The 56,720-nt window shown below is 72.7% G+C and carries 50 protein-coding genes (2 of these 50 cut by a window edge); 27 read left to right on the top strand and 23 right to left on the bottom strand.

Annotated features, from left to right (window positions below; translation table 11 throughout):
* Positions 1-847, bottom strand: the 5' portion of a protein-coding gene (locus ACSHWO_RS17115; RefSeq protein WP_438312910.1) for a DUF1266 domain-containing protein. Its footprint begins 389 nt before the window's first position; only the first 847 of its 1,236 coding nucleotides appear in the window; it begins with the start codon at positions 845-847; its stop codon lies beyond the left edge, outside the window.
* A gap of 477 nt (positions 848-1,324) precedes the next feature.
* Between ACSHWO_RS17115 and ACSHWO_RS17110 the strand changes: the two genes are divergently transcribed.
* Positions 1,325-2,482, top strand: a complete 1,158-nt coding sequence (locus tag ACSHWO_RS17110; protein WP_361092864.1) for an IS701 family transposase — start codon at positions 1,325-1,327, stop codon at positions 2,480-2,482.
* Between the two features lie 23 nt (positions 2,483-2,505).
* Here the strand turns inward: ACSHWO_RS17110 and ACSHWO_RS17105 are convergent, their stop codons facing one another.
* On the bottom strand, positions 2,506-4,416 hold the full coding sequence (locus ACSHWO_RS17105; protein ID WP_361092861.1) for a helix-turn-helix domain-containing protein: 1,911 nt from the start codon (positions 4,414-4,416) through the stop codon (positions 2,506-2,508).
* A 317-nt stretch (positions 4,417-4,733) separates the two neighbouring features.
* Between ACSHWO_RS17105 and ACSHWO_RS17100 the strand changes: the two genes are divergently transcribed.
* Entirely contained in the window at positions 4,734-5,474 is a 741-nt protein-coding gene (locus ACSHWO_RS17100; protein ID WP_361092858.1) for a class I SAM-dependent methyltransferase, read from the top strand.
* 23 nt (positions 5,475-5,497) lie between these two features.
* Positions 5,498-7,702, top strand: a complete 2,205-nt coding sequence (pabB, locus tag ACSHWO_RS17095; RefSeq protein ID WP_438312907.1) for an aminodeoxychorismate synthase component I — start codon at positions 5,498-5,500, stop codon at positions 7,700-7,702.
* Here pabB and ACSHWO_RS17090 read toward each other — a convergent pair.
* Positions 7,629-8,654 carry a transaldolase family protein gene (locus ACSHWO_RS17090; protein ID WP_438312905.1) on the bottom strand — a complete coding sequence of 342 codons (1,026 nt, stop codon included), beginning with the start codon at positions 8,652-8,654 and terminating at the stop codon, positions 7,629-7,631. The genes pabB and ACSHWO_RS17090 overlap by 74 nt on opposite strands.
* A gap of 298 nt (positions 8,655-8,952) precedes the next feature.
* Between ACSHWO_RS17090 and ACSHWO_RS17085 the strand changes: the two genes are divergently transcribed.
* From ACSHWO_RS17085 to ACSHWO_RS17065, 5 genes are read left to right on the top strand one after another with little or no spacing between them, the layout of a single operon-like run.
* A complete protein-coding gene (locus ACSHWO_RS17085) occupies positions 8,953-10,122 on the top strand; it encodes a 3-deoxy-7-phosphoheptulonate synthase (RefSeq protein ID WP_361092849.1) in 1,170 nt (389 codons plus the stop codon).
* A gap of 28 nt (positions 10,123-10,150) precedes the next feature.
* On the top strand, positions 10,151-10,924 hold the full coding sequence (locus ACSHWO_RS17080; protein ID WP_361092846.1) for a 2,3-dihydro-2,3-dihydroxybenzoate dehydrogenase: 774 nt from the start codon (positions 10,151-10,153) through the stop codon (positions 10,922-10,924).
* 58 nt (positions 10,925-10,982) lie between these two features.
* The gene (locus ACSHWO_RS17075; RefSeq protein ID WP_385828449.1) at positions 10,983-11,657 is read left to right on the top strand and encodes an isochorismatase family protein; all 675 of its coding nucleotides are present in this window, start codon (positions 10,983-10,985) and stop codon (positions 11,655-11,657) included.
* Positions 11,654-13,537 carry an anthranilate synthase family protein gene (locus ACSHWO_RS17070; protein ID WP_438312902.1) on the top strand — a complete coding sequence of 628 codons (1,884 nt, stop codon included), beginning with the start codon at positions 11,654-11,656 and terminating at the stop codon, positions 13,535-13,537. The genes ACSHWO_RS17075 and ACSHWO_RS17070 overlap by 4 nt, the downstream gene beginning before the upstream one ends.
* Positions 13,534-13,866, top strand: coding sequence for a hypothetical protein (locus tag ACSHWO_RS17065; protein ID WP_438312900.1), 333 nt, complete (start codon positions 13,534-13,536; stop codon positions 13,864-13,866). The genes ACSHWO_RS17070 and ACSHWO_RS17065 overlap by 4 nt, the downstream gene beginning before the upstream one ends.
* Positions 13,867-13,885: 19 nt before the next feature.
* On the opposite strand, the gene ACSHWO_RS17060 is transcribed toward ACSHWO_RS17065, so the two are convergent.
* On the bottom strand, positions 13,886-14,386 hold the full coding sequence (locus ACSHWO_RS17060; protein WP_438312898.1) for an AtaL-like protein: 501 nt from the start codon (positions 14,384-14,386) through the stop codon (positions 13,886-13,888).
* A 222-nt stretch (positions 14,387-14,608) separates the two neighbouring features.
* Between ACSHWO_RS17060 and ACSHWO_RS17055 the strand changes: the two genes are divergently transcribed.
* The 5 genes from ACSHWO_RS17055 (at position 14,609) to ACSHWO_RS17035 (ending at position 19,175) form a co-directional block, all read left to right on the top strand.
* Positions 14,609-15,313 carry an SDR family NAD(P)-dependent oxidoreductase gene (locus ACSHWO_RS17055; RefSeq protein ID WP_361092831.1) on the top strand — a complete coding sequence of 235 codons (705 nt, stop codon included), beginning with the start codon at positions 14,609-14,611 and terminating at the stop codon, positions 15,311-15,313.
* A 63-nt stretch (positions 15,314-15,376) separates the two neighbouring features.
* Positions 15,377-16,012, top strand: a complete 636-nt coding sequence (locus tag ACSHWO_RS17050; RefSeq protein WP_438312895.1) for a transketolase-like TK C-terminal-containing protein — start codon at positions 15,377-15,379, stop codon at positions 16,010-16,012.
* Entirely contained in the window at positions 16,009-17,295 is a 1,287-nt protein-coding gene (gene aroA / locus ACSHWO_RS17045) for a 3-phosphoshikimate 1-carboxyvinyltransferase (protein WP_438312893.1), read from the top strand. Before ACSHWO_RS17050 ends, aroA begins: the two co-directional genes overlap by 4 nt.
* 25 nt (positions 17,296-17,320) lie before the next feature.
* On the top strand, positions 17,321-18,511 hold the full coding sequence (locus tag ACSHWO_RS17040) for a 3-hydroxybenzoate 6-monooxygenase (RefSeq protein WP_438312891.1): 1,191 nt from the start codon (positions 17,321-17,323) through the stop codon (positions 18,509-18,511).
* A 103-nt stretch (positions 18,512-18,614) separates the two neighbouring features.
* Positions 18,615-19,175 (top strand): DUF4291 domain-containing protein, encoded by a 561-nt coding sequence (locus ACSHWO_RS17035; protein WP_438312889.1) that lies wholly within the window; start codon positions 18,615-18,617, stop codon positions 19,173-19,175.
* Here the strand turns inward: ACSHWO_RS17035 and ACSHWO_RS17030 are convergent.
* Positions 19,165-20,106, bottom strand: a complete 942-nt coding sequence (locus ACSHWO_RS17030; protein WP_385828441.1) for an NADP-dependent oxidoreductase — start codon at positions 20,104-20,106, stop codon at positions 19,165-19,167. The genes ACSHWO_RS17035 and ACSHWO_RS17030 overlap by 11 nt on opposite strands.
* A gap of 140 nt (positions 20,107-20,246) precedes the next feature.
* On the opposite strand from ACSHWO_RS17030, the gene ACSHWO_RS17025 reads away from it, so the two are divergent.
* Complete coding sequence (locus ACSHWO_RS17025) at positions 20,247-21,272, top strand: aldo/keto reductase (RefSeq protein WP_404237006.1); 1,026 nt, start codon at positions 20,247-20,249, stop codon at positions 21,270-21,272.
* 2 nt (positions 21,273-21,274) lie between these two features.
* Complete coding sequence (locus ACSHWO_RS17020; RefSeq protein ID WP_438312887.1) at positions 21,275-22,132, top strand: arylamine N-acetyltransferase family protein; 858 nt, start codon at positions 21,275-21,277, stop codon at positions 22,130-22,132.
* Positions 22,133-22,310: 178 nt separating this feature from the next.
* Here the strand turns inward: ACSHWO_RS17020 and ACSHWO_RS17015 are convergent, their stop codons facing one another.
* From ACSHWO_RS17015 to ACSHWO_RS16995, 5 genes are all read right to left on the bottom strand, one after another.
* The gene (locus ACSHWO_RS17015; RefSeq protein WP_361097569.1) at positions 22,311-22,796 is read right to left on the bottom strand and encodes a hypothetical protein; all 486 of its coding nucleotides are present in this window, start codon (positions 22,794-22,796) and stop codon (positions 22,311-22,313) included.
* 229 nt (positions 22,797-23,025) lie between these two features.
* Positions 23,026-23,838 carry an arylamine N-acetyltransferase family protein gene (locus tag ACSHWO_RS17010; protein ID WP_385844166.1) on the bottom strand — a complete coding sequence of 271 codons (813 nt, stop codon included), beginning with the start codon at positions 23,836-23,838 and terminating at the stop codon, positions 23,026-23,028.
* Positions 23,839-23,873: 35 nt separating this feature from the next.
* Complete coding sequence (locus ACSHWO_RS17005; RefSeq protein WP_404236998.1) at positions 23,874-25,265, bottom strand: FAD-binding oxidoreductase; 1,392 nt, start codon at positions 25,263-25,265, stop codon at positions 23,874-23,876.
* A gap of 26 nt (positions 25,266-25,291) precedes the next feature.
* The gene (locus ACSHWO_RS17000; RefSeq protein WP_385844173.1) at positions 25,292-26,524 is read right to left on the bottom strand and encodes an MFS transporter; all 1,233 of its coding nucleotides are present in this window, start codon (positions 26,522-26,524) and stop codon (positions 25,292-25,294) included.
* A gap of 73 nt (positions 26,525-26,597) precedes the next feature.
* Complete coding sequence (locus tag ACSHWO_RS16995) at positions 26,598-28,217, bottom strand: carboxylesterase/lipase family protein (RefSeq protein WP_438312883.1); 1,620 nt, start codon at positions 28,215-28,217, stop codon at positions 26,598-26,600.
* A 233-nt stretch (positions 28,218-28,450) separates the two neighbouring features.
* On the opposite strand from ACSHWO_RS16995, the gene ACSHWO_RS16990 reads away from it, so the two are divergent.
* From ACSHWO_RS16990 to ACSHWO_RS16975, 4 genes are all read left to right on the top strand, one after another.
* Positions 28,451-29,254 (top strand): arylamine N-acetyltransferase family protein, encoded by an 804-nt coding sequence (locus ACSHWO_RS16990; RefSeq protein WP_438312881.1) that lies wholly within the window; start codon positions 28,451-28,453, stop codon positions 29,252-29,254.
* A gap of 102 nt (positions 29,255-29,356) precedes the next feature.
* Positions 29,357-30,460 carry a phenazine antibiotic biosynthesis protein gene (locus tag ACSHWO_RS16985; RefSeq protein ID WP_361097552.1) on the top strand — a complete coding sequence of 368 codons (1,104 nt, stop codon included), beginning with the start codon at positions 29,357-29,359 and terminating at the stop codon, positions 30,458-30,460.
* The gene (locus tag ACSHWO_RS16980; protein WP_438312879.1) at positions 30,460-31,833 is read left to right on the top strand and encodes an aldehyde dehydrogenase family protein; all 1,374 of its coding nucleotides are present in this window, start codon (positions 30,460-30,462) and stop codon (positions 31,831-31,833) included. The genes ACSHWO_RS16985 and ACSHWO_RS16980 overlap by 1 nt, the downstream gene beginning before the upstream one ends.
* 160 nt (positions 31,834-31,993) lie before the next feature.
* Positions 31,994-33,169, top strand: a complete 1,176-nt coding sequence (locus ACSHWO_RS16975) for an acyltransferase family protein (RefSeq protein WP_438312877.1) — start codon at positions 31,994-31,996, stop codon at positions 33,167-33,169.
* A gap of 154 nt (positions 33,170-33,323) precedes the next feature.
* Here the strand turns inward: ACSHWO_RS16975 and ACSHWO_RS16970 are convergent, their stop codons facing one another.
* Genes ACSHWO_RS16970 through ACSHWO_RS16960 form a run of 3 tightly spaced genes read right to left on the bottom strand, consistent with a single transcriptional unit; the run spans position 33,324 to position 35,599 of the window.
* A complete protein-coding gene (locus ACSHWO_RS16970; RefSeq protein WP_438312875.1) occupies positions 33,324-33,791 on the bottom strand; it encodes an NUDIX hydrolase in 468 nt (155 codons plus the stop codon).
* Positions 33,792-33,809: 18 nt separating this feature from the next.
* The gene (locus ACSHWO_RS16965) at positions 33,810-34,481 is read right to left on the bottom strand and encodes a YdcF family protein (protein WP_438312873.1); all 672 of its coding nucleotides are present in this window, start codon (positions 34,479-34,481) and stop codon (positions 33,810-33,812) included.
* Positions 34,424-35,599 carry a hypothetical protein gene (locus tag ACSHWO_RS16960; protein ID WP_438312871.1) on the bottom strand — a complete coding sequence of 392 codons (1,176 nt, stop codon included), beginning with the start codon at positions 35,597-35,599 and terminating at the stop codon, positions 34,424-34,426. The genes ACSHWO_RS16965 and ACSHWO_RS16960 overlap by 58 nt, the downstream gene beginning before the upstream one ends.
* Positions 35,600-35,754: 155 nt before the next feature.
* Between ACSHWO_RS16960 and ACSHWO_RS16955 the strand changes: the two genes are divergently transcribed.
* Positions 35,755-36,069, top strand: a complete 315-nt coding sequence (locus tag ACSHWO_RS16955) for a DUF6415 family natural product biosynthesis protein (RefSeq protein ID WP_438312869.1) — start codon at positions 35,755-35,757, stop codon at positions 36,067-36,069.
* 142 nt (positions 36,070-36,211) lie between these two features.
* On the opposite strand, the gene ACSHWO_RS16950 is transcribed toward ACSHWO_RS16955, so the two are convergent.
* From ACSHWO_RS16950 to ACSHWO_RS16910, 9 genes are all read right to left on the bottom strand, one after another.
* A complete protein-coding gene (locus ACSHWO_RS16950; protein ID WP_438312867.1) occupies positions 36,212-37,441 on the bottom strand; it encodes an FAD-dependent oxidoreductase in 1,230 nt (409 codons plus the stop codon).
* A complete protein-coding gene (locus ACSHWO_RS16945) occupies positions 37,438-38,955 on the bottom strand; it encodes an FAD-dependent oxidoreductase (RefSeq protein ID WP_438312865.1) in 1,518 nt (505 codons plus the stop codon). The genes ACSHWO_RS16950 and ACSHWO_RS16945 overlap by 4 nt, the downstream gene beginning before the upstream one ends.
* A complete protein-coding gene (locus ACSHWO_RS16940) occupies positions 38,952-41,117 on the bottom strand; it encodes a molybdopterin oxidoreductase family protein (protein ID WP_438312863.1) in 2,166 nt (721 codons plus the stop codon). Before ACSHWO_RS16940 ends, ACSHWO_RS16945 begins: the two co-directional genes overlap by 4 nt.
* Positions 41,110-42,519, bottom strand: coding sequence for an MFS transporter (locus ACSHWO_RS16935; RefSeq protein WP_385844216.1), 1,410 nt, complete (start codon positions 42,517-42,519; stop codon positions 41,110-41,112). Before ACSHWO_RS16935 ends, ACSHWO_RS16940 begins: the two co-directional genes overlap by 8 nt.
* A gap of 76 nt (positions 42,520-42,595) precedes the next feature.
* On the bottom strand, positions 42,596-44,032 hold the full coding sequence (gene pcaB, locus ACSHWO_RS16930) for a 3-carboxy-cis,cis-muconate cycloisomerase (protein ID WP_438312861.1): 1,437 nt from the start codon (positions 44,030-44,032) through the stop codon (positions 42,596-42,598).
* Complete coding sequence (locus ACSHWO_RS16925; RefSeq protein WP_438312859.1) at positions 44,029-46,014, bottom strand: FAD/NAD(P)-binding protein; 1,986 nt, start codon at positions 46,012-46,014, stop codon at positions 44,029-44,031. The genes pcaB and ACSHWO_RS16925 overlap by 4 nt, the downstream gene beginning before the upstream one ends.
* Entirely contained in the window at positions 46,011-47,249 is a 1,239-nt protein-coding gene (locus ACSHWO_RS16920; RefSeq protein WP_385844228.1) for an FAD-dependent monooxygenase, read from the bottom strand. The genes ACSHWO_RS16925 and ACSHWO_RS16920 overlap by 4 nt, the downstream gene beginning before the upstream one ends.
* Positions 47,249-48,853 carry a class I adenylate-forming enzyme family protein gene (locus tag ACSHWO_RS16915; protein WP_385844232.1) on the bottom strand — a complete coding sequence of 535 codons (1,605 nt, stop codon included), beginning with the start codon at positions 48,851-48,853 and terminating at the stop codon, positions 47,249-47,251. The genes ACSHWO_RS16920 and ACSHWO_RS16915 overlap by 1 nt, the downstream gene beginning before the upstream one ends.
* A gap of 104 nt (positions 48,854-48,957) precedes the next feature.
* Positions 48,958-49,509, bottom strand: a complete 552-nt coding sequence (locus tag ACSHWO_RS16910) for an SRPBCC family protein (RefSeq protein ID WP_361097506.1) — start codon at positions 49,507-49,509, stop codon at positions 48,958-48,960.
* A gap of 174 nt (positions 49,510-49,683) precedes the next feature.
* Here ACSHWO_RS16910 and ACSHWO_RS16905 point away from each other — a divergent pair, with 174 nt between their 5' ends.
* The 4 genes from ACSHWO_RS16905 (at position 49,684) to ACSHWO_RS16890 (ending at position 52,329) form a co-directional block, all read left to right on the top strand.
* On the top strand, positions 49,684-50,337 hold the full coding sequence (locus tag ACSHWO_RS16905; protein WP_385844236.1) for a TetR/AcrR family transcriptional regulator: 654 nt from the start codon (positions 49,684-49,686) through the stop codon (positions 50,335-50,337).
* Positions 50,338-50,694: 357 nt separating this feature from the next.
* Positions 50,695-51,228 (top strand): DUF6232 family protein, encoded by a 534-nt coding sequence (locus ACSHWO_RS16900; protein WP_438319125.1) that lies wholly within the window; start codon positions 50,695-50,697, stop codon positions 51,226-51,228.
* Entirely contained in the window at positions 51,225-51,584 is a 360-nt protein-coding gene (locus tag ACSHWO_RS16895) for a hypothetical protein (protein ID WP_438312856.1), read from the top strand. Before ACSHWO_RS16900 ends, ACSHWO_RS16895 begins: the two co-directional genes overlap by 4 nt.
* A gap of 166 nt (positions 51,585-51,750) precedes the next feature.
* Positions 51,751-52,329 carry a Uma2 family endonuclease gene (locus tag ACSHWO_RS16890; protein ID WP_438312854.1) on the top strand — a complete coding sequence of 193 codons (579 nt, stop codon included), beginning with the start codon at positions 51,751-51,753 and terminating at the stop codon, positions 52,327-52,329.
* Positions 52,330-52,407: 78 nt separating this feature from the next.
* Here the strand turns inward: ACSHWO_RS16890 and ACSHWO_RS16885 are convergent, their stop codons facing one another.
* Positions 52,408-53,316, bottom strand: a complete 909-nt coding sequence (locus ACSHWO_RS16885; protein ID WP_438312852.1) for a pirin family protein — start codon at positions 53,314-53,316, stop codon at positions 52,408-52,410.
* 266 nt (positions 53,317-53,582) lie between these two features.
* Between ACSHWO_RS16885 and ACSHWO_RS16880 the strand changes: the two genes are divergently transcribed.
* From ACSHWO_RS16880 to ACSHWO_RS16870, 3 genes are all read left to right on the top strand, one after another.
* Positions 53,583-54,161, top strand: a complete 579-nt coding sequence (locus tag ACSHWO_RS16880; RefSeq protein ID WP_438312850.1) for an NADPH-dependent FMN reductase — start codon at positions 53,583-53,585, stop codon at positions 54,159-54,161.
* 332 nt (positions 54,162-54,493) lie between these two features.
* On the top strand, positions 54,494-55,477 hold the full coding sequence (locus tag ACSHWO_RS16875; RefSeq protein ID WP_385844251.1) for an NADPH:quinone reductase: 984 nt from the start codon (positions 54,494-54,496) through the stop codon (positions 55,475-55,477).
* 195 nt (positions 55,478-55,672) lie between these two features.
* On the top strand, positions 55,673-56,720 hold the 5' portion of the coding sequence (locus tag ACSHWO_RS16870; RefSeq protein WP_438312848.1) for an MFS transporter. 458 nt of this gene lie beyond the right edge of the window; 1,048 of the gene's 1,506 nt are visible here — the first part of the coding sequence; the start codon lies at positions 55,673-55,675; its stop codon lies off the right edge, out of view.

The raw sequence follows: 56,720 nt of genomic DNA, 5'->3' as shown, positions 1-56,720 counted from the left end.
CCTCCCCCTCGATCTCCGCCGTCGAGCGCGGCCGGGCGGTGGTGACGCCGTCGGGGGTGATGCGGGGCTCGGCGGCGCGTTCGGCGTTGGCGCGGAGGGTGGCCTCGGTGGCGTGCCGCCAGTGCTCGGTGTCGACGGGCCCGGCGAACTCCTTGGCGAGGGCCACGCGGATGCGCAGCGTGAACTCCCAGACCGAGCTGACCATGTCGGCGGCCAGCAGCCGTTCGGTGGTGGCGAGCCACTGCTCGCGGGTGGTGACGCCCCACCAGTCGCGGAGCTTCTCGCGCTCCTTGGTGTAGCCCTCGCCGTGGTAGCCGAGGGCGTTCCAGAACAGGCCGTTGCGCACGGAGAGGTGGGCGCCGCAGGCCAGCCCGAAGGCGGCGGGCCCGTGCAGCGGGCCGCCGACGTGCAGGGCGTGGACGGTGTTCTCCTTCAGGCCGTACTCGGTGGCCCGGTTCCAGTGGAACTTCCACACCTCGCGGTCGGCGGGCGAGGACGGAAGGAAGGCCTCGCACGGGCTGCCCGGGTTGACGGCGAGGTACGGGGGGTCGCCCGGGTCGATGCGGTGCGCGAACCAGCTGAGGCTGTGGCGCGAGAACACCTGGTCGGGGGTGGGGGCGGGGAGCATGCCGGCCGTGTACGCGACGAAGCAGGGGGCGGAGCCGGCCTGGGGGAAGCGGACGGGCTGCAGGTACACGGCGTTCGGATGCTGGTCCAGGTAGGCACGGGACTGCGGGACGAACAGCTCGGCGCGGGCGAGGGCGTCGAAGTAGGCGGGCCAGTCGTCGGCGGTCTTGGCCTCGTACAGCTGTCGTTCGATGATGCTCGGCGCGATCCAGGTGCCCATGTGGGAGAACCCTAACGGGGGCCTCCGGGGGCCGCGGACCGGCCCGTACCGTCCGGTCGAGGGGCGCGGCCGGGGCCGGGGCGCAGGTGCCGGGGGTGGCCGCGCATACGCAGGAGGGGTTCCTTCCGGTTGAGCTGCGCAGAGGGTGCGCGGCGGTGGTCCCGCCACCGTGCGCGGACCCGGTGATGGTGGTGGGGCCACCATGCCGTGGTGCATCAGGCCTGGTGGGGCGGCCGGGGCCCATGGTCCAGTGCTTCTCCGGCCCCCTTCGAGCGGCCCCGAACCGCCTCCGGCCTGGCCAGGGCATCGGGTGCGGCCCACCGGACGGCCACGCCGCCGTTCCGGTCCGTTCGGGCGTGATGGTCCGCCCTGCATATGCGGGCGAATGTGTGTGACGGCTCCACCTGTTCCGGCAACTCCCCCCAACCCCAGGGTTGAAGCGCTGAGGAGGAAGCCGGGGGAAGGGATGGATGCATCATGAGCGCACCGAGTCTCGAACGACTGGAGACGCTGAGCAGCCGGTTCGTACCGGACCTCGTCGTCGACGAACTCTGCGCCGAGCTGTTCGCCTCGCTGCCGCGCAGCGACCAGCGCCGCAAGGGCGAGGTGTACCTGCGCGGGCTGCTCAAGGCCGAGGGCCGCAAGTCGATACGGAACATCGCGGCCCACGTCGGCGACCGGGCGGCCGAGCAGAGCCTCCACCACTTCGTCGTGTCCTCCACCTGGGACTGGGGCCCCGTACGGGCCGCCCTCGCCCGCTACCTCGAGCGCGCCCTGCGGCCCCGCGCCTGGGTGGTGCAGCCGGTGGTCATCTCCAAGGCGGGGACCGAGTCGGTGGGCGTCGCGCGCCGCTTCGTGCCGGAGCGCGGCCAGATGGTCAACAGCCAGGTGGCGTTCGGGGTGTGGTCCGTCGCGGAGGAGCAGAGCAGCCCCGTCAACTGGCGGCTCGCGCTCACCCAGAAGTGGCGGGACAGCGTCGGCCCGCTCTCGCCGAACGTGCACCGGTCGGAGCTGGCGACGAGCCCGCTGGAGTGCGCCGCCGGGGCCGTGGAGGAGCTGCGGGACTGGGTCGGCCAGCCGCACCGGCCCGTGGTGTTCGACCTGCCCGACGTCGATCCGGCGGCGGTGGCCCGCCGCTTCGCCCCGGTCGGCCTGCACTTCGTGGCGACGGCCCGCGGCTCGATGCGGGTGCGGTGCGCCGACCCGGTGCTGCCGTCCAGCGGGAACCGCGAACTGGCCGCGCACCAGCTGTTGCTGATGGCCCGTACGCTGCGCCGGCCGGTGACCTGGCTGGACCCGGTGACGCTGCAACCGCGCACCTCGCTGGTCGTGGGGGTGCGGGTGGAGCTGCCGCAGGCGCCGGCCCCGGTGCTGCTGTTCGGCGAGTGGGCCGACCCGCGCGGCTGGCCCGAGCGGTGCTGGGTCAGCGACATGACCCAGGCGCCTCCCGGGGCGCTGCTGCGGTTGGCGAAGCGGGCGCAGAACGTGGAGCACGACTTCGCGACCGTCTCCCAGAAGGTGGGCATGACCGACTTCGGCGGGAGGTCCTTCGGCGGGTGGCACCGGCACACCACCCTGGCGTCGGCCGCGCACGCGGTGCGGATGCTCACGGAGCGCAGGGGCGGCGAGCGGTAGCCCTCCGCCCCTGCGGCGCCGGTTCAGCCGATCGCGTGGCGGGGGGCCGGGGTGCGGCGGCCCGGACTGAGGGCCTGGCGGGTCCGCTGGAGCTGGAGGGCGAGCTGCACCTGGAGGGCCTGGGTGGGCTTCTGCCAGTCCTCGCCGAGGATCTCGGTGATGCGCTCCAGCCTGCGGGAGACCGTGTTGGGGTGGACGTGGAGGGACTCCGCCGCCCGGGAGGGGCTGTTGGCGGAGGCGAAGTACGCCTCCATGGTGCGGATCAGCTCGGTGTACTGCTGGTCGTCGTAGTCGAGGACCGGGCCGATGGTGTCGTTGATGAACCGGTCGATGTTCGGCTTCTCGGAGAGGAGGACGCCGAGGAACCCCAGTTCGTCGGGGGAGGCGGTGCTCCCGGCACCGGTGAGCGCGGCCACCGCGTCCAGGCAGCGCCGGGCCTCCTGGTGCATGCGGGCGACGCCCGACGGGTTGTCGACCGGCCCGGCCGAGCCGGCGGTGACGGGCCGGCCGAGGACCTCGGTGAGCTCCTTGGACGCCGCGCGGGCGATGGCGCCGGCCTCGGTGCCGGGGAGCAGCAGCACCACGCCGTCGCCGTCCACGCTCTTGAGGCCGTGGTGGCGGTTGGCGTACGAGGCGGCCCAGGCGGCGACCCGGCCCTGGACCCCGCCCTCGGGCCGGGCGATGACGATGACGTGGGGCTCGTCGAGGTTGAGGGCGAGCCGTCGGCTCTGCTCGGCGATCTGCACCGGGGACAGCGAGGTGCCGCGCAGCAGGTCCTGGAAGAACTCGTCCCGCATGTGCCCCTCGGCGGCGGCCATGCCCTGCTCCATGAGTAAGACCACCGCCGTGACCTGGGCGGTGAGGGCGAGGAGTTGGACCTGGAGGTAGCTGGCCGGCTGCGCGGTGGAGAGGATCAGGGTGCCCAGCATCTCGTCGCCGGCGGCGATCGAGGCGACCCACACCCCGTCGGCGGTGCTGCGGGGCTGGCGGTCGGTGTGCGCGTCGAGCAGGACGGTGCGGATCTCCGCCTCGTCCAGCTGCGGGGGTTCGCCGACGGGGCAGGCCAGGGTGCGGCCTGCGGCGTCGCGCACGACGAGGGTGCCCTCCAGGCCCTTGACCGCCTCGGCGGCCAGGCTGCCCAGGCCCACGCCCTGGAGGACGAGGTCGAGGAGGCGGCCGTGGGTCTCCCGCAGCTGGCTGGCGGTGGTGGAGGAGTCCAGGGCGCGCGAGGTGTCCTGCTCCAGCTCCTCGACCTCGAAGCGGGTCTGCTCCAGCAGGCGAGCCTTCTCAATTGCAACGGTTGCGAGGTCGGCGAGCGAACTCATCAGCGAGACCTCGTCCGGGGTGAAGTGCCGGATGTTCCGGTCTGCCACGTACAGGGCGCCGAGGCTGGCCCCGGCGTGCCGCAGCGGGACGGCCATGACGGCGTGCAGCCCCTCGGCCAGCACCACCTCGTCGATGATCGGGCTGTGGTGGAAGCTGGTGTCGCTCATGTAGTCGGCCGACCAGAACGGGGCCGAGCCCTCGGCGGCGCGCCGACCGACGCCGCCGCCGGTGAGGGGGATGGCGAAGCCGATGGTGAGGGCGGAGGCGTGGCCGTCGGCGGAGCGGACCCTGGAGACGCCCTCCTCCAGGTCGTCGAAGCTCACCCACGCCATGTCGAGGCCGAGCAGGAGCCGGGCCCGGCGGGTGATCACCTTGAGCAGTTCGTCGAGGTCGTAGGGCAGGGTGAGGTCACGGGCGGTGTCGACGAGGGCGGCCAGGCCGGCCTCGCGCTGTTGGCGACGTACGAAGAGGGCCCGGATGCCGAGGCTCTGGTCCCGGGCCCTGGTGAGTTGGACGAGATCTTCTCCGGACAGGCCTGACTCGCGCGCTTTGCGGACCACCTCGTCGAAGGCGGCTGCGGGCGCCTCTCTGTTCAGCAGTTCCAGCATTTCGTAAGCGTGGTCGACCACGATTTTCCCCCCGACCCCCATAAAAGCCGTTCACGTTTGCACGAAGCAGGGTGCAAGCAATCCCATGGCCCGCCAGAAAGTATCTCTTGGGGTAAGAATCGGTCAAGAATCGCTTGGGTCCGGCTCCAGGTCAGACACCGGGAGGGTGGCCCGATCACCACGCTCCCCGAGCGATGCTGTCATCTGGACACCTTCTGGTCGAGGTCCACTCAAGGGCAGGCTGATCACCGAGCGTTCCGGTGGCGTCACCACCATCGGGGCGCCCATCAGCCACGGTGCTTCCTTGAGGAGTTCGCATGACCCAGCTGACCCAGCTGTCTCAGCTGCAGAGTTACGAGCGGTCGCTGCTGCGCAGCAGGCTGTCCCTGACCAGGGCCGACCGTCCGCGGGTGTTCACCCTGGCCGGCCGGGAGTGGGACCTGTTCGACGAGGTCTTCGCACCGGTGTACTCCCCGTCCACGACGGTGGCCCTGGACCTCCTCGGCCTGGGCGGCGTCGACCCCGCGCCGCGTTCGGGCTCGTTCCTGGAGATCGGCTGCGGTACCGGCGTGATCGCCGTGACCGCCGCCCTGGCCGGATGCGACCGGGTCGTGGCGGCCGACATCAGCCCCTCCGCCGTGGAGAACGCGGCCGTCAACGCGGAGCGGCACGGGGTGACGGACCGTCTGCGGGCCTGCCACAGCGACCTGTTCTCCGGGCTGCGCGAGCAGGATCGTTTCGACACCGTCTTCTGGAGCTCCAACTACGTGATGGGGCCCGAGAGCTACGAGTACAAGTCGGTGCACGAGCGGGCGTACGTGGACACCGGCTACCGGGCGCACCGCCGGTTCCTGGAGCAGGCCGTGCACTGGACGACGGCCGGCGGCCGGGTCCTGCTGCACTTCAGCGACCGCGGGGACACGGAGGCGCTGTACCGGATAGCAGACGCCGCCGGGCGTGAGCTGGAGACGGTGGCCAGCGTGCGGGTGCGCGAGGGGGAGTACGGAGAAGACATGGTCGAGCACATGCTGATCGAAATCAGGCCAGTCGCGGCTTGATTCGAGTGGGGGGATATTTCGCCGTGCGTACGCTACTTGTCGACAATTACGACTCGTTTACGTATAACCTCTTCCACTATCTGGCCGAGGTGAATGGCAGGGAGCCGGAGGTCGTCCGTAATGACGACCCGAACTGGAAGATCGCACAACTCTCGGCGTTCGACAACGTCGTCGTCTCGCCCGGCCCCGGAACGCCGCGCCGGGCCGCGGACTTCGGCATCTGCGCCGAGATCATCGAGCACTCCGACCTGCCCCTCTTCGGCATCTGCCTCGGCCACCAGGGGATCGGCCATGTGCACGGCGCCACGGTCGACCGCGCCCCGGAGCCCCGGCACGGCCGCACCTCGCCGGTCCTGCACGACGGAACGGGCCTGTTCGACGGGCTCCCCTCCCCGCTGGAGGCGGTCCGCTACCACTCGCTGGCCGTGACGGACCTGCCCGCCGCGCTGGAGGCCACCGCGTGGACCCCGGACGGCGTGCTGATGGGCCTGCGGCACCGCAGCCGGCCGCAGTGGGGGGTGCAGTTCCACCCCGAGTCGATTTGCAGCCGTTACGGAATCCAGCTGCTTGCGAACTTCGCCGAGCTGACCCGCGCCCACCGGCCCGGACGGCGCTCCACGCCGGTCGCGCGGCCCGTCCCCACCGCGGCCGTCCCCACCGCTGCCGCCGCCCCGGCCGCCTCCACCGCGTCCGCCTCCACCGCGGCCGCCTCCGCCCCGGCCGCCGCCGAGGCCCCGGTGCGCCGACTCCGGCTCGTCGCCCACGCGCTCCCCACCCGCTGGGACGCCGAGACCGTCTACGACCAGCTCTTCCGCGGCAACGACCACGCCTACTGGCTGGACAGCAGCCTGCCCGGCAGCGACCGCGGCCGCTTCTCCGTCATGGGCGACGCCACCGGCCCGCTGGCCCGGATCGCCTCCGCCGACGTGTGGAGCAAGGTCGTCACCGTCGACTCGGCGGACGGCCGCCGCGAGCTCGTCGCCGCCCCCTTCCTGGAGTGGATCGACCGCGACCTGCGCTCCCTGCGCACCGAGCTCCCCGAGCTGCCCGAACACCGCGTCCTCCCCTTCGACTTCACCCTCGGCTGGGTCGGCTACCTCGGCTACGAGCTCAAGGCCGAGTGCGGCGGCGACCTCGTCCACCGCTCCCCCGTGGCCGACGCCACGATGGTCTTCGCGGACCGCGCACTGGTCCTCGACCACGTCGAGCGGACCACCTACCTGCTCGCCCTCGCCGAGGACGCCGACGAGGACGCCGCCGCCTCCGAGGCCTCCGCCGCCGCGGCCGACGCCTGGCTGGCCGGCACCGCCGAACGCCTGGGCCGCCTCGCCGGGCTGACCCTGCCGGCCCCCGGCCCGCAGGAGGGCGGCGGTGAGATCCGGCTGCGCCACGACCGCGGCGCCTACCTGGACCTCATCGACACCTGCCTGGAGGAGATCGCCGCCGGGGAGACCTACGAGGTGTGCCTCACCAACATGGCCGAGGCCGACACCGCCCTCGACCCCTGGGCGGCGTACCGCACCCTGCGCCGCACCAGCCCGGCGCCGTTCGCCGCCCTCCTCCAGTTCGGCGGGCTCGACGTGCTCAGCACCTCGCCCGAGCGGTTCCTGCGCGTCTCGCCGGACGGCCTGGTCGAGTCCTCGCCGATCAAGGGCACCCGGCCGCGCGGCGCCACCCCCGAGGAGGACGCGGCCCTCGTCGAGGACCTGCTCGGTGACGAGAAGGACCGCTCCGAGAACCTCATGATCGTCGACCTGGTCCGCAACGACCTCGGCCGCTGCGCGGTCCCCGGCACCGTCGAGGCCGAGGAACTGTTCCGGATCGAGAGCTACGCCACCGTCCACCAGCTCGTGAGCACCGTACGGGCCCGCCTGCGCCCCGAGCTGACGGCCGTGGACTGCGTCCGCGCCGCCTTCCCCGGCGGCTCGATGACCGGCGCCCCGAAGATCCGCACCATGCAGATCATCGACCGGCTCGAAGCGGGCCCGCGCGGGGTCTACTCCGGGGCGATCGGCTACTTCTCGCTCTCCGGCGCCGCGGACCTGAGCATCGTGATCCGCACCGCCACCGTCACCGCCGACCGCGTCTCCTACGGGGTGGGCGGGGCCGTGGTCGCCCTGTCCGACCCGGACGCCGAGTACGAGGAGACCGCCGTCAAGGCAGCTCCGCTGCTGGCGCTGACGCGAACCCGGTTCCCGGATCGGAGGCCGGCACGGATCCCGTCCTGACCGCCCTGCCGTGCTGGAGGCGCGCGCACTGCGCGGCCTCCAGCACGGCCGCCACCTCACCGGCGCGCACCCCCAGCCGCTCCAGCGCGCGCAGCGCGCACGCCGCCTCCTCGTCGGCGTTCAGCAGGGTGTCGCCGGTCAGGGCCGGATCCCGGGCGGCGGCCTCCAGCGTCTCCACGGACAGCGCGAGCGCCGTGTTCCAGCCGACGAGGGCCCCCACACCCCCGTCCGCCCCGGTGCCCCACAGCAGCCGCGGCTGCAGCGCCCCGTTGGCACGCAGCACCCGCCACCAGTCCCCGGACAGCCGTTCCTCGCGCAGCCGGTACATCCGCCGGGCCACCGCCAGCCCCGCGGCGCCGCGCACCTGGTCGTCCCGGGGCACCCCCAGCCGGTCCAGGCGGGCCCCGACCTCCCGGTCGAACAGGCCCACCGGGAACGAGGCCACCATCGTGGCGTCGCCCAGCGGCCGGCCCGACGCGAGGGACCGCTCCAGCCCGGCCACGTACGCGTCGAGCACCTCGGCGTACCGCTCACCCGAGAAGACCAGCGCGGCGTGCACCCCGACCCCGTCGGCGAGGCAGTCGGCCAGCGCCTCGACCCCCGCCGGGGTCATCGGCATGCGCATCAGGGCGTTGGGCCGCCCCACCGCACCGTGCACGTCCCGGGCGGCAGCGGCCAGCGCCCGTGCGTCGTGGGCCCAGCGGGGCGGCACCGGCACGGAGACGTGCCCCACCGTGCCCCGGCTCACCCCGAAGACGGGCATGAGCAGGTCGCAGGCGCGCCGCGCCTGGTCCGGCGTACTGCCCGCCGGCACGAGGGCGTTGTGGAAGTGGCCTCCCAGCACCGGATACCGGGCCCCGGTGTCGAACTCGGCGGGGTCCCGCGCGCTCAGCCACGGGGACACGCCCTCCGACACCAGCTGCTTCAGCAGCGCTCCAGCTCCTTGACTCACCACGCTTCGCACCTTAGAACGTCCCGACATATCCCGGAAACAATGCGGTGATGGTGTGTCAAGTGCCCGCCGCCGACCGACCCGCCGGGGGCGCGGAGCTTAAATGGCTTCCGACCGGCCACCGCAATACCGGCGGCTGATGCGTCAGGTTTATTTCGGAATCATCTATTCGACCTGACCGAATCCGTGCCACCTGACGAAGTGAGAAATGTCTGGTGGTTCACGTGATTCCCCGTTTCACAGACTTCTCGCTGCATCCGATGTCACGGCAGGTACGTACAGCACTGGGAGGTGCCGCATGCACGGTGTTGCACGCTGGAAAAGATTGCCCGCGGGCCAACAGCCCGTCTGGCCGGACGAAGAAGCCCTGGCGAGCGCCAGGGCCGAACTCGCGGGATCCCCCGCGCTGGTACGCCGTGAGGACGTCGACCACCTGCGGACCCTGCTCGCCGAGGCGGCGCGGGGCGAGCTCCAGATCATCCAGGGCGGCGACTGCGCCGAGGACCCGGCCGAGTGCACCCCCGGCTACGTGGCCCGCAAGGCGGCGCTCCTGGACGTCCTGGCCGGTGTGATGAAGGCCCGCTCGCTCAAGCCCGTCATCCGCGTCGGACGGCTCGCCGGGCAGTTCGGAAAGCCCCGTTCCAGCCCGACCGAGATCGTGGCCGGAATGGAGCTCCCCGTCTACCGCGGCCACATGGTCAACAGCCCCGAGCCCGACCCCGAGCTGCGCCGTCCCGACCCGCAGCGCCTGGTCACCGGCTACAAGGCGGCCGCCGGTGCGATGACCGCCCTCGGCTGGCACGGCGCGGGCCGCCCCTCCCCGGCCGAGGCCCCGGTGTGGACCAGCCACGAGGCGCTGCTCCTGGACTACGAGGGCCCGATGCTGCGCACCGAGCCCGACGGCTCGGTGCTGCTCACCTCCACCCACTGGCCGTGGATGGGCGAGCGCACCCGCGCCCTCGACGGCGCGCACGTCGAACTGTTCGCGACCATCGCCAACCCCGTGGCCACCAAGGTCGGCCCGACCATGACCCCGCAGGGGCTCCTCGAGCTGTGCGGCCGGCTCGACCCGCAGCGGGAGCCGGGCCGGCTCACCCTCATATCCCGGATGGGCCAGGGCAAGGCCGCCGAGAGGCTGCCCGCGCTGGTCCGCGCGGTCCGCGAGGCCGGCCACCCGGTGCTGTGGATGTGCGACCCGATGCACGGAAACACCGTCACCGTGCCCGGCGGTGTCAAGACCCGTTATGTCGAAACCGTCGTGCGCGAGGTCGAGGAATTCCAGCGAGCCGTCGTGGAAAACGGCGGAATCGCGGCCGGACTCCACCTGGAGACGACCCCCGACCAGGTTCACGAATGCGTCACCGATGAATACCACGTCGACGAGCTCGGCGAAAAGTACACCTCGTTCTGCGACCCGCGCCTCAATTCCGACCAGGCAATCGAGGTCGCCTCGGCATGGCGCGGCTGAGGCCGACAACCAAGGGGGTTACTCCATCATGGAAGGAAAGATCGCTCTGGTCACCGGAGCCGCCGGCGGCATAGGCGAGGCCATCGTGCGCGCGCTCGCCTCCCGGGGGGTCCGCGTTGCCGCGGTCGACCGGGACGGCGACCGCCTGCGCAAGGTGGCCAAGGCCGTCGAGGAGGACGGCGGCGCCCGCGTGGAGCCGTTTCCCGCGGACGTCACCGCCAGCGCGGACGTCGAGGCCCTCGTCGACGACGTCGAGGCCCTGGTCGGCCCGCTCGACTTCCTCGTCAACGCCGCCGGCGTCCTGCGGCTCGGTGAGGCGCGCATGCTGACCGACCAGGAGTGGAGCACGACGTTCGCGGTCAACACCACGGGCGTCTTCTTCGTCTCCCGGGCCGTCGTCAACCGCATGGTGCCGCGCCGCCGGGGCGCGATCGTCACGATCGCCTCCAACGCCGCGGGGACCGCCCGTACCGAGATGTCCGCGTACGCCGCGTCCAAGGCGGCCGCGACCATGTTCACCAAGTGCCTGGGCCTGGAGGTCGCCAAGTACGGCATCCGCGCGAACCTCGTCGCGCCCGGCTCCACGGACACCCCGATGCTCAGCTCCATGTGGCAGGACGAGGGCAGCGCGAGGGCCTCCATCGAAGGCGTCCCGGACGCCTACCGCGTCGGCATCCCGCTGGGCAGGCTGGCCCGCCCGGAGGACGTCGCCGAGGCGGTCGTCTTCCTCCTCTCCGACAAGGCGTCCCACATCACCATGCACGACCTCACCGTGGACGGCGGTGCGGCGCTCGGTGTCTGAGACCGCTGCAACCAGCCAGCGAACCGTGAACGAGACCGTGAACGAGAGGAAGAAAGGAATGGCAGGCATACCTGCGATCACCCCCTACCCGATGCCGGCGTCGGCCGACCTGCCCGCCTCCGCCGTCGACTGGGACGTCGATCCCGAGCGCGTCGTCCTGCTGGTGCACGACCTGCAGAAGTACTTCCTGGCCGCCTTCCCGCAGGACGAGCAGCCCGTCGTGGACCTGGCCCGCAACGCCGGCGAGCTGCGCACCCGCGCGGCCCAGCTCGGGATTCCGGTCGCCTACACCGCCCAGCCCGGCGGCATGACCCCCGAGGAGCGGGGCCTGCTGAAGGACTTCTGGGGCCCGGGCATGCAGCCCAGCGCCGAGCACCGCCAGGTCATCGACCCCGTGGCGCCCGCCGACGGGGACTGGATGCTCACCAAGTGGCGCTACAGCGCCTTCTTCAAGACCGACCTGCTGGAGCGGATGCGCGCCGCCGGCCGCGACCAGCTGATCATCTGCGGTGTCTACGCCCACGTCGGCGTCCTGATGACCGCCGTCGACGCGTTCACCAACGACATCCAGCCCTTCCTGGTCGCCGACGCCGTCGCCGACTTCAGCTGGGAGGAGCACCGGATGGCGCTGGAGTACGCCGCCGGCCGCTGCGCGCGGCTGACCACCACCAAGGAACTGCTCACGGCCCTCCCGGACCGGGTGGCCGCGTACGCGGGAAGGGAATCCGCATGACCGAGGACCTGCTGGGGCGGATCCTCGCCGACCGGCCTCCGGCCTTCGCCCTGATCCACCGCCCGGAGACCACCGTCCGCCGCAGCCTCGACCTGTTCACGGGCGAGTTCGTCGAGGCGGCCACGCTCGCCGACATCCCCCTCGCCGACGTCGAGTCCGGCGCGGGCGCCCGCCAGGACGTGCTCGCCCTCGTCCCGTACCGGCAGCTCGCCGAGCGCGGCTTCGCGGCGCCCGACGACGGCACCCCACTGCTGGCGATGACCATCGCCGAGCAGGCGCAGGTGCCGCTCGGGACGGTCCTGGACCGGATCCCCGACGGGCCCGTGCAGCTCGCGCCGGGCGGCGACTTCGACATCGACGACGACACCTACGCCGAAACGGTTCGCCGCGTCATCGCGGACGAGATCGGCACCGGCGAGGGCGCGAACTTCGTGATGAAGCGCTCCTTCGTCGCCGACATCAGCGACTACTCCGTCGGCGCGGCGCTGCGCTTCTTCCGTCGCCTCCTGGAGCGCGAGACCGGCGCGTACTGGACGTTCGTCGTCCACACCGGCGACCGCACCCTCATCGGTGCCTCCCCCGAGCGGCACGTGAGCGTGTCCGGCGGCCGCGCCGTGATGAACCCCATCAGCGGCACCTACCGCTTCCCGGCCACCGGCCCGGAGCTGCCCGGCGTCATGGACTTCCTCGCCGACCGCAAGGAGGCCGACGAGCTGTACATGGTCGTCGACGAGGAACTGAAGATGATGGCCCGGATCTGCGAGTCCGGAGGCCGCGTCGTGGGCCCGTACCTCAAGGAGATGGCCCGCCTCGCCCACACCGAGTACTTCATCGAGGGCCGCACCTCCCGCGACCCCCGCGAGATCCTCCACGAGACCCTGTTCGCCCCGACCGTGACCGGCTCCCCGCTGGAGAGCGCCGGCAAGGTCATCAAGAAGTACGAGCCCGAGGGCCGCGGCTACTACAGCGGCGTCCTGGCCCTGATCGGCCAGGACGAGCGCAGCGAACGCACCCTGGACTCGGCGATCCTGATCCGCACCGCCGACATCGACGACGCCGGCCGCATGCGCATCGGCGTCGGCGCCACCCTCGTGCGCCATTCCGACCCGCTGTCCGAGGTGGCCGAGACCCGGGCCAAGGCGTCCGGGCTGCTCGCCATGTTCGAGCAGCCGGGGCCGCAGCGCTTCGGCGACCACCCGGAGGTGCGGGCGGCCCTGAGCCGCCGCAACGCCACCATCGCGGGATTCTGGCTGGACGACGACTCCGCCCGGGCCCGGCCCGTGCCGCTGCTGGTGGGCCGCAAGGTGCTCGTCGTCGACGCCGAGGACACCTTCACCGCGATGATCGAGCACCAGCTGCGGGCCATGGATGCCGACGTCACCGTCTGCCGCTTCGACGAGCCGTACAGCTTCGCCCCGTACGACCTCGTCGTGATGGGGCCGGGGCCGGGTGACCCGCGCGAACTGGGCCACCCGAAGATCGCGCACCTGCACGCGGCGATCGACACCCTGCTCGCGGAGCGGCGGCCCTTCCTCGCGGTGTGCCTGAGCCACCAGGTGCTCAGCACCAAGCTCGGCTTCCCCCTCAGGCGCCGCGACCAGCCCAACCAGGGCGTGCAGCGCGAGATCGAGCTGTTCGGGCGGCTCGAACGGGTCGGCTTCTACAACACCTTCGCCGCGCAGAGCACCGCGGACGCCGTCGACGTGCCCGGCATCGGCACCGTCGAGGTGTGCCGCGAGGCGGAGACCGGCGAGGTGCACGCCCTGCGCGGGCCCGGATTCCGCTCGATGCAGTTCCACGCCGAGTCGGTGCTCACCGAGGACGGCATCCGCATCGTCAGCGAGGCACTGTCCGGCCTGCTCAGCGAGTCACTCGTATGAGGGCGACCGTGGCCTGGTGGGACCTGAAGGGGTCCGGGCACAGCATCGAGTCGCTGCGGGCGTACCTGCGCGAGGAGGCGGTGGACCGGTTCGCCGCGGTCGAAGGGCTGCGGCTGAAGTTCTGGATCGCGGACCCGGCGACGGAGCGGTGGGGCGCGGTGATGCTGTGGGAGTCCGCGGAGGCGGCGGCGCAGCCGCTGGCCCCGCGGGCCGCGGAGCTCATCGGGCGCACCCCCGTGCAGCACACGGTGTTCGACGTCGAGGCGACGGTCGAGGGCGTGCACGGCATGCCCGTCCTGCCGGGACTCGGCCTGATCCCGGCGGTCTGAGCGGTACGGGTACGGCCCCTCACGCCCCTGCGGGGGAGTGGGGGGCCGTCGTCGCGGCCGAGCGGGTGCTCACCCGGTGCAGGACCTCCGTCATGGCGTCCAGCGTGCCGTGGAAGTCGGTGTCCAGGTCCCGCAGCCAGGGGTTCTGGGCGAGGACCACCGCTGCCGGGCGGTCGGTGAGGGTGATGCTCAGCGTGAGCGTGAGCCGACCCTCCCCGTCCTCGCCGATCTCATTGCGTATCTCGGCGATGTCGGTGTCGTCCAGGTGCCGGTAGGTAATGCGTCCGGCGCTCTCCTGCGGGGTCACCCGCTGTAGGAACGTCAGGTCGCCGCGCCGGATTTCCCGGAGAAATCCATCGGTGTAGCGTTCGCTGATCCGGCATTCGCTAATGGCCGGAACATAACCCGTGGGGAACTCCGCCTTGTGGAGCAGGGCCTGCCACAGGCTTTCCCTCGTGGGAGTCGGACACCCGCTCTGACCTGCGTGGACAACCGGGCGCGTCCATGAAAGCGTCAGCATTGATCTCCCTTTTCCGCCGGTGGGCCGGCGTGCAGCATCGGCCGGGCGCCCGGTCCTGTCAAAGCAGGTCGCGGCATTACGTCACCTGCCCCGATGACCTGACGGAGTGAACCGGACGAACTGCCGGAAGGGAGCATTCTCTTGCAGGGTGAGGGTTGGTCGATCGCGTTCGGCGCGAGCGCCTTCCCGATAAATCCGCTGCGGAGAACCAGGAGAACGCTGATGTCTGAACGGTTCGACGGCCAGGTCGTCCTCGTCACCGGAGGAGGCGAAGGCATCGGCCGGGCAGCGGCGGTTGCCTTCGCCCGGCTCGGCGCCGTCGTGGTGGTCGCGGGCCGCCACCAGGAGACGCTGGAGGGAACGGTCAAGCTGATCCGTGACGAGGGCGGGCGGGCCGACAGCATCGTCGCCGACGTCTCCGACACCACGGGCGACGACGCCGTCGGCACCGGCGCCGTGTACGTCGTCGCCGAGACGGTCCGCCGCCACGGCGCCCTGAACGTGGCCTTCAACAACACCACCGAACTGGGCCCCCACCAGCCCGTGGCCGACATCGACGAGACGGTCTGGGCCCGCACGCTGACCGCGAACCTGACGGGCGTCTGGCTCTCCATGAAGCACGAGATCGCCCACATGGAGAAGGCGGGCGGCGGCGTCATCGTCAACACCGCCAGCAACATCGGCGCGCAGGGCATGCTGCCCGGCCTCGGTGCCTACGCCGCGTCCACGGCCGCGGTCTCCGCCCTGACCCGGACCGCGGCCCGCGAGTACGTCTCCCGCTCCATCCGCATCAACGCCATCAGCCCCTGCCCGCTCGCCCGGGGCGCCAGCGTCGAGGAGATCGCCGACACCGTCGTCTGGCTGTGCTCCGACGCCGCCGCGTACATCGTCGGGCACGACCTCGTGCTCGACCGCAAGACCAACTAGTGCTGTGACCCGACCGGGGCCGGGCCCGTACACCGGCCGAGGAGAGGAGCCCTGAGGAGAACGGTGAACAGCCCCCGTCCCACGCCCGCCCCCGCCCCGGGCCCCGGCACGGTCCCGGTCCCGGTCCTCATCCCGATCCCGGGCAGTGGTCCCGGCACCGTCTCCGTGCCCGGCCGGCCCGCCGTCCTGCACGACCCGGTGGACCGGGTGGACCCGGTCGATCCGCTCGATCCGGCCGATCCGGCCGATCCGTCGGACCCGGTCGACCCGGACCGCTCCCGGTGCGGCGGCTACGTCCTGGCCGAGGCCGAGGGCGGGGAGCCCGACGTGCTGCTGATCGCCTGCGGCGGGGAGGCGGCCACCGCCCTCGACGCCCGCGCCATCCTCCAGCGCGACGGCATCGCCGCCCGGGTGGTGGCGATGCCCCGCCTCGACCGCTTCCGGCAGCAGCCCGCCGCCTACCGCGAGCAGGTGCTGCCGGCCCGGGTCCGCGCCCGGGTCTCCGTGACGGCCGGCGCGGCCCTCGGTTGGTACGAGCTCCTCGGCGACGCCGGGATCCCCGTGGGCCTCGACCGGTCCGGGACCGGCACCCCGTACACCGCCCTGCTCCGGCAGCACGGTTTCACCGCCGAGCGGGTGGCCGCCACCGCCCGGGCCAGCCTGGCCCGCGCCGGACACCGACACCGGGAGCACGTGTGACCGCCCTGAACGCCGTACTGACCGCCCGGATCCCGGGTTCCAAGAGCATCACCAACCGGGCGCTGCTGCTGGCCGCCGCCGCCGACGGGGTCTCGCTGCTGCGGGCCCCGCTGGTCAGCGACGACACCCTCGCCTTCCGGGAGGCCCTGACCGGCCTCGGCGTGCGCGTCGAGGCCGAGCCGGACGACGCCGCCTGGAAGGTCACCGGCACCGGCCGGCCGCCCGTCCCGCCCGCGGCCGGCCCCGTGTGGTGCGAGGACGCCGGTACCGCGGCCCGCTTCCTGCCCCCGTTCGCGGCGACCGGTCGCGGCAGCTTCACCTTCGACGGCACCGACCAGCTGCGCGCCCGCCCCCTGCGGCCGCTCGCCGACGCGCTGCGCCGGCTCGGCGTCCGCGCCCGGGTCACCGAGCCGGTCGGCGGACTGCCCATGACCGTCGACGCCGACGGCCTGGACGGCGGCGAGCTGACCGTCGACGCCAGCCTGAGCAGCCAGTACCTCACGGGGCTGCTGATGGCCGGGCCGCTGATGCGCCGGCCGCTGACCGTACGGGGCCAGGGGCTGGTGAGCCGCCCGTACATCACGATGACCCAGGACCTGATGCGCCACTTCGGGGCGTACGTCGACGAGTTCGAGGGCGGCGCCCTCCAGGTGCTGCCCGGCGGCTACCGGGCCGCCGAGCTCGACGTCGAACCCGACGCCTCCACCGCCTCGTACGTCTTCGCGGCGGCCGCCGTCACCGGCACCACGGTCACCGTGCCGGGCCTGGGCCGCTCCAGCGTCCAGGGCGACCTCGGCTTCGTCGAGGTGCTGCGCCGGGCCGGGGCGGGCGTCGAGGTCGGTGAGCGGGGGACCACCGTCACCGGCGCCGCCGACGGAGTGCTGCGCGGCGGCTTCGACGTGGACATGGGCGACATCTCCGACACCTTCATGACCCTCGCGGCCGTGGCCCCCCTCGCCGACGCCCCCGTCACCGTGCACGGCATCGGCCACGCGCGGCTGAAGGAGTCCGACCGGATCGCCGCAGTCGAGGAGAACCTGCACGCCCTCGGGATCCGCACCGAGTCCGGCCCGGACCGGATCACCATCCACCCCGGCCGGCCCGCGGCCGCCCGGATCGCCTGCCGCCGGGACCACCGGATCGCGATGGCGTTCTCCGTGCTGGGCCTGCGCGTCCCCGGCATCACGCTCGACGACCCGTCCTGCGTCGGCAAGACCTTCCCCGGCTTCCACGCCGAACTGGGCCGGCTCTTCCCGGCCCACCCGGGCACCAACAGTCACTGACAACGAAAGGGATGTGAGACACCCCATGGCCGACATACTCATCGCCGGCGGTGGCATCGGTGGCCTCGCCGCGGCGCTCGGGCTCGCGAAGCGCGGACACCGGATCACCGTGCTGGAACGCCGGGACGTCTTCGCCGAGGTCGGCGCCGGCATCCAGCTCGGCCCGAACGCCTTCCACGCCCTCGACCTGCTCGGGGTCGGGCAGGAGGTCCGCGACCGCGCCGTCTTCATCGACGAGCTGCGGTTCATGGACGGCACCACGGGCGAGAAGGTCGCCGCGATGCCGGTCAAGGAGAACTACCGGGTGCGGTTCGGCAACCCGTACGCCGTCGTCCACCGCGTCGACCTGTACCTGCCCCTGCTGGAGGCCGCCCGCCGGCACCCCGGCGTCGAACTCCGGGGCCGCCAGCACGTCGTCGGCTACGAGCAGAAGGCGGGCGAGGTCACGGCGGTCCTCGCCGACGGCGGCCGCATCACCGGCGACGCGCTGATCGGCGCCGACGGCCTCCACTCCGCGGTCCGGCAGCAGCTGGTCGGTGACGGTTCCCCGCGGGTGTCCGGCCACACCATCTACCGCTCGGTCATCCCCATGGCGGAGGTGCCCGAGGAGCTGCGCTGGAACACCGTCACCCTGTGGGCCGGCCCGAAGTGGCACTTCGTCCACTACCCCATCGCCCGCGGCGAGCACTTCAACCTGGCGGCGACCCGCGACGACGGCGCCACCGAGGCCGTGGCCGGCGTCCCCGCGGACCACGGGCGCGTCCTGGACTCCTTCCCCGACCTGTCGGGCGCCGCGCGCAGGCTGCTGGAGCTGGGACGCGACTGGAAGGCGTGGGTGCTGTGCGACCGCGACCCGGTGGACCGCTGGACCGAGGGCCGCGTCGCCCTCCTCGGCGACGCCGCGCACCCGATGCTCCAGTACGCGGCCCAGGGCGCCTGCCAGGCCGTCGAGGACGCGGTGCTGCTGAGCGGGCTGCTCGGCGACTGCCCGGCCGACTACGAGCAGCGGCTGGAGAAGTACGGCGCGGCCCGCCGCGAGCGCACCGCCCGGGTGCAGCTGGTGGCCCGCGAGATGGGACGGCAGCTGTACCACGCGGCCGGCGACGCCCGCGTCGAGCGCAACGCGATGCTCGCCTCGCTGTCGGACGACGACATGTACGACAAGGTGGCCTGGCTGCACGGGGCGTTCGACTTCGAGATCGGCTCGGCCGTCTGAGCGTCTGAGCGTCTGAGCGTCTGAGCGGCCGAGCCGGCCGGCCGCCGGGGCGGTGGGGAATAACGGTTCGCACCCGCCCCGGCCGGCTGGCAGTGTTCGGCAGATGCCGCCGCTCCACGAGATCCGCGCCCGCTACGACGACCGGACCATCACCGTCTACCAGGCGTACGGGCCGACCGTCGCCGAACCGGCGCTGCGCGCGGGCCGGTTCGTGCCGCCGTTCTCCTTCGGTCGGATGACCTGGATCAAGCCGTCGTTCCTGTGGCTGATGCACCGCAGCAACTGGGCCGCCAAGCCGGGGCAGGAGCGCGTGCTCGCGGTGCGGATCACCCGCGAGGGGTGGGAGGAGGCCCTGTCCCGGGCCGTGTTGACGACCGCCGACCCGGCGGAGGTCGACCGGGCCGCGGTGCACGTGCAGTGGGACCCGGAGCGCTCGGTGCGGGGGGCGGCGCTGAACCACTACAGCATCCAGGTCGGGATCGGCCGCGGGCTGGTCCGGACGTTCGCGCAGGACTGGGTGGTCGACCTCGCCGACCTGACCGGGCCGGCCCGCAAGGCCGCGGCCCTGGTCCGGGCGGGCCACGGCGCCCGGGCGCAGCGCCTGCTGCCGCCCGAGCGCCCGTACCCGCTCCCCGTGGAACTCGCCCGCCGGCTCAGACCGTGAGGACGATCTTGCCGGTGGCGTGCTTCGACTCGCTCAGCTCGTGGGCCTTGCGGACGTCCTGCAGCGGGAAGGTCCCGGCGATCAGCGGGCGGATCCTCCCGGACTCGGCGAGGCCGGCGAGCTCTTCCAGGACGGCGTGGTCGGGCGCCACGTTGACCGTGATGCCGCGCAGGCCGAGGGCTTCCGCCTTGGACCTGATCTCGTCGAGGGCGAGCGGGTTGATCACGCCGATGTAGGTGCCGCCGGGGCGCAGGGTGCGCAGCGAGCGGTCCTCGTAGTCGCCGCCGATCAGGTCGAGGACCACGTCGACGTCCTTGACGACCTCGGTGAAGTCCTCGGTGGTGTAGTCGACCAGTTCGTCGGCGCCGAGCTCGCGCAGCACCGCGTGCTTGGCGGCGCTGGCGGTGCCGATGACGTACGCGCCGCGGGCCTTGGCGATCTGCACGGCCAGGTGGCCGACGCCGCCGGCCGCCGCGTGGACCAGCACGCGCTGGCCGGGCCGGACGTCCGCGCCGTCGACGAGGGCCTGCCAGGCCGTCAGGCCGGCCATCGGCAGGGCGGCCGCCTGGACGTGGTCCAGGGACTGCGGCTTGCGCGCGAAGTGGCGTGCGGGGGCGGCCACGTACTCGGAGTATCCGGCGGCCTCGCCCGGGAACGACGGCAGGCCGAACACCTCGTCGCCGACCTTGAAGCGGTTCTCGCCGGGCGAGACGGCCACGACGGTGCCGGAGACGTCCCAGCCGACGCCGAACGGCGGGGTCAGCCACAGGCCGAATTCCCGGATCTTCCAGTCGATCGGATTCACACCGGCGGCGTGCGTCTTTACCAGGATTTCCGTGGCATCGGGAGTCGGGATCGGGGAATCCGTCAGGTTGAGGACCTCATTGCCGCCGAGGGATTCCTGACGGACCGTGCGCATGGTTTCTGTCATGCATTCCATGATCTGCGCGGGCCGTTCCGAAAGTAAAGCCGGGGCCCCGTCGATATCCGGCCATTTGTGGGTGCGTGGAACCTGACAGAGCGGCCGGGAATTTCTTCTGCTCCGCGGGGCGTTCCCCGATGCTGGGCCATATGACTCAGCTGCGTTCACTTGGTTCGGCCGGCCCCGAGGTTTCCGCTCTCGGCCTCGGCCTGATGTCCATGTCCGACTTCTACGGGCCCGCCGACCGGTCCGAGGGCGTCGCCACCGCACACGCCGCCATCGAGGCCGGCATCACCCTCCTCGACACCGGTGACTTCTACGGCAGCGGCCACAACGAGCTGCTGGTGCGCGAGGTGCTGCAGAGCCACGACCGCGACCAGCTCACCCTCAGCGTCAAGTTCGGCGTCCTGCGCGACCCGGCCGGCGGCATCCTCGGTGTCGACAACCGCCCCGAGGCCGTCAAGAACTCCCTGGCCCAGACCCTCCAGCGGCTCGGCGTCGACCACGTCGACGTCTACCGCCCGGCGCGCCTCGACCCGGCCGTGCCGATCGAGGAGACCATCGGCGCCATCAAGGAGATGATCGACGCCGGCTACGTCCGCCACATCGGCCTGTCCGAGATCGGTGCGGAGACCCTGCGCCGCGCCTCCGCGGTGCACCCGATCGCCGACCTGCAGATCGAGTACTCCCTGCTGTCCCGCGCCATCGAGGACGAGATCCTGCCGACGGCGCGCGAGCTCGGCACGGCCGTCACCGCGTACGGCGTCCTCGCCCGCGGCCTGCTCTCGGGCCGCTGGAACCACCAGCGGGCCACCGCCAAGGACGACGGCCGCAGCAACTTCCCGCGCTTCAGCGGCGAGAACCTCGACCGCAACCTGCAGCTGGTCGCCGCCCTCGGCAAGGTGGCCGAGGCCAAGGGCGTCACCACCTCGCAGCTCGCCATCGCCTGGGCCATGGCCCAGGGCCCGGACATCGTCCCCGTCGTCGGCTCCCGCCGACGCGACCAGCTCACCGAGGCGCTCGGCGCCCTCGACATCGAGCTGACCGCCGAGGACGTCGCCGAGATCGAGCGGGCCGTCCCCGCCGACGGGGTCGCCGGCACCCGCTTCGACGCCGAGGGCATGGCCATGCTCGACAGCGAGAAGAAGTCCGCCGCGGCCGGGCGGGCGGGCTGAGCATGGTCGCCATCGGCAGCCCGGCCCAGTGGCAGGCCGACCGGCTCGACGTCCAGGCCTACCTCGACCGCCTGGGCGTCACCGGGCGCCTGGAGCCGGACGCGGAGACCCTGCGCCGGCTGCACCGGGCCCACGCACTGACCATCCCGTTCGAGAACCTCGACATCCTCCTCGGCCGGGGCATCGACCTCGACGTCGAGGTGATGCAGGACAAGCTGCTGCGCCGGCGGCGGGGCGGCTACTGCTACGAGCACAACATGCTCTTCGCGCTCCTGCTGGAGCGGCTCGGCTACGAGGTGACCCGGCTGTACGCCCGGCCCGTCCTGGACGCGCCGAAGCCGCTGCCGCGGACCCACCTCATGCTGCACGTGGCCGTCGGCGACGAGACGTGGCTCGCCGACGTCGGCTTCGGCGACGAGGGCCCGCTGGAGCCGGTCCTGGTCGCCGACGGCACCGTCGTCGACCAGGGCGGATGGGTGTACAAGCTGGAGCGCGAGGCGGGCAAGGACAAGGAGTGGGTGCTCTGGCTGCAGCGGGAGGACGGCTGGTTCCCCCTGTACTGGTACGCCACGGAGGCCCACCACCACATCGACTGCGTGGTGGCGAACTGGTTCATCTCCACCCACTCCAGCTCGCCGTTCACCGGCCGGGTCTTCCTGGAGCGGATCGCCGAGGACTGGCGGCTCAACCTCAACCACCGCAAGCTCACGCTGACCCGGGCCGACGGCACCGTCGAGGTCCGGTACGTGGTGGACGAGGAGGTGCGGGAGCTGCTGGACGAGCGGTTCGAGATCGAGCTCACGCAGGACGAGGCCAAGGTGGTCGTGGCGGCGCTGCCGGCGCCGTCCGAGCCCTCCTGAGGGGAGTCACCCCACCACCGCTGCGGGGCCCGCGGTTCGCACACCGGCCGGTGTGCGAACCGCGGGCCCCGTTCTCCGTGCCTCCCGCCGGGGGAAAGCCGTACGGGCCCGGCGGGGGGATCGCCGGGCCCGTACGGGCGCCACAGGGGGGAAGGGGCGTGGCGGGTGGAGCGGTGGGTCAGCGGGGCTGGACGTTGATGCGGTAGCCCTTGCCGGTGGAGGAGCCGCCGGTGACGAGGGTGCCGTCCAGCTGGTGGATCTGGTAGGCGAAGTCGAAGTTGGCGGTGGTGCGGCCGGTGACGGTGATGTTGGCCTTGAAGGTGATGGTGGAGTTGGCCTTGCCGTCGGTGCCGATGAGCAGCGCGGTGTCGGTGTCCGAGTAGGTGCCGCAGCCGGTCAGCTTCCACTCGCCGTGCGAGGCGGTCGTGGTGTTGTTGGGCGAGGAGAAGTTGACGGTGCCGGCCGTGGCGGTGGCGCTGCCGTGGTAGCTGCCGAGGAAGGTCTCCTTGGTGTTGTCGTCCACGACCCGCCAGCTGCCCGGCAGGGTCAGGCAGCCGCTGCCGCCCTCGACCGCGGCGTTCGCCGAGCCCGTGACGGCCGTCGCGGTGGCGAGCGCGGCGATACCCGCGAATACCGCGGCCTTGATACGGGTGCTCTTGCGCATGTGAGTTTCTCCCAGTGAATTCGGAACGGGGGTTTTCGGTACCGGGGCCGGCGGGTGAACGCGGCGGCTTCAATTCCTATGATGGCCCGTCGAATTCCTGTGCGGTATGGACCAGCTTTTGATCCGTCAGGTCGAATTCCGGGCCGGTGCCGGCCCGTAAAAGGCCCCTGTGCCGCACCCGGGGTACGGGATGCGGCACAGGGGCCGGACCTGCGGAGGAAATACGCGGTCAGTCGATCTGCATGACGATGCGGACCGCCGGGTCGACGTCCGGCTGCTTCGGCATGGTGTCGACCACGATGCCGAAGTGCTCCTCGTACGCGGCCCGCAGCGCCGCGTCGTCGGCCAGCAGGACCGTCTCCTTGCCGTCCGCGGTGGTGAGGGTCAGCTCGCGGCCGTTGACGGTGGCGCGGCCGTCCTCGTTCTGCTGGCAGGCGATGAGGTTGTGCAGGAACACCGAGTCCGGCGCCGTGCGGTACCACCACAGCGTCGGGTAGAAGTCGGCGATCCGCACCGGGCGCTCGTCGAGCCGGTACTGGATCTGCCCGTCCAGCTCGACCTGGAGGCCTCCCTCAGCGGGCCGCAGCACGCGGAAGTCGCCGTGCGGGTCCTTCTGCACCTCGTCCGTGCCGATGGGCAGCGGGAACCGGCTGCCCTTGCCGAAGCCCACGTCGACCATCCAGTCCTGGCCGTCGACGTGGACGCGCAGCGCCAGGTGGCACAGCGGGGCACCGAACTCGCCGCCGAGGAAGACCGCCCCGGGGAGGATCTCCACCGCGAAGCCGAGGGCCTCCAGCAGGTGGCCGAAGGCCGGGTTCAGCTCGTAGCAGCCGCCGCCGCGCCGCCGGGTGACGATCTTCTCGTAGAGGAAGTCGCGCTCCAGGCTCAGCTCGGCGCCCTCCACGTGGTAGTCGATGTTCTCGAAGGGGACCGACAGCACGTGGCGCTCCTGGAGGTGCCGCAGCGCGTGGATGTCGGCCTGCTCCGGCCGGCGCGCGCCGATGCGCTCCAGGTACGCGTCCACCATCGCTTCGCTGAGCATGTCGTCTCTTCTCTCCTCGTTCGTCGCGCCCCCCGTCATCGGGAACGCCAGCCGGTCGGCGGGATGTTGTGGTTCACCCGGAACAGGTTCTGCGGGTCGTGGGCGTCCTTGACGGCCACGAGCCGGGCGTAGGTCTGCGCGTCGTACGCCGAGCGCAGGTGCTCGGGCGAGGATTCGAGGGCGCTGATGAAGCTGAGGAACGGGCCGCCGATGCGCCACGGCTCCATGGTGTCCATGAGCCGCTCCTGGAACTCCCGTACGTCCTGGATGTGTTCGGGCCACACCGGGGCGCCGGCGAACAGCGTGTACGCGGTGTCGCGGTGCGGCAGCGCGTTGGGGTGCTCGGGCTCCCGGCCCAGCGCGCCCCCCAGGTGGCGCAGCTCGACGCCGGGGCGGACGGAGTCGGCCCCCTCCTTGATCAGCGGGACCAGGGTGGCGATGGCGGCGTCGTCCAGCTCCCGGATGCGGGTGGAGCGCTCGTAGTACACGGCGGGCACGGTCGGGTCCATGTTGATCTCGGCGACCCGCGTGTAGGGCATGTCGCCGACGGTGTCGAGGACCGGCGGGACGATCTCCCGCAGCGGGCGGACGAGTTCCTCGCCCTCCTCGTTCGAGCCGTTGAAGGCGATCCGGACGTGCGCGAGGAAGCGGCCGCGCACCGGCTCCGGCAGCACGTCGATGTCGGGGAAGCGCATCACGGCGATCGAGGACTGCATCGCGTCCGGGAGGGTCAGCGTCCAGTCCCGCCAGGCCGGCAGGATCTGCTCGATGTGCTCGCCGGGCAGGAAGAGGCCGCCGCCGTAGAGCCGGGAGACGGGGAAGAGGCCGATCTCGATGGAGGTGACCACGCCGAAGTTGCCCTTGCCGCCGCGCAGCGCCCAGAACAGGTCCGGGTGGTCCTCGGGGGAGACGTAGCGCAGCTCGCCGTCGGCGGTGACCAGGTCGACGTTCTTCACGTGGTCGGCGGAGAAGCCGTACGAGCGGCCCAGCGGGCCGAGGCCGCCGCCCAGCGTGTACGAGACCACGCCGACGCCCGGGGAGGCGCCGTTGAGGGGGGCCAGACCGAAGGCCGCCGCCTCCTCGATGACGCGGCGCCACTGGGCGCCGGGCTCGATGCGGGCGGTGCGGGCGCGCGGGTCGATCCGGACGCCCGTCAGGTTCCGGGTGTTGATCAGGATCGCGCCGTCGGCGGGCAGCGAGGTGCCGTGGCCGGTCGCCTGGACCGCGACGGCGAGGCCGGCCCGGGCGGCGAAGCGTACGGCGGCGATGATGTCGGCGGTGCCGTCGGCGAGGACCACGGCGGCGGGCCGGTTCTCCGGCAGGATCCGGTTGAAGCCGAGCGTCTCCTCCTTGTACGCGTCGGTGCCGGGCAGCAGCAGCGGCCCGCGCAGCTCGGCGCCGAGTGCGGACAGGTCGGTGGCGGACACGGAGGTTCCTTCCTGTAACGGGTGGCTCACTGCGCTGCCTTGGCGGGAGCGCGCAGGCTGGGGAGGGTGAGGGCGGTCAGCAGGACCACGGCGCCGCCGATCCAGGCGACGGTGGTCAGCTGCACGTTGTCGACGATCAGGCCGCCGACGAGGGCGCCGAGCGCGATCGACAGGTTGAAGACGGACACCCACAGCGCGGAGGCGGCCTCCATCGCGTCGGGCGCGTACTTCAGCATCCAGGTCTGCAGGCTGACGGAGACGCCGCCGAAGGCCAGGCCCCACAGGACCAGCAGGGCGATGCCGCCGGCCTGGCTCTTGCCGAGCAGCGGGAACAGCAGCATCGCGGCGGCCAGCGCCACGATGATCACCGTCATGGTGCGGCCCAGGCTCTTCGAGACGGCCGAGCCGGCGACGAAGTTGCCGATGATCCCGGCGACGCCGAAGCCCAGCAGCAGGACGCTGATCAGGTCCTCGTCGATGCCGGAGAGCTGCTGGAGCATGGGGCTGACGTAGGTGTACGCGGCCAGGTGGCCGGTGACGATCAGGGCGGTGGCGATGATGCCGGCGCGCACGCCGCGGTTGCCGAACTGGCCGATCAGCTCGCGCACGCTGACGGGCTGGGTGGCGGGCAGCTTCGGCAGCAGCACCAGCAGGGCGACGAGGACGGCGAAGGCGAGCACACCGACCGTGGCGAACGCGGTGCGCCAGCCGGCCAGGCCGCCGATCAGCGTGCCGGTGGGGACGCCGAGGACGTTGGCGGCGGCGACACCGCCGAAGATGAGCGCGGTGGCGCGGGGCACCGCCGCCGGCTGGACCAGGCGGAAGGCGAGACCGCCCGCGATGGCCCAGAAGCCGCCGATGGTGACGCCGACGAGCACGCGGGAGGCGAGCAGCACCCCGAAGTTCGGCGCGAGCACGGTGATCAGGTTGGCGGCGGCCATCACCGTCATCAGCCCGACCAGCAGGAAGCGGCGGTCCATCCGCCCGACGACCACCGGGATCAGCGGCGCGGACAGCGCCGCGACCAGACCGGGCACGGTCACCATCAGGCCGGCGGTGCCCTCGGAGACGCTCAGCGCGGAGCCGACCGAGGTCAGCAGGCCGATCGGCAGCTGCTCGGCGGTGACCAGGGTGAAGATGCCGACGGCGACGGAGACGACGGCGAGCCAGCTCTTCAGCGGGGTGTGCTCCGCGGCCTGCGGCGGCGCGCCGGCGACCGCGTCGTCCGCGGTGTCGGCGGGTGTTTCGAGTGTTGCCATGACAAGAACCTCATTCGTGTAACCGGGGGCGGGGGCCGCCCTGCGGGGAGGCGGCAGGGCGGCCGCGGGCAGGTCAGGTGCGGGGGACCCAGCCGGACTCGTCCCAGAACCGCAGCTGCCGGGCCTTGGACGTGCCGGCCACCTCGGTGATCCGCTCACCGCCGAGGACCAGCGTGCTCGGCGTTCCGGGCTCGAAGACCGGCCACGCGGGCAGGCCGGGACCGGCGGGCACGCCGTCGCGGGCGAAGGCGGCGACCAGGTCCATGAAGGTCTCGGACACGGTGCGCTCGACGGGCCCGTCGTGGAACAGGGGAGTCGTCTCCGGAACCGGGTAGGTCGCGGCGATCGCGGCCGTGTCGGCGTACGTGCCGAACAGGAACGGCGAGGTCGCCTCGTGCGGGGTGCCGTGGTGCGGGGCGCGCACCGGGTGGGCGAACTCCATCACGTACTGCGGGGTCTTCCCGTGCCGGGCGTGCCGCTCGGACAGCCGCACGATCTGGTAGCGGAACAGCGCGTCGCCCCAGACCTCCGTCCACAGCGACAGCGGGTCCTGCGGGAGCCCCTCGGCCTCGGCGGCCTCCCGGTACGCGGCGATGCAGGCGTCCACCAGCTCGTCGGTCACCTTGGCCGCGCCCTTGTCCAGCACGCCGCGCACGGCCTCGCGCAGCTCGGCCGAGTCGGCGGGCGGCGGGGTCGGGGTCGGCTGCGGCGGGCAGGGGCCGGTGTAGAACGAGCCCTCGGTGCGGGTGTGGATCGCCATCACCGGCACCTCGGGGGTGGGCAGTTCCCAGTCGAAGGCGCTCACCCAGCGGCCGTCGACGACGGGGCCGCGGAACTCGCGGCCGCTGCCGATCGCGCGGTCGCCGGGCAGCCCGCCGAACAGCTCCTCCCAGGCGTACATGAGGTCCTTGGCGGGGACCTCGCGCAACCCCGTCACGGTCGTGCCGAACCGGCGGGCGAGGGACTCGTACGCGGTGCGGGCGTCGGCCGGGGTCAGCGAGGTGGACGGGTCCCACACGTGGCAGACGCTGATCGGGACGATCCGGCGGATGACGTCGCGCAGTTCGGGCAGCAGGGCGAGCTGCCAGGTGCTCGATCCGCCGGCCGAGGTGCCGGCGACGGTGATGTTGTCGGGGTCGCCGCCGAACGCGGCCGCGTTGGCGTGCACCCAGCGCAGCAGCGCCGCCTGGTCCTGCAGCCCCCAGTTGGCGAAGCCGCCCGTCTCCGGGTCGGTGAACTCCTCGTGGAGGCCGAACCCGAGCGCGCCGAGGCGGTAGTTGAAGGTGACGACGACCAGGTCGCCGCGGTCGGCCAGGCGCGCCCCGTCGTACACGGGCAGGCTGCCGCCGCCGACCATCCAGCCGCCGCCGTGGATGTAGACGAGGACCGGGCGGGCGTCGTCCGCGCCGGTGCCCGGCGTCCAGACGTTGGCGTACAGGGAGTCCTCGGAGCTGTCCCGGATGATCGGCTGGAGGGATTCGGGCGCGAACGCGGTCGCGTCGCGCACCCCCTCCCAGGCGGCGGGCGGGCGCGGTGAGGCGAAGCGGAGCTCCCCGACCGGAGGTCGGGCGTACGGGACGCCCCGGAAGACGGAAAGCCGTCCGGCGCGCTCGCCGGCGACCACGCCGGCGGTGGTGCGGGCCAGCACGTCCCCGGTCTCCGGCGAAGGGCTGTGGGCGGCGGAAGGTGCCATGGCCGTGGGTTCTCCATCGTCATCGGCGGGCGGGCAGTCACACCGACTGATCGAATGCCGCGTCGGATGACTCTGGACCATCCGATGCTGGTAACCGCGCGAGGGGCCGGCAACAAGTGGCGGGGCACTCTGTCAGGTACCGCTTTGTCCGTCAGATCGACGGGACGGCTCCGGGTGGCCGTGTATTTTCATTCGGCGTACGCTGCCCGGTTCGAATGGTCGAGGAGAATACGATGCTGGACGACGCGGAAGTGGCGCGATATCTCGATCGGATTGGCGCGAAGAGGCCCGGTAAAGCCGATCTGGAGGGCCTCTCCCACCTCCAGGAGCGGCACGTCCTGTCCGTTCCGTTCGAAAACATCGACTACCACCTCGGCCGGGAGATCCACCTCGGCGAGGAGGCCGTCGACAAGATCGTGCGGCAGCGCCGCGGCGGCGGCTGCTACGAGGTCAACTCCGCCTTCGGCGTGCTCCTGACCTCCCTCGGATACGCCGTCGAGGTCCTCCCGGGCCGGGTGTACCGGCCGGACGGGCTGGGCCCGGCCATGTGCCACCTGGCGCTGCGCGTCACCCTGGACGGCGAGCCCTGGCTGGTGGACGCCGGCTTCGGCCGCAACAGCCGCCGCCCGCTCCGCCTGAACGACCCCGACCTGCAGCAGGACCCGCACGGCGGGTACCTGGTGGCACCGGCGGAGGCCGGCGGCTTCGACGTGTCCCTCGACGGCCGCCCGCTCTACCGGATCGACGACCGGCCCTGCCGCCTCGCCGACTTCGGGCCCACCCTGTGGTGGTGGCGCAGCAGCCCGGACTCGCCGTTCCTGCAGGAGCTGTTCTGCTCCCTGCCGCTCGCCGACGGCGGCCGGGTCACGCTGAAGGGCGAGCGCCTGGTCAGGATCGAGGGCGGCGAGCGCACGGTCGAGGAGCTGGAGACCTCCGAAGCCCTCCTCGACGCGTACCGCAGCCACTTCGGGATGGAAATCGACGAGCTTCCCGAAGGCGACGCTGCGAACCCGGCCGCGGGCGTCCGGCTGGCCTGACACGGGCAGTTGACGGACTCGGCCGAATTGCGTGGACCGGCTCCCGCGGACCGGCGCACGATGCGAAGAGTACGGCGTTACTCCGTACCCGGAAGGAGCATTGTGTCCACCGTTGACCCCCTGCTGGAATTCCCACTCGACACCCAGCCGGACCCCGACGAATTCCTGCGCGCCGCCCTGCGGTGGCATTTCTCCCCGGAAACGGGTTCGCCGTTCTGGCTGGAACGCGCAGGAACTCTCGGGTTCGACCCGCTGACCGACATCACCGGATTCGACGACCTGAAGAAGTTCCCGAACCTGGCCAACGAGCTGCGCGACGTCCGGGCCGAGGACCTCATACCCCGCGGCTACGGAGAGCGGCCGGACGTCGTCGGCGTCTACGAGAGCGGCGGCACCACCGGCGCGCCCAAGCGCATCGTCCTGCTCAAGGAGTGGCTGGACCGCCTGCTCGCCTGGAGCAGCGGCCAGCTCGACCGCCACGGCGTCCCGCAGGACGTGAACTGGCTCGTCGTCGCCCCGACCGGCCCGCACATGGTCGGTGACGTGATCAAGCGGCAGACCGCCTTCCGCGGCGGCCTCGCCTTCACCGTCGACCTCGACCCGCGCTGGGTGAAGAAGCTCATCGCCGACGGCAAGACCGCCGAGGCCGGCGCCTACGCCGAGCACATCGTCGACCAGGTGGCGTTCCTGCTGCAGACCCAGGACATCGGCGTCCTGATGTGCACCCCGCCGGTGCTGGAGCGCCTCGCGCGCCGCCCCGACCTGGCCAAGCTCATCGACGAGAAGGTCAAGGCGATCAACTGGGTCGGCACGCAGATGGACGCCGACACCCGCTACCTCTACCGCACCGAGGTCTTCCCGAAGGCCCACCTGTACAGCGGCTACGGATCGACGATGATCCTCGGCAACGCGAGCGAGCGCCCGGGCCTGACCGACGACGACCCGTGCGTCTACGACCCGTTCGCCCCGCACATGGTCTTCGACGTCGTCGACCCCGAGACCCGCGAGACCGTCGCGTACGGCGAGCGCGGCCAGGTCGTCATGCACCACGTCAGCAAGAGCCTGTTCATGCCGAACAACCTGGAGCGCGACTACGCGACCCGCGTGCCGGCCCCCGAGGGCGTCTGGCAGATCGGCGACTCCGTCGCGGACATCGCCCCGGTCCAGGAGTTCGACAACGAGACCGTCATCGAAGGGGTCTATTAATGAGTGCCGGCCTGATCACGCTCGACGCGCTCGGGCCCGCCGGACCCTTCCGCGCGCGCAAGCGCATGACCGTCACCGACGTGACGGGTGCGCCGCTCGCCGAACTCAGCCTGGTCCCGAAGCTGTTCGTGACCCGCGCGATGGACGCGCTGCGCAAGGCCCGCACGATGCCGACCGCCGAGCGCACCGAGGCACTGGCCCGGGCGGGGCGCATCTTCGCCGAGGAGACCATCGACGGCCTCACGTTCGCCGAGTACGAGCGCACCGTCGCGCGCGTCTCCGGCGTGCCGATCGGTGTCGTGCAGGCGGCGACCGCCGCCATCATCGAGGCCACCGAGGTGGCGCCGGTCGCCGCCTACCAGGCCCGGCCGACCGGTGCCGTGGACGACTGGCGGGCCGAGGGGACCCGGCGCGGCAGCGCCGTGTGGACCCGCAAGGGCGACGTCTTCGCGGTGCACGCCGCCGGCAACCACCCCGGCCCGCACTCGCTGTGGGTCGAGGCCCTCGCCATGGGCTACCGGGTGGCCGTACGCCCCTCCCGGCGCGAGCCGTTCACCCCGCACCGCCTGATCTCCGCGCTGCGGGCGGCCGGCTTCGGCACCGACCAGGTCGTGCTGCTGCCCACGGACTACGAGGCGGCGGACGAGATCCTGCGCAGCGCCGACTACGGGCTCGTGTACGGCGGCGACGAGGTCGTGCGGAAGTACGCGGGGACCCGTGTGCTGCCGCAGGGCCCGGGCCGCTCGAAGATGCTGATCCCGGCCGACGTCGACTGGCGGGACCACCTGGACGTCATCGTGGACTCCATCAGCCACCAGGGCGGCGTGGCCTGCATCAACGCCACCACCGTGCTGATCGACGGGGATCCGGCGCCGCTGGCGCGGGCCATCGCCGAGCGGCTGGCGGAGATCCCGAGCCTGCCGCCGGAGGACGAGAAGGCGGTCCTGGCGGTGCAGCCGGTGGAGGGTGCCCGCAAGCTGGAGAAGTTCCTGCTCTCCCGGGCGGCGGGGACCACCGCGCACCTCGGCGGCGACGGCATCGTGGAGGAGCTCGGCGACGGCAGCGCCGTCCTGCGCCCCTCGGTGCACCAGCTCGACCGGCCCGACGCCGACCAGGCCGGCATCGAACTGCCCTTCCCCTGCGTGTGGGTGGCCCCGTGGTCGCCCGCGGACGGCATCGGCCCGCTGCGCAACTCGCTGGTGCTGACCGCGTTCACGCAGGACGAGGAGCTCATCGACGAGCTGTTGCAGGAGCCCACCGTCAGCAACCTCTACCTGGGCGACCACCCGACGTACTGGATCCGCCCGGGCGTTCCGCACGACAGCTACCTCGGCGAGTTCCTGATGCGGACCAAGACCGTCATCCGCGACTAGGCAGCCCGTGTGAAGCACTCGCGAGTCCGGGCCGGCCGTACCCGCGACGCCCGTACGGAACCGCCGCGGCGGCCCGGACCCGCGCACTCCGCCCGCACCACCCTTTCCCGAGAAGGAGTTCGTTGTCATGTCCATGAATGGAACGGAGGGTTCCAGACCTGTGAGACTGCCCAGGCTCGACTCCCTGACCGGTCTCCGCTTCCCCGCGGCCCTCCTGGTCTTCCTCTACCACGCCTCCCTCGGCGTGCCGTGGATCCGGCTCTTCGAGAGCAACACCGCGAACGACCAGTTCGCCACGTACGTCTCCCAGGCCGGCGCCCTCGGCGTCACCTTCTTCTTCGTGCTCAGCGGCTTCGTCCTGACCTGGTCGGCCCGCGAGAAGGACACCTTCCGCGCGTTCTGGCGCCGCCGCTTCGTCAAGATCTACCCGAACTACGTGATCACCTGGGGGCTCGCCCTCGTCACGTTCGCGGCGGTCATGACCGAGCCCTGGCAGGCCGTGGTCAACCTGTTCATGCTCCAGGTGTGGGTGCCCGACTTCGCGACCAACTTCAGCGTGGACCCGCCCAGCTGGTCCCTCGGCGCCGAGGCGATCTTCTACCTCGCCTTCCCCCTGCTCATCCTGTTCATCAGGAAGATCGACCCGGCGAAGCTGAAGTACTGGATCGCGGGCGTCATGGCCGCCGTCTTCCTCACCCCGACGCTGACCTACGCGGTGATCCCCGGCGGCGGCATGCAGATGCCCGGCGCCGACGGCACCTCCACGGTTCAGTACTGGTTCGCGTACGTCCTGCCGCCCGTGCGCCTGCTCGACTTCGCGCTCGGCATCCTCGTCGCCCGCGCCGTGATGACCGGCCGCTGGCGCAACATCGGCATGACGGCGTCGGCCGTCCTCCTCGCCGTCAGCTACGCGATCGCCCTGAACGTGGAGCACCTGTACGCCCAGCGCGCGGTGACCCTCATCCCGATCGTCCTGATGATCGCGGCCTTCGCCTCGCGCGACGCCGAGAGCAAGCCGACGCCGTTCAACAACCGGTTCATGATCTGGCTCGGCGAGATCTCCTTCGCCTTCTACCTCGTCCACTACATCGTCCTGGCCTACTCCAGGAAGCTGCTCGGCGAGGAGCTCTTCTCGACCCCGGTCGGCATCGCCCTGATCGCCGCCCAGGCGGTCGTCAGCGTGCTCCTCTCCTGGGCCCTGTACGCCTGGGTCGAAGCCCCGATCACCCGCCGCTTCTCCAGCTCCCGCAAGGCCAAGGCCGCCAAGGCCGCCGCCGCGGCGGCCGCCGCCGGCTCCACGGGCTCGGAGGACCGCAAGGTCGCCGAAACCGTCTGACGCCCCCCATACGCCCCCGCCGCCCCACCGGCACGCTCCGCCCCACCCCGCCCCGCCCTCCGGGTTCCCACCGAACCCGGAGGGTGGGGTCGTGCCCCGGGCGGGGCCGCGAACGTCACGAGGTGGTCGGCCGGCGGTCGGCGGTCGACGTCCGTCAGCGCACCACAGGTCCCTTCGCCGCACGCCAGTCATCGAGGCGCTTGCGAATGCTCGCCACCATGGGAAGGCTGTCCACTTCCCCAGGAGTGAACCATGCAACCTCGAACGACTCGTCCGACGTCCGGAGCGCTCCGCCGGTCGGCCGCGCGAGCAGGCAGATGGAGAACTCCTGCCGCACCTCGCCGTCGTCGTACGCGAACACGTGCCCCGGGTTGGTGTACGTCCCGACGATGCCGGTGATCTCCACCCGGATTCCGGTCTCCTCCCACGTCTCCCTGACCGCGCATTCCCCGATGGACTCTCCCAGCTCCATCTTCCCGCCGGGCAGCGCCCACACCCCGTTGTCGGTGCGCCGCTGCAACAGAACCCGGCCTTCGTCGTCCACGACGACCGCCGACGCCGCCGGCACCAGGCTGTTCGCCTCCGGAGCGTCCGGATCGTCCTCGTAGTCACGCCTGGGCACGGCCCGCCCTCCGACTGGTCAGATGCTGATGAGATGGCTGGTGAAGCCGTCGCGTACGAGCGACTCGTACGCGGCGTGCACGTCCTCGGGGACGTCCTGGGCGATGGCGAAGCCCTGCCGCGGATACTCGATCACCCGTTGCAGGTCGCCGACCATCATGCTGATCACGGACTCCTCGTCGCCCATGCCCTTGAGGTAGGCGTCGAAGGACAACGGGTCGGAAGCGCACACCACGGCGACCTCGGGCCACTGCTCGCGGCACGTGGCGAAAGCCCGTCGCTCCATGTACGGCATGGAGATCAGCAGCACGGAACGGGGCCGGACCCCGGCGGCGGCGAGCGCCTCACGCGCGTACGCGATGTTCTGCCCGGTGTTCGCGGCCTTCGGCTCCAGCAGCATCGCGTGGGCGGGTACGCCGAGCGCGAGGGCGCGTTCGTGGAAGTGCACGGCCTCGCCACGGGGGAACACGCTGCTGGTGGCCGCGCTGTTGCCGCCGGTGAACACGAGGGTGGGGAAGAGCCCGGCCTCGTACAGGTGGGCGGCATAGGTGCTGACGCCGAGGTCGTTGCAGCCCAACGCAATGGCCGCGTCGCACGGACGGAGTTCGTGACGCAGGTGGTGGTAGTCCCAGATCAGTTGCCCGGCCCGCCGCTGCTCTTCGCTGAGTTCCTGCGGTCGTACGTCTGCCACTCGCTGCTCCCTGCTCGGTGGTGTAGAGGTTTGAAAGCCCCCTCGCACGTCCGTCTGATGGCCTCGATGCTACGTAGTTGATGTCCGAGGTCGGACTGTGCGGCGATCCGTGACGCTTCATCGAGAAGGCGGAGCCCCTCGTCACGGGTGGCGGGATCAGTGCGCAGGATGTGGGCTTGAGCGGTGATGAGCTGCACCCGTTGCATCGGGGATCGCCCGGTGCCCGTGGTGCAGGCGACGTCCAGAAGCCGCAGCGCGGCGGTGAGATCTCCGGCGCCGCGGCGGGCGAGGGCAAGTTTCTGGTGGGCCACCGACCAGTCGTCGGGTTCAGCGAGGTCTTCGAAGTCGCGGGTCGCGGCTGTCATGACACGCGTCGCGTAGTCGTGTCGACCGTCCTTGCTCAGCGCGGTTCCCACCCACAACCGGGCCCTCGCGCGGTCGCGGGGAGAAAGCCGGTCGTCGACAGCCAACGTTTCGTAGGCGCGAGCAGCAGTTTCCAGCCTGCCGGACATCTCCATGACAACCGTGAGAGACAGGTCGAGCTGGGCTACACGGCGGGGGATACCGAGCTGCGTGAAGACGGCGCGTGCACCCACATAGAAGTGCTGGGCGGACAGCGGTCCGACGAGAGTCCCCTGGTAACGCCGGAGGTCGCCGAGCAAGGCGGTCGAGCGGGCGAACAAATACAGGCCCTTCTCGTCCAGCTCGAGGTTCTTGAAGCGGCTCAGCCACCGGCTGAGCAGGCTGTCGGCAAACGTGAAGTCCTGCTGGGAGAGGGCCACCACGACCCGGTCCAGGTCATCGGCCCAGGATTCGTATTCCCAGGCCAGCGGACCTGCGGGTGTCAGCCGTCGGTCTGCGGTTTCCGTCCGGGGGCGTCCGGCCTCGGACAGGAACGTCTCGAACCGCAGGTGGGCGGCCGTATCCGCACGGACCAGAGCGGTGTCGAGGATCGACTGGGTGTCCGGGCGGGGGTCGGTTAACGCCTGGAGCTTCTCCCATTTGGAGACGGTCCGCACGCCGACACCGAGGTGTTCGGCAAATGCGCGGACGCTCAGCCGTAACGCGAGCCGGAGTGCCTTGGCCTCCAGCCCGGTCCAGTGGTGCACTGTCGCCACACGCCGCTCCCTTCCCACCCTCATCAAAGCACTTCGGGCGGGGGTGGGGGACACAAGTACAACGGAAGTACAACAAACGGTCATTCCCGAACGGTTGGTGCCGCGCCAGGCTGATCGGTGGCAGCAGTCAACGAAATTCACCGTGGGGAGCACACATGGCGGGTATCGAGCAGGCCGAGCTGGATGCGGGGGCGCGGTTGATCGCGCGGGCCCTCGTGCCGTTCGAGCAGAAGCCGGCTGACGGCGAGATCGCCGGGATCGCGGTCGATCTGCAGGTGTACGGGGACCTGTGGTTCCCCGAGGCCGCCGCCCTCGACAGTGCGGATGTGGTGCGGGTGCTGGACGAGTGGAACGCCGTGCTGCGCGAGGGGCCGGCCGACTCGCCGTTCGGGCGGTGGACGCACGTCCGTGCGCTGGCCCGTGTGCTGCGGCGGCTGCACGCGCTGCTGTCCGGGGTCGGGGCGGCCTGAGGGGCGGGCGGATCTGTGTGCGGTGTCAGCGCCCGGTCGGCACCGCGGAGTACGTGAAGACCAGTCCGTTCTCGGCGTCCGGGGCACGGTCCGATCCGTACGTCCACGGGTACGGCGACGCCGAGGGCGGCGCCGGCGCGGGTCAGGAGGCCGGGGACAGGAGGCGGTGGGCGGTCGAGGGGGCCGGGCGGCCCACGAAGGGGAGGAGGTCGGCGTAGGCCCGGGCGTCGCCGACCAGGATGCCGCCCAGGAGGGTGCGGCAGTCGGCGTCCAGGACGAGCTTCGCGTACGTGCCCTGCGTTTCGTCCAGGCGGCTCAGTTCCAGGGAGCCCGCGGTGCCGGCGTGGGCGTCGCCGAAGCTGGCCACCTCGACGCCGAGGAGCTTCAGGCGGGTGGACATGTCCACCTGCCCGAAGGGGGCCGCGGGCAGGTCGAGGAGTTGGCGGGCCACTGACTCGGCCATGCGGTAGCCGGGTGCGGCCAGGCCGTAGCAGCGGCCCGACACGGCCGCGCACTCGCCGATCGCCCAGACGCGGTCGTCGGCCGTGCGGCACAGGGGGTCCACCAGGAAGCCGCCGCGTTCGCCCGTGGCCAGGCCGGCCGGGGCGGCCAGTTCGTCGCGGGGGCGTACGCCCGCCGAGAAGATCACCACGGATGCTTCCAGGGCGGTGCCGTCCGCCAGGGCCACTGCGGAGGCGCGGCCGTCGGGGCCCGGTTGGACGGATGCCGTGGCGACTCCGCAGTGGGCGTGGAGTCCGCGTTCTGCGATCCGTCGTCCGAGGACGTCGCCGCCGGCCGCATCGACCTGGAGCGGCATGAGCCGCGGGGCGAGTTCGACCACGTGCGGCTCCATGCCGAGCAGCCGGAGCGCGTTGGCCGCTTCCAGGCCGAGGAGTCCGCCGCCGATGACCACGCCGGGGCGGCCCGGCACGGCCGCCGCGCGGATCGCGTCGAGGTCGGTGAGGGTGCGGTAGGCGAAGCAGCCGGGCAGGTCGTGGCCCGGTACGGGCGGGATGAACGGCTTGGAGCCGGTGGCCAGGACCAGGGCGTCGTAGCCGATGGTGTCGGCGGCGGTGGTGGTCACCGTACGGGCGGCGCGGTCGATGGAGGCGACGGCCGTGGCGAGCCGCACCTCCACCCGCGGGTCCGTGGACAGGCCGGGCGCGGGCAGGCCGAGGTCGGCGGCGCTGCGGCCGTCGAGGTACGAGGAGAGGGCGACCCGGTCGTACGCGGGACGGGGTTCTTCGGCCAGGACCACGACCCGCCAGGACCCGGCCGGGTCGAGGGCGCGCAGTTCCTCCACGAGGCGGTGGCCGGCCATGCCGTGGCCGGCGAGGACGAGGGTGCGGGGAGTGCGGGGGGCGTTCGTCATGACGGGCTGCTCCCGGTTCGGACCAGGCCGCACAGCGAGCGCACGGCGCTCGTGCAGCCGCCGCAGCCGGTGGTGGCGCGGGTCGCCGCGGCGACCTCCTCCACGTCGGCGGCGCCGGCCCGGCAGGCCTCGGTGACGGCGTGCTTGGTGACGTTGTTGCAGCGGCAGACGACGGCGTCGTCGGGGAGCTCGTCCGCGCCGGGCTCGGCCGGCGGGATGCCGAGCAGGAACTCCAGGCGCCCGGTGGACGGTACGGGCAGATCCCGCTCGTACAGCCGGCTGACGGCGGCGATGGCCCGCGGCAGGCCGAGCAAGACGGCGCCGGTGATGTGCTGGTCGTGCAGGGTGAGGCGGGCGTAGCGGCCGCGGGCCGGGTCGGTGAGCGTGATCACCTCGGTGCCGTCGCCGGAGGCCTCGGGACCGGGGGAGCCCGCCGACCTCCCGGCGCCCTCGGAGCTCCCGGAGCCCGCTGGGTAACCGGAGCCCGCGGACCCGCCGGCCGTGGCGGGACCGGCGCCCGGCGGTGCCGGGTCGGGGCCCAGGCGGACCAGGTCGATGCCGGGCACCCGCAGCCGGGTGATCCGGCGGGTGCCGCGGTGTTCCGGCGCGGCGGTCCCGGTCAGCTGCCGGGCCAGCGACTCGGCCTGCTCCCAGGCGGGTTCGAGGTGCCCCGCGGTGTCCCCGGGGTGCTCCGCGCAGTCGCCGATGGCGTGGATCCGCGGGTCGTCGGTGCGCAGCCGGCCGTCGACGACGATCCCGGAGCGGACGGTGAGCCCGGCCCGACGGGCGAGTTCCGTCTCGGGCACGGCCCCGGTGCACAGCAGCAGGGTGTCCGCGGCCAGCACGCTGCCGTCGTCCAGGGTGAGTTTGCCGGAGCAGTACCCGGTGGCGCGGCGGCCGGTGTGGAGCTCGACGCCCTGCTCGGCCAGGCGCCGGCCGAGCAGGGCGCCGGCGGTGGCGTCGACGTGCCGGTGCAGGGGGTGCGGCCCGCGGTGGACGAGGGCCACCTCGTGGCCGGCCCGGCGCAGGGCGGCGGCCGCCTCGACGCCGAGCAGTCCGGCGCCCAGGACGACGGTGCGGCGGGCGTCGGGCGCGGCCCGCAGCACGTGTTCGGCGTCGGCGAGGGTGCGCAGGGCCAGGACGCCCTCGGTCCCGCCGGGCCGGGGCAGTCCCGGGATCAGGGGGACGCTCGGGCGGGCGCCGGTGGCCAGGACCAGCGTGTCGTAGCGGTGGACCGAGCCGTCGTCGGCGTACGCGAGGCGCCGCCGGCGGTCGATGCGGGTCACGGTGGTCCCGGTGCGCACGCGTACGTCCCCGGGCAGTTCGGGCAGGGCGAGGGCGGCGGCGGGCAGGGTGCCGTCGAGGACGGAGCCCAGCAGCACCCGGTGGTACGGGGCCCGCGGTTCGGCGCCGAGCACCGTCATCCCGCCGCGGTGGCCGTGGTGGTGCAGCCGTTCCGCGAGCCGGTGGGCGGCGCTGCCGCCGCCGACGACCAGCACCTCGCCCGCGCTCACAGCCCGGCTCCGGCGTCGTCGCGGCCGGCGGCTTCGGGGGCGGGCCCGACCCGGACCGCGCACACCTTGAACTCGGGCATCCGGCTGCGCGGGTCGAGGGCGTCCGAGGTGATCAGGTTGGCGCGCCCGGCCCCCGCGAAGTGGAACGGCAGGAACACCGTGTCGGTGCGCAGCGAGGGGACGAGGCGGACCCGGGCGGTGGTGCTGCCGCGGGCGGAGGCGACCTCGGCGGCCGCGCCCTCGGCCAGGCCGAGCCGGGCGGCGGTGTCGGGGTGGATCTCGACGAAGGGCTCGGGGGCGGCGGCCGAGAGTTCGGGGACCCGACGGGTCTGGGCGCCCGACTGGTAGTGCGCGAGGACCCGGCCGGTCGTGGCGTACAGCGGGTAGGAGGGGTCGGGGGTCTCGGCGGCGTCGCGGTGCTCGACCTCGGCGAACCGGGCGAGGCCGTCGGGGTGGGCGAAGGCGTCGAGGAACAGCCGCGGTGTCCCGGGGTGCGGGGCGGTCCCGTCGGGGGTCGCGGGGCAGGGCCAGTGCAGGGCTTCGCCGGCGTCGAGCCGCTCGTAGCTGATGCCGGAGTAGTCGGCGCGCCCGCCGCGGGAGGCCCGGCGCAGCTCGTCGAAGACCTCGCGCGGTGCGGTGGGGAAGCGGCCGGGGTCCTGGCCGAGCCGGACGGCGAGGCCGCGGAGCACGTCCAGGTCGCTGCGGGCCTCGCCGGGAGGGGTGAGGAGCCGGCGGCGGCGCAGGACGCGGCCTTCGAGGCTGGTCATGGTGCCCTCTTCCTCCGCCCACTGGGTGACGGGGAGGACGACGTCGGCCATCTCGGCGGTCTCGGAGGGTACGAAGTCGGCGACGACGAGCAGGTCGAGCGAGGCCAGCCGGTCGGCGATGCGGGCCGCGCGGGGCGCGGAGACCACCGGGTTGGAGCCGAAGACGAGCAGGGCGCGGGGCCCGCCGCCGGTGCCGAGGGCGTCGAGGAGTTCGTAGGCGCTGCGGCCGGGGCCGGGCAGGGTGTCGGGGTCGACGCCCCAGACGGCGGCGACGTGGGCGCGGGCTTCGGGGTCGGTGAGCATCCGGTAGCCGGGGAGCTGGTCGGCCTTCTGGCCGTGTTCGCGGCCGCCCTGGCCGTTGCCCTGGCCGGTGAGGCAGCCGTAGCCGCTGCCCTCGCGGCCGGGCAGGCCGAGGGTGAGGGCGAGGTTGATGAACGCGGCGACGGTGTCGGTGCCCTTGCTGTGCTGCTCGGCGCCGCGCCCGGTCAGGACGTACGCCCGCTCGGCGCCGGCCAGGAGGGCGATCGCCTCGCGCATCTCGGCAACGGGGACTCCGGTGGCCCGCTCGACCCGCTCGGGCCACCAGGCGGCGGCCCGCCGCCAGGCGGATTCGAAGCCGGTGGTGCGCTTGTCGAGGTACTCCCGGTCGGTGTGGCCCTCGGTGACGGCGAGGTGCAGCAGACCGAGGGCGAGGGCGAGGTCGGTGCCGGGGGTGGGCTGGAGGTGCAGGGCGGCGGTCTCGGCGGTGGGGGTGCGGCGCGGGTCGATGACGATCAGCCGGGCCCGGCTCAGGTGGCGCATCAGCGGGGGCATGGTCTCGGCCGGGTTGGCGCCGGCGAGCAGGACGACGTCGGCGGAGGCGAGGTCGGTGACGGGGAAGGGCAGGCCGCGGTCGAGGCCGAAGGCGGCGGAACCGGCGGCGGCGACCGAGGACATGCAGAACCGGCCGTTGTAGTCGATCTGGCTGGTGCCGAGGGCGACGCGGGCGAACTTGCCGAGCTGGTAGGCCTTCTCGTTGGTGAGGCCGCCGCCGCCGAACACGCCGACCGCGTCGGGGCCGTGCTCGTCGCGGAGCGCCCGCAGCCGGCCGGCGATCAGGTCGAGGGCGGTGTCCCAGTCGGTGGGGGCGAGGACGCCGTCGGCGCCGCGGACGAGGGGGCGGGTGATGCGGCCGGGGGTGTCGAGGAGGGCGGGGGCGGTCCAGCCCTTCTGGCACAGGCCGCCCTGGTTGACGGGGAAGGCCGGGTCGGGGTGGACGGTGGTGCGGGCGCCGGGGCCGGTGCGGCCGGTGGCGGGGCCGTCGGCGGGGCCGGTGGCGCGGGTGAGCCGGGTGCCGCACTGGAGGGCGCAGTAGGGGCAGTGGGTGGTGACGGTGGCGGTGGCGGTCTCAGACACGGGTGGCCTCCGCTCGGGCCGGCTCGGCGGTCGCGGTGCGGGGCCGGCCGCCGCCGGAGGTTCCGGCCGGGGCGCTGCGGCGCAGGTAGACCGCCCAGGTGACGAGGACGCAGACCACGTAGAAGCCGAGGAAGGCGAGGAAGGCGGGTTCGCCGGAGGGCGCGGGGCCGCTGTAGGCGCTGCGGAAGACCAGGTTGACGCCGACCCCGCCGAGGGCGCCGACGGCGCCGGCGATGCCGATGACCGCGCCGGAGAGCCGGCGGGCGCGGGCGAAGGCGGCCTCCGCGTCCTGGCCGGAGGTGACCTGCTCCTGGGCCTGCCGGGCGAAGACGGCGGGGATCAGCTTGTAGGTGGAGCCGTTGCCGATGCCGGTCAGGACGAACAGGGCGGTGAACCCGCCGACGAACAGTCCGTACGAGCCCTTCGCGGAGGCCGTGAGCAGGACGCCGGTGCCGGCGGCCATCGCCAGGAAGGTGAGCAGGGTGACCCGGGCGCCGCCCCACCGGTCGGAGAGCAGTCCGCCGAGCGGCCGGAACAGGGAGCCGAGGAGCGGGCCGAGGAAGGTGTAGGAGGCGGACTGGAGGGGGGTGGCGCCGAACTGGCTCTGCAGGACGAGGCCGAAGGCGAAGCCGTAGCCGATGAAGGAGCCGAAGGTGCCGACGTAGAGGAGGGATATCCACCAGGTGTGCGGGTTGCGGGCGGCCTCGCGCTGGGCGCCGGGGGCGCTGCGGACGGCCGTGAAGTTGTCCATCTTCCAGGCGGCGAGGAGCGCGGCCAGCACGATCAGCGGGATGTAGACGGCGATGACGTACGCGGGGTGGGTGCTGCCGGCGGTGGCGATGACGAGGAGGCCGATCAGCTGGATGGCGGCGACGCCGAGGTTGCCGCCGCCCGCGTTGATGCCGAGGGCCCAGCCCTGGTGGCGTTGCGGGAAGAGGGCGGTGATGTTGGTCATCGAGGAGGCGAAGTTGCCGCCGCCGACTCCGCCGGTCGCCCCGATCAGCAGGAACACCCACAGGGGGGTGCCGGGCCGCTGGACGAACCACAGGGCGGCGAGGGCGGGGACGAGCAGGATCCCGGAGGCGAAGACGGTCCAGTTGCGGCCGCCGAAGCGGGTGACCGCGTGGCTGTAGGGGAGCCGTAAGGCGGCGCCGACGAGGGTGGGGACGACGACGAGGAGGAACTTCTCGGCGGGGGTGAAGCCCAGGCCGATCGCGGGCGACATGAAGAGCACGAGGACGGACCACATGCTCCAGACCGAGAAGCCGATGTGCTCGGAGAGGACCGAGAGGACCAGGTTGCGGCGGGCGATCCGCTTCCCGGTCCGCTGCCAGAACTCCTCGTTCTCGGGGTCCCAGTCCTCGATCCAGCGTCCGGCTGCGGGACGTGCGGGCGGCGTCATGGCTCCTCGGCTTTCTGCTCGGCGTCTCGAACTGACACGTTGAACTATACAGTTCAGTACAGTTCGAACTCAAGCGTCAGTTCGACGGCTTCAGTGCCCGGTCCACCAGCGCCCCCGCACCCCCGGTGTACGTCGCCGGATCGCACAGAGCGGCCAACTCCGCACCGCTCCAGCGCCCTTGGAGCACCGTCTCGCCGGCGAGCAGCTCGTGCAGCGGCCGCCCGCTCTCCTCCGCCGCGGCGGAGACCCGGGTCAGCAGCTGCTTCGCCGCCGCCTTGCCCAGCTCCGGCGCCAGCACCGCCGCGATCCGCTCCGACACCACCTGGCTGCCCGTCAGCAACAGGTTGTCACGCATCCGTTCGGGCCGTGCCGTCAGCCCCTCCGCGAGCTCGACCGCGGTGTGGGCCGCGCCGCCGACCAACCGCAGCGCCTCGCGCAGCAGTTGCCACTCGGCGTGCCAGGCGCCGGCGGACCGCTCGTCCTCCGAGACCAGGCACTGCACCAGTCCCGCCGCCAGCACCGGTACCTGGAGCGCCGCGCTGCGCAGCAGCGTGCTCAGCACCGGATTGCGCTTGTGAGGCATGGCCGAGGAGCTGCCGCGGCCGGCCACCGCGGGCTCGGCGACCTCGCCGACCTCCGTACGGGCCAGGTTCTGCACGTCGACGGCGATCTTCCCGAGGGCGCCGGCGGTGAAGGCGAGCGCCGCCGCGAGGTCCGCGACCGGGGTCCGCAGCACGTGCCAGGGCAGGGTGGGGCGGGCCAGCCCCGTCTCGGCGGCGTACGCCTCGACCAGCCGGTCCAGGTACGCGCCCGGGTCCTGCTCCGCCGCGCCGTCGATCCGGGCGTACTCCAGGTATCCGGCGAGGGTTCCGGCGGCTCCGCCGAGGGACACCGGCAGGCCGCCGTCCGAGATCCGGGCGAGGCGCTCGTCCGCGTCGAGGACCAGCTGCCGCCAGCCCGCCGCCTTGAGGCCGAAGGTGGTGGGCACCGCCTGCAGGGCGAGGGTGCGGCCGGCCATCGCCGTGTCCCGGTGCTCGCCGGCCAGCCGGGCCAGGGCTGCGGCGGTGCGGCCCAGGTCCGCCCGGATCAGGCGCAGGGCCCGGGCCGCCACCAGCATGGCGCCGGTGTCGAGGATGTCCTGGCTGGTGGAGCCGCGGTGCACGTACTCGGCGGCCCGGGCGTCCTCGGCGGCGACCACCCGGGTCAGCGCCTGCACCAGCCCGACCACCGGGTTCGCGGTCTCCCGGGCGGCCAGGGCGAGGTCCCGCAGGTCCAGGTTGCCGGTCCGGGCCGCCCGGGTGATGGTGTCGGCGGCCTCCGCCGGGAGGGTGCCGAGCCCGGCCTGGGCGCGGGCCAGGGCGGCCTCTGCGTCGAGCATGGCCTGGAGCCAGGCGAGGTCGCAGACGGCCTCCTCGGCCGGGGTGCCGGCACGCACCGGCGACAGCAGCCCCGCATCGGTGAGCGCGTCCTGCGCCCCGGTGGCCCCGCCGGCAGCGGCTCCGGTGCCGCTCATACCAGGACGCCGGTCAGGTCGGTCTCGGCGGGCAGGGAGACCCCGGCCGGGACGGCGGCGGCGGGCGGCAGGGCCAGCACCGAGCGGGCGATGGAGTCGGAGTCGCCGAGGGTGACCGAGTCGACGCCCGGGCGGATGCCGGCCGCGGTGACCCAGTGCACGGACTCGGTGGGGACCCCGTACGCGAACCGGCGCGGGTGGGCGCGGCCGCGGGCGTCGAGGAGCCGGTACGGGCGCTCGGTGACCGCGAGGCCGCCGGACTCGTAGCCGGTGCCGCCGGGGCCGGAGATCCGGTACGTGGTGCACTGCTCGGTGTCGAGGAGGTGGCGCAGCAGCGGGTCGTCGGTGCGGCGCAGGTCGGGCTCGGGCAGTCGGGCCTCGATCAGCACGGTGGAGCGGACCGCGGGGCCGGGGACGTCACGGGACCGGGCGATGAAGGCGGCGTCGTCGCCGGCGGCCGTGTCGACGCGGATCTCGGTCCCGGGGCCGGTCAGGACGAGCACCCCGGCGTCGATCAGGGCGATCATCTCCTCGATCCGGGAGGCCGGCGGGCCGATGGAGAGGAAGGCGTTGAGCGGCGTGTACCAGCCCTCCAGGTCGTCGCGGTGCGAGTCGCCGGTCAGGCCGCCGTGGTCGACGGCGAGGCGGATCTCGTTGCGCAGGTCGCGCATGACGTCCAGGGCCGCCTTGAGGGGGCCGCTGAGGTTGCCGGCCCGGGCCTCGCGGACGTCCTCGGCCAGGTACGCGACCAGCCAGGCCCGGAAGTCCTCGCGGCTGGTGAACTCGCGGTCGCCGTAGGGGCGGGAGAGCTTCTCCCAGTTCCAGCGCTCGTCCGCGCCGATGCCGTACACGTCCAGGAGGGAGGCGCGGTCCGCTTCCTCCTCCAGCGACAGGAAGCGGGTGGTGAAGCCCTCGCGCTCGTCGCCGCGGCCGCGGGCCTGGAGCAGGGTGCCGTAGTAGACGCTCTCCGCCTCGCGGGAGATCAGCGGCCACAGGTCGGCGGTGAAGTCGATGCCCTCGCCGTCCGCGGAGCGGCGGCGCAGCTCCTCGATCCGGGCGGGGGTGAGCAGGCGCGGCAGGTACCGGCCGTAGGCGCCCTTCTCGTTCTCGCCGCGGGCGTGGTACGGGATGCCCCGGCGCGAACTGGCGTACAGCACCGGCTCGTTGCCGGAGGGCCGGTAGACGAGGCGGCCGTCGTCCCCGCGCTCGAACCGCCCGCCGCGGCCGGCGGTGAAGAGGGCCATGTGGTCGAAGAAGTTCAGGCCGAGGCCGCGCAGCAGGACGTTCTGGCCGGGCCTGACGACGTTCAGGTCGAGGTCGGCGGGATTGGCGGGGGTGACGTAGGTGAGGTGGTGGATGCGGGCGAGGCTCGCGGTCTTGGCCTCGCGGGGGGTCAGCCGGGCCGGTACGTGGCCCTGGGCCATGACGATGGCGTCGAGGTCGTTGAGCCGGGTGCCGTTCTCCAGGCGGACGCCCTGCAGGCCGCCCGCGGTGCCGTGGGTGTCGGCCATGGCCACGGCCCGGGAGCGGTGGACCTCGACGGTGACGTGGGCGGGGGCGAGGGCGACGACCCGCTCGAAGGTGGCGCGCAGGTAGCTGCCGTAGAAGGCGCGGGTGGGGTAGGTGTTCGGGCCCAGTCGGCGGGCCTCGGCGACCGTGGCCGCCTCGCCCTCGCCGGACGCTGCGACGGACTGCGCCCACTCGTACAGGCTGGGGCCGGGTTCGATGGGGCCCTCGGTGCGGACGCTGTCGTCGGTGTAGATGGTGATCTGGGAGGCGACCGTGTTCATCAGCAGGTGCTGGGACTGGTCGGGCCGCCAGACCTGGCCGGCGCCGGGCGCCGAGGGGTCGACCACGTGGACGGTGACGGCCTCGTGGGCGGGGGCGCTGCGCTCGTTGGCGCACAGGCGCTCCAGGACGGACAGGCCGCGGGGGCCCGCTCCGATGATGGCCACCTGAAGGCGGTTGCGGCGGGTGCTCATCGCTGGTCTCCGTTCGGGGCGGTGGTGGTGGCGGCGGTCGCAGCGGCGGCCGGGGCGTTGGGGGCGGGGACGCGGAAGCCGTGCATCCAGGCGACGTAGTCGTGGAGTTCGTCGCGGGAGAAGGAGCGCAGGACGGCGTTGCGGTCGGTGGCGGCGGCGCCGGAGGTGTGCCAGAGCTTGATGCTCTCCCGGGCCAGGAGCTGGATCCGGCCGGTCCGCTCGGTGCGCTCGGCGTTGAACTTCTCGAAGCGCTGCGGGAACTCGTCGGGGGCGCAGTCGAGCAGGTCGCCGAGGGTCACCGCGTCCTCCAGGCCCTGGCAGGCGCCCTGGGCGACGTAGTGGAGCATGGGGTGGGCGGCGTCGCCGAGGAGGGCGACCCGGCCGTCGACCCAGTTCTCCACCGGGTCGCGGTCGACGAGGACCCAGGACTTCCAGCCCTCGCCGAGGGCGAGCAGGCGCTGCGCGTCCTCGCCGAGCGCGGCGAACTCGCGGCGGATGTCGCCCTGGGTGGCGGGGACGCCGGCGACGGCCTGGGTGGCCTTGTTGTCGCTGCTGGCGGCGAGGTTGAGGTACTTGCCGCCGGCGATCGGGTAGTGCACGAAGTGGCAGCCGGGGCCGGTCCACCAGGTGACGGAGGTCAGGTGGCGCAGCTCCTCGGGGACCTGTTCCATCGGGATGATCGCCCGGTAGACGGTGATCCCGGAGTTGCGGGGGGCTCCGTCGCCGACGAGCTGGGCGCGGATCGCGGAGTGGATGCCGTCGGCGCCGATCAGGGCGTCACCGGTGATGCGCTCGCCGTCCTCCAGGACGACGGTGGCGCTGGTCGCGTCCTGCTCGTAGCCGACCGCGGTGACGGCGCTGCGCAGCCGGATCGAGTCCTCGGCCTGGCAGGCCTCCAGCAGCTTGGTGTGCAGCTCGGCCCGGTGGACGACCGCGTACGGGTTGCCGAACCGCTCCCGGTAGTGCTCGGTCAGGTCGAGGCTGGTCACCTGCTCGCCGGTGACGCCGTCCATGAAGGTGAGCGCGTCCATCTGCACGGCGGTGGAGCGGACGGCCTCGCCGAGGCCGAGCCGGTCGAGGGCGTGCAGTCCGTTGGGGGCGAGCTGGATGCCCGCGCCGATCTCGGCGAACTCGGGGGCGCGTTCCAGGACGAGGACCTCGTGGCCCTGCCGGGCGACCGAGAGGGCCGCGGCCAGGCCGCCGATCCCGCCGCCGACGATGATGAGCTGGGACATCAGATCTTCTCCTCGCTGAGCTGCGGGTCGGTGAGCTGCGCGCCGGCGCCGGCGGCGATGAGCCGGGCGAGTTCGAGACGCTTGATCTTGGTGGTGGCCGTCTGGGGAAGGTCGGACTGCCGCCACTGGACGGGGTCGGCCATCGGGGGCAGGCCGACGGTGGCGGCCTTCCAGGCGGCGGCGTCGAGCGGCTTGTCGTCCCGGGTGCAGACCACGGGGACGGCACGGCCGTTCTCGTCGGGGATGATGATGACCTCGGCGAGCTCCTCCAGCCGGGTGAACAGGGTGTCCTCGGCGGCGAGGGTGGAGCCGAAGCCCTCGATCAGGTCGACCTCGCGGTCGAGCAGGTGCACGCAGCCCCACCTGGTGCGGTAGCCGACGTCGCCCATGCGCCACCAGCCGTCGTTGACCTGCTTGTCGTAACGTTCCTGCTCGCCGAGGTAGGTGACGATCCGGCCGTCGCTCCTGACCTCGATGAAGCCGGGGTTGGACTCCGAGACCGGCAGCCCGTTGCGGCTGACGACACGGACGTCGGTCATGCCGGGGAAGGGCATCCCCACGCAGCGTCCGTCGGCGTCGAGCCCGCGCCGCTTGGAGAAGGACCGGGCCACGGCGGGGCCGATCTCGCTCTGCCCGTACAGCTGGCCGAAGATCGGGGCGGTGCGCTTGGTGGCGGCCAGCAGCCGCTGCACGGTGCGCGGGTGGATGGCGTCGAAGGTGCTGGAGAACAGCTTGACGTTGGCGAGCGGCCCGCGCGGGTCGTCGGCGAGCTCCTCCCACTCCATGAAGGAGTTGGGGTGTGCCTCCAGGATGCCGGGACGCAGCTGCGCGAAGAGGTCGGCGGCCTTCTTGGGGTCGGAGTCGGCGAGGACCACGATCGGGTAGCCGCGGAACAGGGAGATGGCCAGGGCGGTGATCAGGCGGGAGTGCACGAAGGAGACGTGCATCGCGATGGTCTCGCGGCCCGGGAGGAGCGGTCTGGTGATCGCGGCCTGCGGACGGTAGCGCGCCTCCAGGGTGGCCCCGGTGTGGACGGCGAGCTTGGGGGTGCCGGTGGTGCCGGAGGTGTGGGTGATCAGGGTCGGGTGCTCGGGGGGCATCGTCACGGCGGGCACCCGGGGGCAGCCGGCCAGCGAGGCGAGCTCGGTGGCCTCCTTGTAGCTGCCGGACGTGAGCAGGACCTGCTCGGCCTCCTCGAAGACCGAGGCGGGCAGCTCCGTCTCCAGCTTGTTCTGGTCGGTGAGCAGGTAGGGCTGCTCGGTGCGGCGCACCAGCTCGGCCACGGTCTCGCCGTCGAGCTTCGGCGACAGCAGCACCGGTACCGCGCCGATGCGCACCGCGGCGCAGGCCAGCAGGGTGATGTCGAAACCGTCCGACTTGTAGATCACGACCCGCCGGCTGGGGCGGACCTGCGCGGCCCAGAGCCGGGAGGCCAGGTCGTCGATCAGGTCGGCCACCTCGGCCACGGTGGCCCTGCGCCCCAGCTCCGGGGCGACGTCCAGGTCGTGGTCGAGGATCACGACGTTCGTCGGGTGCTTCTTGGCGGCCCGCTCGAAGAGGGTCCCGAGCCGTATGCCCTTGTTCCCGATGCGCTGCAGAATCATCGCCTTGCCCTTCTCAAGTCACGTACGGATGGCGTCGGTTGTCGGTGCCGGCGTCGGTTCCCGGTGCTCGCCGGTCGGAGGGTGGAGACAAGAGGGAAGGGCGGTCAGGCGCCCCGGACGGCCGTCTCCTTGTCGATGACGGTCTTGATCCGTCCCAGGGTCTCGGCCAGGTCGCCGGCGACCTTGTCGCCCCATTCGGCGAAGAACTGCTGCTTGCGGTCGGCGTCCATGTCGGCGGTGATGCCGCGGATGCCCTCGGTGGGGGTGCCCATCCGGAAGTGGTGCACCAGGAGGCTGCCCTCGCCGTCGGCCTCGATCGTGAAGCCCCAGACGCTGTCCTGCTTCTCGCCCTGGCTGTCGTGCATGGCCCACTGGAAGGTCCGGCCGGGCTCGGCCGCGACGACCTCGGCGTACGTCGTCCACTTGCCGCGCACCACCGGCGCCCAGGCGACGACGTCCTCGCTGCGCTCGTTCTCGCCCCGGAAGACCGAGCCGACCGCGCCGGGCTCGCCGGTGGTCCACTCGCCGCCGAGGCACTCGGGGCTCCACTCGCCGCTGCGGGCGAGGTCGCTCACGACCGCGTACACCTCGGCCGGGGTGGCCGAGAGGTGGATCTGGGCCCGGGACCGGAAGAGGGGGGTCTGGGTGCCGCTCATAGCGGGTGTCCTCCTGGTGTGGTGCAACGTCGGATGGCTTCAACTTCCGCTTCTGCCGCCTCGCTTGGGCTGCTCAGCTATATGAACCATACAGTTCAGTTCAATTGAACGCAACGGTTCAGTTCAGTTGGGATCTAGACTGGGTGCGAGCCGAGGAAGTTAGGGACGAACGCCATGACCGCACGGACCAGCACCGTAGAAGCCCCCGCAGGCCCATCCGGGGCGCGCGCCGCGCGCAAACGGCAGGCCATCCTGGCCGCGGCCCGTACGGTCTTCCTGCGCGAGGGGTTCGGGGCCGGGGTCGACCAGCTCGCCGCCGAGGCGGGGGTCTCCAAGGTCACCGTCTACAACCACTTCGGCAGCAAGGAGAACCTGTTCAACGCCGTCATCGGGCAGACCCTCGACGAGGCGCTCGAAGTCGCCCAGTCGGTCATCCAGGCCAAGCTCGCCGAGTCCGACGACGTCCGCGCCGACCTGCTGGAGGCCTGCCGGATCTGGGTCGCCGGCCTCACCACCCCCGACGTGCTGGCCCTGCGCAACGTGATCGCGGGCGAGCGCCACCGCTTCCCCGAGCTCGGCCGGACCTGGCAGGAGGAGGGCCCCGGCCGCCAGCACGCGTCCCTGGCCGCCGCCCTCGGCCGGCTGGACCAGCGCGGGCTGCTGCGCATCCCGGACATGGAACTGGCCGTGCTCCAGTTGTCGGGGCTGGTGCTCTCCCCGCACCTGGTCTACGGGGTGTACGGCACGACGCTGGACGAGGAGCTCGCCGAACGGCTGCTCCGGGGCGGGGTGGACATGTTCCTCAACCAGTACGGGGTGGACCTGTAGGTGCCGCTGAGGCGCCGGCCGCTGCCGCCGCCGGGACTGCGGTTGACCAACCGTCAACTTCCCGCGCGGAAAGCAAACTCGACGGTTAAAGCGGCTTGCCCGGGCCGGGCGGTGCGTGGTTATGGTCGTCCCCCGTTGACGGAGCGTCATCCGAACCCAGGGGGATCACACCGCATGGAGAACACGCAGCCTTCCGGCCGCACGGACAGCGCGTTACCGAGCGCGTTACCGGGCCGGCCGAGCGGCCCGCCGAGCACTCCGCCGGGCACTCCGCCAAGCACTCCGCCTGGCACCGCCTCACCGTCGAGTGCCCCGCCGCCCCCGCCGGCACCGCCGGGCGTCGCCGTCGGCGGCGGGATCGAGCTCCGGATCAGCAGGCGGATCCTGTGGCTGGGCGGGGCCGCGTACCCGCTGGAGAACATCGCGCGGGTGTACACCTTCACGCTGCACCCGCGGCGCAAGGACGCGACCGTCCACTTCCTGAAGAACCTCGGCATCATCCTCTCCACGGCCTTCGCGCTGACGATCCTCGGCGGCCTGACGTCCCTCGCCAGCAGGGAGATGTCGGCCACGATCGTGCAGTTCGTCTGGCTCGGCACCATCGCCGCGCTGATCTACTGCATCGTCCAGCTGATCAGCGTGCTGTCGGCGCCGTCGTACTACGTGCTGGCCGTGGAGACCGCCGGGCCGTCCATCGCCGTGGTCACCAGCAAGGACCACGCCCACCTGCACCGGCTCGTCGGCCAGATCACGCACGCGATCGACAACCCCGACACCGAGCTCTACGGGGTGCGGGTGGACACCATCTCGATCACCTCGAAGAACTACCACTTCGGGGACAACGTGAACATGTACGGCGGCACCGGCAACGTGGGGATCGGTACTCGATGAGCGGCGACAACTACCACTTCGGCGACAACGTCACCATGAACGGCGGCAGCGGCAACATCGGCATCCAGAAGAACCTCGGGTCCGCGGAGGGCCCGGAGGGCCTGCCCCCGCAGCTCCGGGCGGCCGTCGAGGACCTCCGCAACCTGGTCGAGGCCCTGCGCGGCGAGCTCCCGCCCGCGAGCACGCAGGTGCTGGACGCGGCCCTGCCCGACGCCACCGGCGGGGCGGCCGTCCCGCAGGAGGCCCGGCAGAGCGCGCTGATGTCCATCGCCGGCATCGCGGCCGTCGTCGGCCCGCTGGGCCAGCCGATCGTGGAGGCGGTCACCCGGATCCTCGGCCTCCTCGCCGGCGGTTGACGCCGCAGGGAGGCGGCCCGGGGCGGCGCTGACGCCCCGGGCCGTAGACGCCCGGCCCCCCGGAGCAGGCCCACCCGCAGCTCGCGCAGGGCTCCGGGGGTCGAGCCATCAGTACGACCGCCCCTTCGACTCCCGTCCCGCCTAGACTGGGCGCGGGAGGTGTGTGGTGGCCGTCACTGAGGACCGGCCGCAGATGCTGGCCGAGGAGTTCGAGCGCATCGCCGCCGCCGCCGAGCGCGAAGGCGTCCGGATGGAGTTCATCCACGGCAGGCTGGGAGTCAAAGCGGTGCCGGACGGCGACCACGACGAGATCATCCGGTGGCTCATGGAGCGTTGCATGCAGCATCGCCCCGATCTGTGGCTCTACCCCGAACGGGGCCTGCACGTCGAGCGCCACCGCAAGGGCCACGCGAAGCCCGACGGCGCCCTCGCCCCCAAGGGCAGCTTCGCCGGTCAGGGCGAGTGGGCCGACCCCGGCTCGGTAGTCATGATCGTCGAGGTCACCTCCTACGACAGCGACACCGACAAGCGCGACCGCGAAGAGAAGCCGAGCGCCTACGCGCAGACCGGTATCCCCGTCTACCTGCTCATCGACCGGGACACCTGCGAAACCCTGGTCTACACCGAGCCCGACGGCGACACCTATGCCAACCTCTCCCGCCGTCCCTTCGGCCGCACCATCGACCTCCCCGACCCCGTGGGCGTCACCCTCGACACCGAGCCCCTCAAGGACTGGGTGCGCTGACGACACGCGACGTGGGGCACGGACTCCTCCGGCAGGGTGGAGTCCGGACGCCTCCACCGCACCGGAGTGCCGCTGCCCCTACCGGTCCTCGTAGCGGCCGAGGCGGTCGGCGGCGTAGTCGTCGAAAGCCTGCTCGATCTCCTGCGGGGTGCTCATCACGAACGGGCCGCCGCGGAAGACCGGTTCGCCGATGGGCTCGCCGCTGAGGAAGAGGAAGTCGGCCCCGATCGGCCCGCCCTCGATGCGTACGCCGTCGCCCTCGTCCGCGAGGACGGCCAGGTCGCCGTCCGTGACCTCCGCCCCGGCGACGGCGCCGCTGCCGGAGACGACGTACACGGCGGCGTTGCGGCCCTGCGGCGCGGGCAGTTCCGCGCTCTCGCCCGGGGCGAGGGAGGCGTGCACGACGGTCACCGGGACCTGCGTCTCGAAGGGTCCGGTCACGCCGAGCGCGGTGCCCGCGATCACCTTGAACCAGGACCCGTCGAGCCGGCGGACCACCGGGATCCCTCCCGCGTCGCGGTTCTGGGTGCGCGGGCGCAGCCCCTTGCGTGCGGCCGGCAGGTTCACCCAGAGCTGGAGGTTGTGCTGGAGGCCGCCGGCCGCGCGGAAGGCGTCGGTGGGCTCCTCGGAGTGCACCACGCCCGCCCCGGCGGTCAGCCACTGCACGCCGCCCGGCAGGACCACGCCGCGGTTGCCGGTGGAGTCGGCGTACTCGATGTCGCCCTCCAGGACGTAGGCGACGGTCTCGAAGCCGCGGTGCGGGTGCTCGGGGGCGCCCTTGGGCTCGCCCGGGCCGAGGTCCACCGGCCCGATCTGGTCGAGCAGCAGGAAGGGGTCCAGCTGCGGGATCTGCGGGGTCGGGAAGGACCGGCGGACCGGGAAGCCCTCGCCTTCCAGGGTGTGGACGGGCTGCAGGACGTCGGCCACCGAGCGGGTCGCGGCGGTGGCGGCGGCAGCGGTGCCGAGGGCGGGACCCAGCGTGGTCATGATGCCTTCTCTCGTCGTTCGGGGTCGTCGTCTACCAATGCAATGAACTATACAGTTCAGTTCAGTTAACCGCCAGGGGTGGTGGTGGGGGTGACCCCGGACCCTTAACTGACAGATACCGGCGGCCGCGATTGTCGGTGCCGCGCGCCCGGGGACAGACTCCTTTCCGTCGCACCGACGCACGCACCGACGCACACCCCGTTCATCGCAGGGGCATGCCGCACCCGGCATTCGCTGCGCATGTCACCTTTGCGGAAGGACAGTCCATGCCCGAGCTCAAGATCCTGGCCATCTCCGGCAGCCTGCGCAGCGAGTCGTTCAACAGCGCCCTCGTCCGCGCCGCGCAGAAGTACGCCCCCGGGGACATGGACATCGAGATCTACGAGGGCCTGCGCGACATCCCGCTCTACGACGAGGACCAGGACGTCGAGCCGGCCCCGGCCGCCGTCGCCGACCTGCGCCGCCGCATCGTCGAGGCCGACGGCCTCTTCATCGCCACCCCCGAGTACAACTACGGGATCCCCGGCGTCCTGAAGAACGCCCTGGACTGGGCGAGCCGCCCGGCCTTCGACTCCTCCCTGACCGGCAAGCCGATCGCGATCGCCGGCGCCGCCCCGACCAACTTCGGCACCGTCCGCGCCCAGCTGGCCATGCGTCAGTCCTTCCTGTGGACGGACTCCAAGGTCGTCGGCAAGCCCGAGCTGCAGATCTTCCGCGCCGCCGAGCGCTTCGACGAGGCCGGCAACCTGACGGACGAGACCGCCATCGAGATCCTCAAGCAACTGCTCGACGCCCTCGGCACCAAGATCCGCGAGACCCGGGCCCTGGCCAACGGCACGGTCTGACCGGCAGAACCAGAGGCCGGCCGGCTGCCGTACCCGCTCCACCCCCGACGCCGCGACGCCCCAACGCCCCACCCCATCACCACCACTCCCCCACGCACCACCCGTCGACCGGAGTCGCCAGCTCCTGTTCGTCTCCCCCCTCACCGAAGGGCCGCCCACCCCCGGGGCGGCCCTTCGGCGCGTTCCGGCCCCGATCCGCCCCGATCCGCCCCGATCCGCTCCGATGCGCCCCGGCCGACCCCGTCGGCCCACCCCGCCCCCTCCCGACGGAAGTTGACGAAGCCTGCACGGAGCGGTGCGCCGTCGCTCCGGCCCCTTGCGAGGATCGGCCCATGCGTGCAGCCTTCATCGAAGAACTGGGCCCCGCCGAGAACATCCGCTACGGCGAGATGGCCCCACCGACCCCCGGCCCCACGGACGTCCTCGTCGAGGTCGAGGCCGTGTCCGTCAACCCGGTGGACACCTTCGTGCGGTCCGGGCTCTTCCGCACCCCCGTCGAGTTCCCGTTCGCCGTCAGCCGCGACCTCGTCGGCACCGTCGTCTCCGCCGGCCCCGGCGCCGCCGGGTTCGCCGTCGGCGACCGCGTCTGGTGCAACAGCCTCGGCCACGGCGGTCGTCAGGGCGCCGCCGCCGAGCAGGCCGTCGTCCCCGTCGACCGGCTCTACCACCTGCCGCCCGGCGTGGACGCGGCCGAGGCCGTCGCCGTCGTGCACCCCGCGGGCACCGCCTACCTCGCCCTGTTCACCCACGGCCGGGTCCGCCCCGGCGAGACCGTCCTCGTCGCCGGCGCCGCCGGGAACGTCGGCAGCGCCCTGGTCACCATGGCCGTCGAGGCCGGCGCCCGGGTCATCGCCACCGCCGGCGCCCGCGACGCCGAGCACTGCCGCTCCCTCGGCGCCTCCGATGTCCTCGACTACAAGGACCCCGCGCTCGCGGCCCGGATCCTCGACGCCGCCCCGCAGGGCATCGACGTCCACATCGACACCTCCGGCACCAACGACCTCTCCACCGCCGTGGAGGTCCTGGCCCCCCGCGGCCGGATCGTCCTCCTGGCCGGCGCCCGCTCCCGGCCCGTACTGCCGGCCGGCCCGCTCTACATGAAGGACGGCGCCGTCGTCGGCTTCGTCATCTCGCACGCCACCACCGCCGAACTCGCCGAGGCGGCCGTCGCGATCAACCGCCTGATGGCCAACGGCCGACTGCGCGCCCGCTCCGTCGAACGGGCTCCGCTGTCCGACGCCGCGCGCACCCACCGCCGCATCGAGGCCGGCGAACTCCACGGCAGCCGCGTCGTCCTGCTGCCCAAGGAGTCCTGAGCACCGGGCCGCCGACAAGGGGGCGCGCAGCCCGCACGCACCGCGCGCCCCCCGCGCCCGTCCGCCCCCCGTGCCGCGCCCGTCCGCCCCCCGTCCCCGCGCCCGCGCCCCCGCCCCCGACGCTGCTGTCCGCCGACCTGACGGACTGACGCACATCCGCCGGGACTGCTTGTCGGCGACTGCCAGACTCCCCGCATGGACGCCCTCCCGGAGACCTCGGCCGGACCGCGGAGCGCCTGGGTCGGCTTCGCCCTCCTCGGCGCCGTACAGCTGCTGCTCAACGCCTCGGTCTCTGTGACGTTCGCGGCAGGGCCGGCCATGCAGCGCGAACTCGGCCTGGGCCGCGTCGACCTCATCCTCGACAGCGCCGCGTACGGGATCTCCTTCAGCGGGCTGCTGCTCCTCGGCGGCCGTCTCACCGACCGCGTCGGCCAGCGCCGCCTGTTCACCCGGGGGACCGCCCTCTTCGCCCTGGCCTCGCTGGCCGCCGCCCTCGCCCCCGTCTCCCACGCCGTGCTCGCCGCCCGCTTCCTCCAGGGCTGCGGGGCCGCCCTCGCGGCCCCGGCGGCCCTGTCCCTGCTGCGGGTCGTCTTCCCCGAGGGGCGGGCCCGGGCCGTGGCCCTCGCCCGCTGGGGGCTGCTGACCAGCCTCGGCGCCGCCGTCGGCATCGTGCTCAGCGGGGCGCTGTCGACCTGGGCGAACTGGCGGTGGAGCTTCGGGGCCCTCGCCTCCGTCGCCGTCGCCGCGCTGGCCTTCGTCCGCCGCGCCCTGCCGACCGGTCCCGCGCCCGCAGCCGTCCCCGTCGACCTGCTGGGCGCCGTGCTCGGCACCCTCGCCCTCTCCACCCTCGGCTACGGCTTCGTGATGGTCGGCCCGCACGGCTGGTCCACCGCAGCCGTCCTCGGCCCGCTGGCCCTCGGCGCCGTCCTGCTCGCCGCCTTCGCCGCCGCCCAGCGGCGGGTGGCCGCACCCCTGCTGCCGCCCGGTTTCCTCGCCTCCCGGTACCGGGCCACCGCCCTGGTGTGCGCCCTGCTCGGCCCCGCGATCGGCGCGGCCACCGCCTTCCTGCTCGCCCTCTGGTTCCAGCAGGTACGGGGCTGGTCGGCGTTGGAGAACGCGCTCGCCTTCGTCCCGTACAGCGCGGTGCTGGTGGGCGTCGGCCTCGTCGCCGGCCGGATCGTCGCCCGCCACGGGGTGCGCGCGGTCGCCGTGGCCGGGCTGGCCGTCATCGCCGCCGGGCTGC

The sequence above is a fragment of the Streptomyces pallidus (ex Mingjun et al. 2026) genome (genome assembly GCF_051550185.1).
Lineage (GTDB): Bacteria > Actinomycetota > Actinomycetes > Streptomycetales > Streptomycetaceae > Streptomyces.
The sequence above is the reverse complement of the archived record's forward strand: the minus strand, read 5'-3'. Positions and strand labels throughout refer to the sequence as shown.

Coding starts and splice junctions, on each gene's coding strand:
- ACSHWO_RS17110 (WP_361092864.1), top strand. CDS start 1,325: ATGAGCGCACCGAGTCTCGAACGACTGGAGACGCTGAGCAGCCGGTTC.
- ACSHWO_RS17105 (WP_361092861.1), bottom strand. CDS start 4,416: ATGCTGGAACTGCTGAACAGAGAGGCGCCCGCAGCCGCCTTCGACGAG.
- ACSHWO_RS17100 (WP_361092858.1), top strand. CDS start 4,734: ATGACCCAGCTGACCCAGCTGTCTCAGCTGCAGAGTTACGAGCGGTCG.
- ACSHWO_RS17085 (WP_361092849.1), top strand. CDS start 8,953: ATGCACGGTGTTGCACGCTGGAAAAGATTGCCCGCGGGCCAACAGCCC.
- ACSHWO_RS17080 (WP_361092846.1), top strand. CDS start 10,151: ATGGAAGGAAAGATCGCTCTGGTCACCGGAGCCGCCGGCGGCATAGGC.
- ACSHWO_RS17075 (WP_385828449.1), top strand. CDS start 10,983: ATGGCAGGCATACCTGCGATCACCCCCTACCCGATGCCGGCGTCGGCC.
- ACSHWO_RS17070 (WP_438312902.1), top strand. CDS start 11,654: ATGACCGAGGACCTGCTGGGGCGGATCCTCGCCGACCGGCCTCCGGCC.
- ACSHWO_RS17065 (WP_438312900.1), top strand. CDS start 13,534: ATGAGGGCGACCGTGGCCTGGTGGGACCTGAAGGGGTCCGGGCACAGC.
- ACSHWO_RS17060 (WP_438312898.1), bottom strand. CDS start 14,386: ATGCTGACGCTTTCATGGACGCGCCCGGTTGTCCACGCAGGTCAGAGC.
- ACSHWO_RS17055 (WP_361092831.1), top strand. CDS start 14,609: ATGTCTGAACGGTTCGACGGCCAGGTCGTCCTCGTCACCGGAGGAGGC.
- ACSHWO_RS17040 (WP_438312891.1), top strand. CDS start 17,321: ATGGCCGACATACTCATCGCCGGCGGTGGCATCGGTGGCCTCGCCGCG.
- ACSHWO_RS17035 (WP_438312889.1), top strand. CDS start 18,615: ATGCCGCCGCTCCACGAGATCCGCGCCCGCTACGACGACCGGACCATC.
- ACSHWO_RS17030 (WP_385828441.1), bottom strand. CDS start 20,106: ATGACAGAAACCATGCGCACGGTCCGTCAGGAATCCCTCGGCGGCAAT.
- ACSHWO_RS17025 (WP_404237006.1), top strand. CDS start 20,247: ATGACTCAGCTGCGTTCACTTGGTTCGGCCGGCCCCGAGGTTTCCGCT.
- ACSHWO_RS17020 (WP_438312887.1), top strand. CDS start 21,275: ATGGTCGCCATCGGCAGCCCGGCCCAGTGGCAGGCCGACCGGCTCGAC.
- ACSHWO_RS17015 (WP_361097569.1), bottom strand. CDS start 22,796: ATGCGCAAGAGCACCCGTATCAAGGCCGCGGTATTCGCGGGTATCGCC.
- ACSHWO_RS17010 (WP_385844166.1), bottom strand. CDS start 23,838: ATGCTCAGCGAAGCGATGGTGGACGCGTACCTGGAGCGCATCGGCGCG.
- ACSHWO_RS17000 (WP_385844173.1), bottom strand. CDS start 26,524: ATGGCAACACTCGAAACACCCGCCGACACCGCGGACGACGCGGTCGCC.
- ACSHWO_RS16995 (WP_438312883.1), bottom strand. CDS start 28,217: ATGGCACCTTCCGCCGCCCACAGCCCTTCGCCGGAGACCGGGGACGTG.
- ACSHWO_RS16990 (WP_438312881.1), top strand. CDS start 28,451: ATGCTGGACGACGCGGAAGTGGCGCGATATCTCGATCGGATTGGCGCG.
- ACSHWO_RS16980 (WP_438312879.1), top strand. CDS start 30,460: ATGAGTGCCGGCCTGATCACGCTCGACGCGCTCGGGCCCGCCGGACCC.
- ACSHWO_RS16955 (WP_438312869.1), top strand. CDS start 35,755: ATGGCGGGTATCGAGCAGGCCGAGCTGGATGCGGGGGCGCGGTTGATC.
- ACSHWO_RS16950 (WP_438312867.1), bottom strand. CDS start 37,441: ATGACGAACGCCCCCCGCACTCCCCGCACCCTCGTCCTCGCCGGCCAC.
- ACSHWO_RS16935 (WP_385844216.1), bottom strand. CDS start 42,519: ATGACGCCGCCCGCACGTCCCGCAGCCGGACGCTGGATCGAGGACTGG.
- pcaB (WP_438312861.1), bottom strand. CDS start 44,032: ATGAGCGGCACCGGAGCCGCTGCCGGCGGGGCCACCGGGGCGCAGGAC.
- ACSHWO_RS16925 (WP_438312859.1), bottom strand. CDS start 46,014: ATGAGCACCCGCCGCAACCGCCTTCAGGTGGCCATCATCGGAGCGGGC.
- ACSHWO_RS16920 (WP_385844228.1), bottom strand. CDS start 47,249: ATGTCCCAGCTCATCATCGTCGGCGGCGGGATCGGCGGCCTGGCCGCG.
- ACSHWO_RS16915 (WP_385844232.1), bottom strand. CDS start 48,853: ATGATTCTGCAGCGCATCGGGAACAAGGGCATACGGCTCGGGACCCTC.
- ACSHWO_RS16910 (WP_361097506.1), bottom strand. CDS start 49,509: ATGAGCGGCACCCAGACCCCCCTCTTCCGGTCCCGGGCCCAGATCCAC.
- ACSHWO_RS16905 (WP_385844236.1), top strand. CDS start 49,684: ATGACCGCACGGACCAGCACCGTAGAAGCCCCCGCAGGCCCATCCGGG.
- ACSHWO_RS16895 (WP_438312856.1), top strand. CDS start 51,225: ATGAGCGGCGACAACTACCACTTCGGCGACAACGTCACCATGAACGGC.
- ACSHWO_RS16885 (WP_438312852.1), bottom strand. CDS start 53,316: ATGACCACGCTGGGTCCCGCCCTCGGCACCGCTGCCGCCGCCACCGCC.
- ACSHWO_RS16880 (WP_438312850.1), top strand. CDS start 53,583: ATGCCCGAGCTCAAGATCCTGGCCATCTCCGGCAGCCTGCGCAGCGAG.
- ACSHWO_RS16875 (WP_385844251.1), top strand. CDS start 54,494: ATGCGTGCAGCCTTCATCGAAGAACTGGGCCCCGCCGAGAACATCCGC.